At 70.3% G+C, this 53,473-nt stretch carries 30 protein-coding genes; 20 read left to right on the forward strand and 10 right to left on the reverse strand.

The features are described 5' to 3' along the window. The first annotated feature begins 107 nt into the window (after nt 1-107). The gene (locus CU044_RS08570; protein WP_129767877.1) at nt 108-758 is read left to right on the forward strand and encodes a CatB-related O-acetyltransferase; all 651 of its coding nucleotides are present in this window, start codon (nt 108-110) and stop codon (nt 756-758) included. A 60-nt stretch (nt 759-818) separates the two neighbouring features. Further along, nucleotides 819-1,193: a CU044_2847 family protein gene (locus tag CU044_RS08575; RefSeq protein WP_129767878.1), complete on the forward strand. Its 375-nt coding sequence runs from the start codon at nt 819-821 to the stop codon at nt 1,191-1,193. Nucleotides 1,194-1,213: 20 nt separating this feature from the next. Here the strand turns inward: CU044_RS08575 and CU044_RS08580 are convergent, their stop codons facing one another. Both CU044_RS08580 and CU044_RS08585 read right to left on the reverse strand, forming a co-directional pair. Further along, nucleotides 1,214-1,627 (reverse strand): ACT domain-containing protein, encoded by a 414-nt coding sequence (locus tag CU044_RS08580; protein ID WP_129767879.1) that lies wholly within the window; start codon nt 1,625-1,627, stop codon nt 1,214-1,216. 117 nt (nt 1,628-1,744) lie between these two features. After that, nucleotides 1,745-2,710 (reverse strand): ScbA/BarX family gamma-butyrolactone biosynthesis protein, encoded by a 966-nt coding sequence (locus CU044_RS08585; protein WP_129767880.1) that lies wholly within the window; start codon nt 2,708-2,710, stop codon nt 1,745-1,747. A gap of 162 nt (nt 2,711-2,872) precedes the next feature. On the opposite strand from CU044_RS08585, the gene CU044_RS08590 reads away from it, so the two are divergent. The 8 genes from CU044_RS08590 to manD all read left to right on the forward strand — a co-directional run bounded on the left by CU044_RS08590 (nt 2,873) and on the right by manD (nt 11,902). Beyond that, nucleotides 2,873-3,523 (forward strand): ScbR family autoregulator-binding transcription factor, encoded by a 651-nt coding sequence (locus CU044_RS08590; RefSeq protein WP_240045436.1) that lies wholly within the window; start codon nt 2,873-2,875, stop codon nt 3,521-3,523. Nucleotides 3,524-3,575: 52 nt separating this feature from the next. Then, a complete protein-coding gene (locus CU044_RS08595) occupies nt 3,576-4,334 on the forward strand; it encodes a glucose 1-dehydrogenase (protein ID WP_275670182.1) in 759 nt (252 codons plus the stop codon). 297 nt (nt 4,335-4,631) lie between these two features. Continuing rightward, nucleotides 4,632-6,467, forward strand: a complete 1,836-nt coding sequence (locus CU044_RS08600) for a hypothetical protein (protein ID WP_240045437.1) — start codon at nt 4,632-4,634, stop codon at nt 6,465-6,467. A 67-nt stretch (nt 6,468-6,534) separates the two neighbouring features. Beyond that, nucleotides 6,535-7,359 (forward strand): FadR/GntR family transcriptional regulator, encoded by an 825-nt coding sequence (locus CU044_RS08605; RefSeq protein WP_129767881.1) that lies wholly within the window; start codon nt 6,535-6,537, stop codon nt 7,357-7,359. Between the two features lie 147 nt (nt 7,360-7,506). Beyond that, entirely contained in the window at nt 7,507-8,817 is a 1,311-nt protein-coding gene (locus CU044_RS08610) for a sugar ABC transporter substrate-binding protein (RefSeq protein WP_129767882.1), read from the forward strand. Next, the gene (locus tag CU044_RS08615) at nt 8,817-9,779 is read left to right on the forward strand and encodes a sugar ABC transporter permease (RefSeq protein WP_129767883.1); all 963 of its coding nucleotides are present in this window, start codon (nt 8,817-8,819) and stop codon (nt 9,777-9,779) included. The genes CU044_RS08610 and CU044_RS08615 overlap by 1 nt, the downstream gene beginning before the upstream one ends. Next, nucleotides 9,776-10,645 carry a carbohydrate ABC transporter permease gene (locus CU044_RS08620; protein WP_240045438.1) on the forward strand — a complete coding sequence of 290 codons (870 nt, stop codon included), beginning with the start codon at nt 9,776-9,778 and terminating at the stop codon, nt 10,643-10,645. The genes CU044_RS08615 and CU044_RS08620 overlap by 4 nt, the downstream gene beginning before the upstream one ends. 42 nt (nt 10,646-10,687) lie before the next feature. Then, the gene (gene manD, locus CU044_RS08625) at nt 10,688-11,902 is read left to right on the forward strand and encodes a D-mannonate dehydratase ManD (protein WP_129767884.1); all 1,215 of its coding nucleotides are present in this window, start codon (nt 10,688-10,690) and stop codon (nt 11,900-11,902) included. A gap of 157 nt (nt 11,903-12,059) precedes the next feature. On the opposite strand, the gene CU044_RS08630 is transcribed toward manD, so the two are convergent. After that, on the reverse strand, nt 12,060-13,091 hold the full coding sequence (locus CU044_RS08630; RefSeq protein ID WP_129767885.1) for an aldo/keto reductase: 1,032 nt from the start codon (nt 13,089-13,091) through the stop codon (nt 12,060-12,062). A gap of 369 nt (nt 13,092-13,460) precedes the next feature. Here CU044_RS08630 and CU044_RS08635 point away from each other — a divergent pair, with 369 nt between their 5' ends. From CU044_RS08635 to CU044_RS08640, 3 genes are all read left to right on the forward strand, one after another. Next, complete coding sequence (locus CU044_RS08635) at nt 13,461-15,863, forward strand: GH92 family glycosyl hydrolase (RefSeq protein ID WP_205124059.1); 2,403 nt, start codon at nt 13,461-13,463, stop codon at nt 15,861-15,863. A gap of 166 nt (nt 15,864-16,029) precedes the next feature. Continuing rightward, a complete protein-coding gene (locus CU044_RS38420; protein ID WP_165371819.1) occupies nt 16,030-16,185 on the forward strand; it encodes a hypothetical protein in 156 nt (51 codons plus the stop codon). Beyond that, nucleotides 16,163-17,332: a phytanoyl-CoA dioxygenase family protein gene (locus CU044_RS08640; RefSeq protein WP_129767886.1), complete on the forward strand. Its 1,170-nt coding sequence runs from the start codon at nt 16,163-16,165 to the stop codon at nt 17,330-17,332. Before CU044_RS38420 ends, CU044_RS08640 begins: the two co-directional genes overlap by 23 nt. Before the next feature lie 90 nt (nt 17,333-17,422). Here CU044_RS08640 and CU044_RS08645 read toward each other — a convergent pair whose 3' ends face one another. Then, nucleotides 17,423-18,595 carry a transposase gene (locus CU044_RS08645; RefSeq protein ID WP_129767887.1) on the reverse strand — a complete coding sequence of 391 codons (1,173 nt, stop codon included), beginning with the start codon at nt 18,593-18,595 and terminating at the stop codon, nt 17,423-17,425. Between the two features lie 206 nt (nt 18,596-18,801). Between CU044_RS08645 and CU044_RS08650 the strand changes: the two genes are divergently transcribed. The 3 genes from CU044_RS08650 (at nt 18,802) to CU044_RS08660 (ending at nt 23,986) form a co-directional block, all read left to right on the forward strand. Next, on the forward strand, nt 18,802-19,461 hold the full coding sequence (locus CU044_RS08650; RefSeq protein WP_165371821.1) for a TetR/AcrR family transcriptional regulator: 660 nt from the start codon (nt 18,802-18,804) through the stop codon (nt 19,459-19,461). Between the two features lie 362 nt (nt 19,462-19,823). Next, entirely contained in the window at nt 19,824-21,494 is a 1,671-nt protein-coding gene (locus CU044_RS08655) for an MFS transporter (RefSeq protein ID WP_129767889.1), read from the forward strand. A gap of 137 nt (nt 21,495-21,631) precedes the next feature. Then, the gene (locus tag CU044_RS08660) at nt 21,632-23,986 is read left to right on the forward strand and encodes a BTAD domain-containing putative transcriptional regulator (RefSeq protein WP_165371822.1); all 2,355 of its coding nucleotides are present in this window, start codon (nt 21,632-21,634) and stop codon (nt 23,984-23,986) included. A gap of 207 nt (nt 23,987-24,193) precedes the next feature. On the opposite strand, the gene CU044_RS39420 is transcribed toward CU044_RS08660, so the two are convergent. After that, the gene (locus tag CU044_RS39420) at nt 24,194-26,398 is read right to left on the reverse strand and encodes an alpha/beta fold hydrolase (RefSeq protein ID WP_240045439.1); all 2,205 of its coding nucleotides are present in this window, start codon (nt 26,396-26,398) and stop codon (nt 24,194-24,196) included. Between the two features lie 317 nt (nt 26,399-26,715). On the opposite strand from CU044_RS39420, the gene CU044_RS08675 reads away from it, so the two are divergent. The 3 genes from CU044_RS08675 (at nt 26,716) to CU044_RS08685 (ending at nt 30,923) form a co-directional block, all read left to right on the forward strand. Further along, nucleotides 26,716-27,903 carry an acyl-CoA dehydrogenase family protein gene (locus CU044_RS08675; protein ID WP_129767891.1) on the forward strand — a complete coding sequence of 396 codons (1,188 nt, stop codon included), beginning with the start codon at nt 26,716-26,718 and terminating at the stop codon, nt 27,901-27,903. A 75-nt stretch (nt 27,904-27,978) separates the two neighbouring features. Beyond that, nucleotides 27,979-29,550 (forward strand): aminotransferase class III-fold pyridoxal phosphate-dependent enzyme, encoded by a 1,572-nt coding sequence (locus CU044_RS08680; RefSeq protein WP_129767892.1) that lies wholly within the window; start codon nt 27,979-27,981, stop codon nt 29,548-29,550. Between the two features lie 173 nt (nt 29,551-29,723). Further along, entirely contained in the window at nt 29,724-30,923 is a 1,200-nt protein-coding gene (locus CU044_RS08685) for an acyltransferase (protein WP_129767893.1), read from the forward strand. Between the two features lie 87 nt (nt 30,924-31,010). Here the strand turns inward: CU044_RS08685 and CU044_RS08690 are convergent, their stop codons facing one another. From CU044_RS08690 to CU044_RS08705, 5 genes are all read right to left on the reverse strand, one after another. Then, nucleotides 31,011-31,844 (reverse strand): NAD(P)H-binding protein, encoded by an 834-nt coding sequence (locus CU044_RS08690; RefSeq protein ID WP_129767894.1) that lies wholly within the window; start codon nt 31,842-31,844, stop codon nt 31,011-31,013. 124 nt (nt 31,845-31,968) lie between these two features. Further along, nucleotides 31,969-38,439, reverse strand: coding sequence for a type I polyketide synthase (locus CU044_RS08695; RefSeq protein ID WP_129767895.1), 6,471 nt, complete (start codon nt 38,437-38,439; stop codon nt 31,969-31,971). Beyond that, nucleotides 38,432-38,575, reverse strand: a complete 144-nt coding sequence (locus tag CU044_RS38425) for a hypothetical protein (RefSeq protein ID WP_165371823.1) — start codon at nt 38,573-38,575, stop codon at nt 38,432-38,434. Before CU044_RS38425 ends, CU044_RS08695 begins: the two co-directional genes overlap by 8 nt. Further along, nucleotides 38,575-52,251, reverse strand: a complete 13,677-nt coding sequence (locus CU044_RS08700; RefSeq protein ID WP_129767896.1) for a type I polyketide synthase — start codon at nt 52,249-52,251, stop codon at nt 38,575-38,577. The genes CU044_RS38425 and CU044_RS08700 overlap by 1 nt, the downstream gene beginning before the upstream one ends. Before the next feature lie 185 nt (nt 52,252-52,436). After that, nucleotides 52,437-52,973, reverse strand: coding sequence for a flavin reductase family protein (locus tag CU044_RS08705; protein ID WP_240045441.1), 537 nt, complete (start codon nt 52,971-52,973; stop codon nt 52,437-52,439). A 317-nt stretch (nt 52,974-53,290) separates the two neighbouring features. Here CU044_RS08705 and CU044_RS08710 point away from each other — a divergent pair. Then, nucleotides 53,291-53,473: biotin carboxylase N-terminal domain-containing protein (locus CU044_RS08710; protein ID WP_129767897.1), on the forward strand; the 183-nt coding region annotated here is incomplete at its 3' end.

Genomic DNA, 53,473 nt, shown 5'->3' on the forward strand with positions numbered 1-53,473 from the left:
TGCCGATCCTCAGCGCGGGCGCCGGTCGGCATGGTGTGATCATGGCACCGGACCGAACACACGATCCCCGTCGATACCGATACGCACCCCACAAGGAAATGTTCGCCATGCCTCTGCCCGCCGACGCGACCGTCCTCCACCCGATGCCCGATCAGCCACGAGTGGTGCTGCTCCGACCGCTGGTGAAGTCGCCGCTGATCGAGGTCGGGGAGTACTCCTACTACGACGACCCGGACGACCCGACTGCGTTCGAGACACACAACGTGCTGTACCACTACGGCCCGGAGAAGCTGGTCATCGGCAAGTTCTGTGCGCTGGGCACGGGCGTCCGGTTCATCATGAACGGTGCCAACCACCGCATGGACGGCCCGTCGACCTTCCCCTTCCCCACCATGGGCGGCTCGTGGGCCGAACACTTCGATCTGCTCACCGGCCTGCCGGGACGCGGTGACACCGTCGTCGGGAACGACGTCTGGTTCGGTTACCGCACGACGGTGATGCCCGGCGTACGGATCGGCCACGGCGCCATCATCGGCTCCGGTGCCGTGGTCACCACGGACGTGCCCGACTACGGGATCGTCGGCGGAAACCCGGCCCGGCTCATCCGTACCCGCTACAGCGACGAGGATGTGGCCCGGCTGCTGTCAGTGGCCTGGTGGGACTGGCCGGCGGAACACATCACCGAGCATGTGCGCACGATCATGTCGGGCAGCATCGCCGACCTCGAAGCGGCAGCCCCGGAAACCCCGCGCGGGTGACACGGCGACCGTCCGACCGGATTCGTTAGGATCTCCCACTCCCGTCTGTTGGAGGATGCCATGAGCGAACACGCCGTTCACACCGTCGAAGTGCCCCTGGGCGACGGCAGCGACGAGACGATTCGGGTGCAGATCCGTGAAGTGGACGAAGCCCTCGTCCGAGTCGGGCGCGGCAGCCGCTCCGTGGCGCGGGCCGAGCGGACGTTCGGCCAGATGCTGGACACCGTACGGCCTTTGGCGGAGAGCTTCGTGGGACGGTTGCGGGGGATGGCGAACGCGCCGGACGAGATCACGCTGGAGTTCGGTGTGTCGCTGTCGGCCGAGGCCGATGTCGTCATCGCCAGTACGGCGACGGCCGCGAACTTCTCCGTGAGCCTGACCTGGAACAGAAGTGACGAGGTGGCCCCGACGCCGGCCGAACCGCAGGGGAGTTGAACGGCGCGGGGCGCGCCGCGTCAGGGGGCCCGGTGCGCGAGGGCCTCCAGCGCGGCGACCGCCTCGGCGGCACGTTCGTACGGTACGAAGAGGTGGTCGTGATGGAAACCGGCGACCACGTTGCAGCTCAGGCCGGTATCGGCGAGTTCCCGGGCGACGGCGGCGGTGAGGCCGACCGCCTCCAGGGCGGAGTGGACGCGCAAGGTGATCCAGCCGGCCACGTAGTCGTACGGCAGCCCGGCCGTATCGGCGTCCTCCAGCCGTACCACCAGCGTGAGGCCCTCCTGCTCGGCGACCGTGACCACGGGGGTGACACCGGCGGGAACACCGGCAGGAGCACCACCACCGTCGACGGTGGTGAACACGTAGCGGCCCGGGTTGAGTTGCGGGCGCATGCCGCTCAGAAGTTTCCGCAGATCACTTTCACCAGTCATGCCCGGCAGACTACGCGCGGTTCCGGTACGACGAGCCACGCCCCTACCGCGTGGCGGCCCGCCCGGCGGGCGCGGCCGGCGCTCCCCGGCCGGCCGCACCCCCCTCCGGAGTCCTGACTACGTCGCGCGCGGCGGCGCCGCTCCCGGAGTGGTGGCCGGCGCGCAGGTCACCGCGGTGCGGAAGACGTCCCGGCCGCTCTGCGTCCCCGTCACACGGAGCCGGTCCCTGCCCAGCACGTCCGGGGTCTCCGGTGCGACATCGATCCAGACCGGGGCGTCGAACTCGACGTACCGCGAGAAGACGGTGTCGAAGTCGAACGGGACCACCGGGCCCCGCTCGCCGAACTCGGCCTGGGCGGCCTGGGACACGGCCTCCAGGAGAACCATCCCGGGGATGTGGTCGTGCGGGTGGTCGTAGAGAGTCGAGTGTGAGGTGTCCGTACGCAACTGCCAGTGGTGCGCGGTGCCGGTCGGCGCGATGACGACATCCCCGGGGTCGTCACGGCCCACCAGACCGGGAGCGGCGGGCGGCGCCGGGGGCAGGGCATTGCCGAAGGCCCGCCCGGCGTCCGCGTACTCCCTGCGCAGCCGGCGGTAGATGGCCGGCGGGTGGGTGGTGTAACGGATCTCTGCGGTGCCCAAGTGCTCCCCGCCGACGGTGGAGTTGATGTGCGCGGTCAGATGAACCGAGCCGCCGCGGCGGCGGGTGACCGTGGTGTGCGTGATCCTCAGCTCCGCGGTCGTGGGTCCTGACCGCGGACGTAACGCGGGCCGGGCGACCGTGGTCCTGGCGTACTCCCAGCCCAGTCGGTGGTCGAGCGGGATGTCATGGACCGTATGGGACAGCAGGGCGAGTCCCTGCCGGATGCATTCGGTGAGGAGCAGAGGGCTGGTGGCACCCCCGGGAAGTGTGTAGAAAGAGTGGGTGTGAGGCCACTGCAGGGTAACGATCTGGGTCTCGGGGGAGACGTTGCGCCAGTCGCGAACCAGGATCTCATCGGTCTCGGACTTGCGTACGTACCCCTTGAGCGCGGGTCCGGGTGCGGGTGTGGACGGTGCTGAGTGGATGGTGTTGCAGGCCATGCGACTTCTCCCCCTTGAATGTCGCTGGAACTGGAACGTCAACAAGTGTCAGCGGGCTGGCTTGCGGTGTCACGTGTTGGCTTGAATCAGCTGCCGCATCATAAAATAGAGAGCATTCTTTTCTTTGTCGAGGCATTACTGAGTATGGTGGGGAACAATCAGTTGACGGGACGGAGCCTGAAGCAGGAACGGGCGTTGCGCACCAGGGCCGCTCTGGTGCGGGCGGGGGCGGAGGTCTTCGCCGAGTCCGGGTTCGCCGGTGCGAGTGTCGCGAAGATCGCCCACCGCGCCGGGCTCACGCTGGGCGCGATGTACTTCCACTTCCCGAGCAAGGAAGAGCTGGCTCGCGAGATAGTCCGCAGCCAGCCTGACCTGGTGGTGCCGCCGGTCGCGTCCAGGGGAATCCAGCACGCCATCGACGTCACGCTCACCTGGGGCCGTCAACTGGTCGATGATCCCGTGCTGTTGGCGGGAGCCCGGCTGGTGATGGACCAGGAGCACTTCATCGACCCGGACGAGAACTCGCACCAGCAGTGGGTGCGGGTGATGACCGAGGATCTCGTCGACGCCGGGCGCAGACGTGAGCTGAGGGTGGGCGTCCAGATCGACGCGGTGGCCCGCCTCATCGTCTACGCGTGTACCGGCGCGCAGATGCACGCGAGCCTGGAGAGCGGGCGCCGTGATCTGCGACAGCGCATCGAGGAGATCTGGCACTGCGTCCTGCCGGCGATCGCGGTGCCCAGTGTCATGAAGCGTCTGGAGTTCGGCGAGGCACGGGCCGGCGCCACACCGACGCGAACCGCCGCCCCCTAGGCTCCTTCCGGAGTTCTTTCCGGCTTGATTCATTCCTGAATACGGGGGACGAGTGTCACTCACAGGCAAGACAGTCATGGTCACCGGGGCGTCCAGCGGCATCGGAGAGGCGGCGGCGCGGCTGCTCGCGGCGGAGGGCGCGGCAGTCGTGCTCATGGCGCGGCGCGAGGAGCGGCTCCGTGAGGTCACCAGAGAGATCAACGAAGCGGGCGGGCGCGCCGTAGCGGCACCGGGTGACGTACGGTCCGCGGCCGACGTCGAGCGCGCCGTGGCGCTCGCCGTGGACCGATTCGACTCGCTCGACGGGGCGTTCAACAACGCGGGCTGGGGCTCGCTGGGCACTCCGCTGCACGAGATGGACGACGCCGATTACGACCGGATCATGGACACCAACGTTCGCGGGGTCTGGAACTGCCTCCGCCATCAGATCCCCGTGATGCTGCGCCAGGAGTCCGGCGGCTCGATCGTCAACACCTCCAGCACGGCAGGGTTGTTCGCCACCGGCGCGGCGGCCCCGTACGTCGCCTCCAAGCACGCGGTGGCCGGGCTGACCAAGGCCGCCGCGGCCGAGTACGGCGGCCGGGGCATCAGGGTCAACTCGCTGATGGTGGGCGCCACCAGGACCGAGCTGATGGACGAGGCCATCAGCGTGATGCCGCAGCTGGAAGAACTCAGCGTCGGCCGGGCCATCCAGCGCCGGCTCGCCGACCCCCAGGAGATCGCGCAGGCCGTGGTGTGGCTGTGCGGGGACCGATCCTCATTCGTGACGGGCGCTTCCGTGCCCGTGGACGGTGGGTGCAGCGCCGTGTGAGATCCGGGCCCCCGCGTCTCACCTCCCCGCTCCGTGCGCATGTCCTCGATGTGCGCACGGGGCGGAGAGGACCCCGATCGCATCACCCGGCAGCGCCTTCAGGCCAGGCAAGCCCTCGCGAGCGCTGGGACTGTTGACGAGTCGTGAGTTGGGCAGTTCAATCTCGCCCATATGGTCAAGCTGCCGGCACAGAAGGCGGAACCTTTCGACCGCCTTGGGGTCCGAGCATCCTCGGGCACGTAGCCGCTCGCGGTTTGGCGGTTCCCGCACCATCGCCAATCCCATCAAGGGGTAAACATGTACCGCAGAATCATGCCCGGCCTATGCGGCCTCGCGCTGCTCGCTGCGGGCGTGGTGTCCGTCCAGAGCGGCGACGCACGCCCTGACAACGTTGCCGTGGCCGCCGCCGCCCAGCCGGCCGCCATGTCCGAGGCCCAGATCGTCGCCGCGGCCGGGGCCACCACCCCCTTCGTGACGGTCGAAGCCGAATCCGGGACGCTCGGCGGCGGCGCCCGTGTCCGCTCCATCAGCCCGGGAGCGGCGCCCCCGACCCAGGCCACCCTGGAGGGCGAGGCCTCGGGCTATTCGCTCGTCGAACTGAAGGCCAACGGCGACTCCGTGACGCTGACGAACAACACGGGAAAGAACGCCAACAGCCTCGTGGTCCGCGCCTCGATTCCGGATGCGGCCGGGGGCGGCGGGATCAACGCGACGCTGAACCTGTACGTGAACGGAACCTTCCGCCAGGCGATCGCCCTCAGCTCCCAGCAGGCGTGGAACTACCGTGGTGCGACCACCAATCCGGACGACCCCCGCGCCGGAGGCGTGGCCTACCGCTTCTACAACGAGTTCCCCCTGCGTGTGACGGGCGCCGCGATCGCCCCGGGCAGCACCATCCAGCTCAAGAAGGACGCCGGCAACACGGCCGCCGTCTACGACATCGACTCCGTCGACCTGGAGAACGTCGGTGCCGCACTGGCGCAGCCGGCGAACTCGATCTCCGTCGTCAGCAACGGCGCGGACCCGAACTTCCAGCAGGATTCGACGGTGGCCATCCAGAACACGGTGAACGCCGCCCGCTCGCAGGGGAAGTCGGTGTGGATCCCGCAGGGCAAGTACCTGACGAACAGCCTGGTTTCCAGGCCGTTGGACTTCACGGGCGTGAAGGTGCAGGGTGCCGGCATGTGGTACACCACCCTGTACCGCAAGGTTCCGCTGCCGGCCAACTCCTGGCGTTCGCAGATCGTCGTGGGCACGAGAACCACGCTGACGGACCTTCAGATCGACACCAACGCCGTCTGGCGGGGAATCGGCGGCACCGGCGGTTCGGACTACGGAGTCAACACCGGCGGTACCGGCTGGCTGATCGACCGGCTCTGGACGCGGCACATCGACGCCAACTGGCTGTCGGGCACCGACGGCATCCTTCAGAACAGCCGTACCGCGGACAGCTACGGCGACGGCTACAACATCAACAACGGCAACTCGCCGAACGCGGAGAAGCTCGGCCTCAACATCACGGTCCGGAACAGCTTCGCCCGGAACACCGGTGACGATTCCTTCGCGACGTACTCCGACGCGGGTCCCGCCGGACAGAACGGCCAGGTGTCCGGGGCGAAGATCCTGAACAACACCGCGGTCGCGCCCTGGTGGGCCAACGGGATCCGGGTCGCCGGCGGAAAGAACGTCGAGGTGCGGAACAACGTGGTGAACAGCGTGTCGTCGAACAACGCGCTGGAACTCAGCGTGTTCGGCGATTCGGGGCACCCCTTGGAGTCCGCCGCGGTCACCGGAAACGTCCTCCAGGGCGGCGGTGGCTGGAACGGCGTCCGGCACGGCGTGCACATCGGTTCGACGGGGAGCACCTCGCAGTTCCCTAACGCGTTCACGAACGTCACCATGAGCGACAACATCATGCGGGGGTCGCTCACCGCGGGGCTCAGCATCGATCGAACGCGCGTCAATGTCACGCTGACGAACAACACGATCGACCGTCCGGCGAAGCAGGGCATCTGGATCAATTCGGGGGTCACCGGCACGGGGAAGTTCACCGGCAACAAGATCCAGAACCTGCTCCCGGGGCAGGTGGCACAGCGGAACGATTCACCGAACACCTTCACGATCACCGGCTGAACACCGATCCGGCCCGGCCCCGGTCACCCGGGGCCGGGCCGGACGGGCGGGCCTGTACGCTGCCACTATGCAGCCGCCCGCCCCCTCGTCACCGTCGGGCTCCTCGCAGTCCGGACCTGTCATGGACCCCGCACAGCGGGGGCTACTGACGGAGCGCATCGCGCGCCAACTGGAGCACGACATCAGGTCCGGAGAGATCGCCGTCGGGACGAAACTCCCGTCGGAGCGCGAGCTCGCCGCCCACTTCGGTTCCAGTAGGAACGTCGTGCGCGAGGTGCTGCGACGGCTGGAAGCCCAGCATCTGATCGAGGTCGCGCCGGGGCGCGGCTCGTTCGTGCGGGAGCAGACCTCAGGGCAGGCCCGGGGGTACGACGCGCTCTACCGGGCGGGCCGGCCCACGGTCCGCCATCTGATCGAGGCACGGATTCCGCTTGAGGTCGAGATCGTCCGGCTGGCGACCGAGCGGGCCACGGACCACGACATCGCCGAGATGCGGTCCGCGCGGGACGCCATGGAATCGGCGACCGACGTCGTGATCAAGGCGCAGGCCGATATGAGCTTCCATGACGCCATCGCGGTGGCGAGCAAGAACCCGGTGCTGCGGATCATGCTGTCCTCGATCAGCGGAATGATGTTCGAGATGATGTTGCGCTCGAACTCCGACCCGTCGATCGGTGAGCCCGGCGTTCCACACCATCCGGAGATCTTCGAGGCGATCGAGGCGCGGGACGTGGAGGCCGCCTGTGCGCGGATGCGGGAGCACCTGATGCTCGGCCTGCGCACCTACGGGGCGGATCTCGACCTTCAGGTCGACATCATGGCACGCAACCACATCGAGGCGCTCCTCGGACAGGCGGAGACCGGGCGGGGCGGCGCCACGGGGCGCGCGTAACCCACCAGGCGGCTTCGAGAAACCGCGGTCAGAGGCTGGTCGGCATGGCTCTTCCACTGTTACGGTCTTGGCCGTCACAACTGGTCCTACCAGTTGGACCAGTGATTTCGGAGCCGTTCGTACACCGCAGAGAGACGAGGACCAAGGATGTCCACGAGCAGCCAGCTCCTGAGCCGGCGCTCCTTCGGCAGGCTCGCCGCCGGGGCCGTCGGCGCGGGGGTGCTCAGCGCCTGTTCGGCGCGGGGTGGTTCCCCCTCGGCCGGCGCACCGTTGCGGATCATGGCGATCAACCATGTGTGGTCCCAGGCGATCCGGCGCCGGACGAAGGAGTTCGAGGAGCTGATCGGGCGGCGGGTGTCGATGACGCTCCTCACCGCCGACCAGCTCGCGAGCAGCTACAACGTCAAGCTCAACGCCTCCGGCACCGATGTGGACGTGATGATGGTCCGCGCGCTGCAGGAGCAGTTGGTTTTCGCGCACAACGGCTGGCTCACCGACCTTACCGACCGTGTCGAGGGCGACAAGGAGTTCGCCTGGGCGGACTTCCAGAAGGCCCCGCGCCAGGCGTCCGTGACGGCGGGAAAGGTGCTGAGCGTTCCGGTGGTGACCGAACGCCCGGTGCTCTATTACCGGAAGGACTTGGTCGGCGATCTCGGCGGGCCGCCCCGTACCCTGGACGCTCTGATGGCCGCCGCTCAGGAACTCACGCGGCGGGACAAGGGCTTCTACGGCTTCGTCGGCCGGGGACAGCGCAGCGGCGCCGTGTCCCAGTGGTCGAGCTTCCTGTACTCGCACGGCGGTGACTTCGTCGTCGCGGGCAAGTCCGGCATCGGAACTCCGGAGGCTCTCGCCGCGTACGAGTACTACGGCAGGCTGTTGGCGAGAACGGGCCCGCCCGGGGCGACCAACATGAGCCTCGAAGGCGCCATGCCGATCTTCGCGCAGGGCAAGGCGGCGTTCTACATCGACGCCGACGCGATCTACAGCAGCTTTCTCGACCCGAAGGTGTCCACCGTGCGGGAGAGCGTCGGCTTCGCCCCCTTCCCCGCCGGACCGGCCGGAGCCCGGCCGCACAACATCCCGTCCTGGAGCCTCGGCATCAACACGTTCTCCCGGCTGCGTGATGACGCCTGGCAGTTCATCAAGTGGGCCGCCGGGCCGGAGATGTCCGCCGCGCTCCAGTCGGACGGTATCCCCGGCGCCCGCGCCTCCGTGTGGTCCGATCCGAAGGCGCTCGCCGTTTTCCCGCCGGACCTGGCCGACGCCATGCGGCTCAACGCGGAGCGCGGTCTGGGCTATGACCGGCCCCGCGTCCTTCAGGTCGGCCGGGCCCGGGACATCGTCGGGCGGCCGCTGGTCGCCGGCATCCTCGGCGAGGCCGTACCGCCCGTCGCCCGCGACGCGGACGCGGAGTTCGCCGACTTCCTGGTCCGCGACAACCGCCACAAGGAGTCCTGATGTCCATCACGAAGGCCTCCACGGTCCCGGTCGCCTCCCGGCCGCCGGGCGAAGGACCGGCCCGTGCGCGTCGGCCGCGCACCTTCGAACAGGCCAACCGGCGCCTGAAGTGGACGATGCTCGCCCCGGCGCTGCTCTTCGTGGGCCTGATGATCGTCTTCCCCCTGGCCTTCACGCTCGACCTCAGCCTGACCGACGCCTTCGGCGCGGTGAACGCCGGCAAGGAACACATCGGCCTGCGGAACTTCGCCGATGCCCTCGGCGACACCCGCCGGTTCTGGCCCGCCGCCCGCCGCACACTCGTGTTCACGGTCGGTGCGGTGATGGTGGAGACGGTGCTGGGCCTCGCGCTGGCGATGCTGATGCGCAAGCCGTTCCGCGGCATGCGCTGGGTGCGTACCGTCCTGATCATTCCGCTGCTCACCACGCCGGTGGCGATCGGCATCCTGTGGCTGCTGATCCTCGATCCCACCAACGGCATAGCCAACCACCTCCTCGAAGGCGTCGGACTGCCCAGGCAGGAGTTCCTCGGCTCGGTGGGCCAGTCGCTGCCGACGCTGATGCTCATCGACGTGTGGCAGTGGACACCGATGATGACACTGCTGCTGCTCGCCGGCCTGACCACCCTCCCCGAGGAGCCCGAGGAGGCCGCGCTCGTCGACGGCGCGAACGCGTGGCAACGCTTCCGCCACATCGTGCTGCCGATGCTCGGCCCGGCCCTTGCCACCGCGCTCGTACTGCGCGCCGTCGACGCCCTCAAGACCTTCGACATCCTCTACGCCACCAAGGGCGCGGGAGGCGGCTCGGACTTCGAGGCGGAAACCCTCAACGTCTACGCCTACGGGCTCACTTTCGACTACCAGGAGTACGGCCTGGCCGCCGCCGTTCTCGTCCTGTTCACGCTCTTCATCATCGGTGTCGTGGTGCTGCTGCGCCGCCGGGGCGGAAGGAAGAACACATGAGTGCCACCGTCACCCACGCCACCCGCTCCACCGGCAGGCGCCCGGCCGGCCCGCCGCGCCGCAGGAACTGGTCCTGGTTGCGCGGCACCGCCATCACGATCGTGACACTCGTCTTCGCGCTGCCGGTGGTGTGGATGTTCGCCGCCGCGTTCAAGACCAACGTGCAGGTGACCGACCCGTCCGTGGGCCTGTGGTTCCGCCCCACCCTCGACAACTTCCGCAGCATCGTCGAGGCCGGGCAGATCCTGCGGTCGATGGGCAACTCCCTGCTCGTCGGCGTGATATCCACCGTGTTGTCCGCCGTCATCGCCGTGCCGGCCGCCTGGGCAGTGGGCCGGTTCGACATGCACCGCGTCGGCTCCCTCATCCTGGTCGCGCGCATCGTCCCGGCGATCTCGCTGCTGGTGCCCTGGTACTACCTGTTCGCGCAGCTGGGCCTCGTCGGCTCCTACACCGTGCTGATCCTCAGCCACATGTTCGTCTCCGTCCCGCTCATCATGTGGATCATGATCAGCTTCTTCGCGGGGCTGCCGGTCGAACTGGAGGAAGCCGCGCGCACCGACGGACTGAGCGCCTTCGGCGCCTTCTGGCGCATCTCGCTGCCGCTCGCGGCACCGGGCACCGCGACCGCCTCGCTGCTGGCCTTCGTCTTCAGCTGGAACAACTTCATGTTCGCGCTGGTCTTCGCCGACGACATCACCCAGACCGTGCCGGTGACCCTCTTCAACTTCATTTCCTACGCGAGCACCGACTGGGGCGGTCTCATGGCCGCCTCCACCCTGATCACCGTCCCGGTCGTCCTGGCCGCAGTCCTCGGCCAGAAGTACCTGGTGTCCGGGCTGACCTCGGGCGCCACCAAGGGCTGAACAACCCCCCACCCACCGCACCCGGAAGAGAAAACAACATCCATGAAGATCGTCGACGCGACCGTCGTCGTCACCAGCCCCGGCCGTAACTTCGTCACCCTCAAGCTGACGACGGACGAGGGACTCACCGGCCTCGGCGACGCCACCCTCAACGGCCGCGAGCTCGCCGTCGTCAGCTACCTCACCGACCATGTGGCCCCACTGCTCATAGGTCTGGACCCGCACAGGATCGAGGACACCTGGCAGTCCCTGTACCGGGGCGCCTACTGGCGGCGCGGGCCGGTGACGATGGCCGCGATCGCCGCCGTCGACGTCGCACTGTGGGACATCAAGGCCAAGGCCGCCGGGCTTCCGCTCTACCAACTCCTCGGCGGGGCGAGCCGGGACCGCGTCGGCACCTACGGCCATGCGAACGGCCGTGACATCCCCGAACTCCTCGACTCGGTCAGGGCCCGCCTGGCCGAGGGCTACCCCGCGGTCCGGATCCAGTCGGGCATCCCCGGTCTGCGGGCCGTGTACGGCGTGTCCAGTACGGACGACGCCGGATCGCCCGTCCTGCATCAGCAGGCCCGCCCCCTGGTGGAGGACTGGGACACCGACGCCTACCTGCGTCACATGCCTGCCGTATTCGAAGCGGTACGCGCGGAGTTCGGCGTCGAACTGCCCCTGCTCCACGACGCCCACCACCGGCTCACACCGATCCAGGCGGCACGGCTCGGCAAGGACCTGGAGCCCTACCGGCCGTTCTGGCTGGAGGACTGCACCCCCGCCGAGAACCAGGAGGCCCTGCGACTGGTGCGCCGGCACACCACCACGCCGCTGGCCATCGGCGAGGTCCTCAACACCGTGTACGACTACCAGGCCCTGATCACCGAGCAGCTGATCGACTACGTGCGCTCGGCGGTCACGCACTTCGGCGGTGTCACACCGCTGCGCAAGCTCTTCGACTTCGCCGCGCAGTACCAGGTCAAGAGCGCCGTGCACGGGCCGGAGGACATCTCCCCGGTGGGGATGGCCGCCGCGGTCCATCTTGACCTCGCCGTCCACAACTTCGGCATACAGGAGTACTCGGGTCACACCCCGCTCACCGAGGAGGTGTTCCGGCACGCCTACACCTTCACGGACGGGCACCTGCACCCTGGCGAGGCGCCCGGCATCGGAGTGGAGCTGGACGAGGAACTGGCTGCCGCCCACCCGTACAAGGCGGCCTACCTGCCCGTCAACAGACTCGGGGACGGGACTGTCCACGACTGGTGACCCCGGGTTTCTCCACGGGCCGGGGTCGTCGGTCAGACCCCGGCCCCGGCCCCCGGCCCCGGCCCCGTCCCCCGTCGTCCCGAAGGCCCTCGGTTACCACGGCGAGACCGCCACCACGGCTGGTCACCGAAGCAGGCGGAACACGGTCATCGCGCTCTCAGGCCGCGGCTCGCTCGTGGAACGGGCGTCGGCGCAGGTCCGTGCGGATGAGGGAGGGAGGTGTGTAGGAGACGTCCAGAGGGCTGATGTCGGTACCGGGCGGGACGATCGCGTCGATCGTGTCGAGGATGTCGTCGCCGAGGGTGAGGGTGGTGCCGGCGAGCAGGTCGTCCAGCTGGTCCATGGTGCGCGGGCCGATGATGGCGGAGGTGACGTCGGGGTGGCTGGTGGCGAAGGCCATGGCCAGGTGCGTGAGGGAGTGGCCGGCTTCTTCGGCGAGGGTGAGCAGCCGCTCGACCGCGTCGAGCTTGCGCTCGTCGGTGAGGTGCCGGGGGACCCAGCGCATGCGGGCGTTGTCGGGCCGCGCGGTGTTCTTGCGGTAGCGGCCGGTGAGCAGGCCCATGGCCAGCGGGCTCCACACCAGAACGCCCATGCCGTGGCGGCGGCAGGTGGGCAGGACCTCCCGCTCGATGCCTCGGTTGAGGAGGGAGTAGGTGGGCTGCTCGGTGCGCAGGCGGTGCAGTCCGCGCCGCTGGGACACCCACTGCGCTTCGACGATCTCCGAGGCCGGCAGGTTGGAGGAGCCGATCGCGCGGACCTTCCCGGCGCGCACGAGGTCGGTGAGCGCGGAGAGGGTCTCCTCGATGTCCGTGTGCGGGTCGGGGTGGTGGATCTGGTAGAGGTCGATGTAGTCGGTCCGCAGCCGCTTCAGCGAGCCCTCGACCGCCTGGACGACCCAGCGCCGGGAGCTGCCGCCGCGGTTGGGGCCCTCGCCCATCGGCCCGTTGAACTTGGTCGCCAGTACGACCTCGTCGCGGCGTCCTTTGAGGGCCTTGCCGACGATCTCCTCGGTCTCGCTGTAGCCGTAGACATCGGCGGTGTCGATGAAATTGATGCCGGCCCCGAGCGCCCGGTGGATCATGCGCACGCAGGCGTCGTGATCCGGATTGCCCATCTTGCCGAACACCATGGTGCCCAGGCAGTAGGCACTGACATCGATGCCGGTCAGTCCCAGCTTCCGCATCCTCACGGTGACCCGCTTCCTTCCGCTTCTCCACGTGTCCGGTGCCCGCGCCGTCCGGGCCGCCCGCGTGGCTGCGGCGGCCCGGACGGCGCAGGCATGTCAGGCCGGGTCAGTCCGCCGGCTCAGCCGTTGTACGGAGCGGTGACGTCCAGGACCCAGGTGACGGCCGCCACCATGGCAGAGGTGGAGGACAGGAGATGTCCTGTACCGCCGGGGCGCGTTTGCCTGCGGCGAGGCGGCGAGGCGGCGAGGCGGCGAGGCGCGTGTGTCGAAGCCGAGATCGCGGCCCGGCATTTGTTAAGTCCCTTGACGTAAGTCGCGGCAACTGTAAGCATCCGAGCCTACGACAACGTTGTCAATCGGAAGGCGCTCAACATGTCCAGATTCGTCACCCGGTGGCGAACGGCGGTGGGGGCGACCGCCGCGGCGGTCATGGCGGGCCTGCTGGGAGTTCCCGCCGCCAGTGCCGCGCCGCATTCGGTCTCGGATCCGACTGACTACGTCAATCCGCAAGTCGGCAACACCACTTCGGGAATGACGTTCCCCGGAGCCACCGTGCCGTTCGGCATGGTGCAGAACAGTCCGGACACGAATGTGGGAAATGCCGCCTACAACTATGAAGCCACCACTCTGACCGGCTTCAGTCAGGTGCATCTCTCCGGTATCGGCTGCCCCGCGGGCAGTTGGGTCCGGATCATGCCGACCGTGGGCGCGGTGACCGACACATCCCTCTCGGCGAACATGTCCGAGTTCAGTCACGACACCGAGGTGTCGAGGCCCGGTTACTACGGTGTGACGCTGGAGAAGCACGACATACGCGCGGAGCTGACGTCGACCACCCGTACGGGCGTCGACCGGTTCACGTACGCGGACGGCGAGCGGGATCGCAAGCTGATCGTCAATGTCACGGACGTCTGGGGGCAGACGTTCGCGGGCGATGTGAAGGTCGTCGGCGACAAGATCCAGGGTTCGGTGACGAGCGGCTCCTTCTGCGGGGCCGATCGGCCGAGCCGTTACACCCTGCACTTCAGCATGACGCTCTCCGAGCCGATCGCCGGGGTCGCCACCTGGAACCGGGGCGAGAAGGTACCCGTCGCCGGGCGAACCGCTGCCACGGGCGGCGCTGTGCTCTCCTTCGCACCCGGTGGGAAGGCCCCGGTCGTCACCCACACCGGCGTCTCCTACACCTCGGTCGAGGGCGCGGAGAGGAACCGCGTCGCGGAGCTGTCCAAGGGCCCGGGGTCCAGAGGGAAGCTGAAGTCCTTCGACACGGTGCGCGGCGACGCGCACGCGGTGTGGAAGAAACAGCTCCGGAGTGTGCGGGTGTCCAGCGACTCGACCGACGACCTGAAGACCTTCTACACCGAGCTGTACCACGGGTTGCTGCACCCGTCGGTCGCACAGGACGTGGACGGCACCTACCAGGGCTTCGACGGCAAGCCGCACAAGGTCGCGCCGGGCGACGACTACTACCAGATGCTGTCGATGTGGGACACCTACCGATCACAGAATCAGCTGATCGCGCTTCTCGAACCGAAACGCGCCACCGATATAGCCCGGTCGATCCTGGCGATCTATGAACAGGGCGGATGGGTGCCCCGGTGGTCGCTGGGCCAGGCCGAGACGAATGCCACCAGCGGTGATCCCGTAACGCCCTTCATCGTCACCCTGTATTCGCGCGGTCTGCTCGATGACGAACTCTCGGCCAAGCTTTTCGCCGCGCTGTGGAAGAACGTCAATGAGGTCCCGCCCCCGGCGACCGACATCAAGGCCCGCGAGTTCAATCCGGACTACCTGGCCAGGGGATTCATTCCGTCCGAGCGTATTCCGGGTGAGGCCGCTTCCATCGGTCTCGAATACTCGCTGGCGGACTGTGCGCTCGGCACGATGGCCGTCGGCCTCGGAAAGTCCGCGGAGGCGGACGCCCTCCAGCCTCGCTGTGACGAATTCGCGCACATCTGGAATCCGGACATCGAGTCCAAGGGCTATACCGGGTTCCCCCAGGTCCGCGCGGCTGACGGCAGTTTTGTACCGACCGACGCGGTGGTGAACGGCAAGGGCTTCAAGGAAGGCACCGCCTGGCAGTACCAGTGGCTCGGCCAGCAGGATCCCGAGGCGCTGTTCCGGCTGATGGGCGGAGCCGACGAGGCCGAGAAGCGGCTCGATACGTTCTTCACCTTCCCGGCGGTCCTCGACGATGTCTCCACGGCGGCGTCGAAGCACTGGGTGACGGGGCCGATCGACTACAACGGCCACTTCGAGTTCAACCCGAACAACGAGCCCGACTTCCACGCCCCGTGGATGTACGCGTGGACGGACAGCCCCTGGAAGACGTCCGCGGTGACACGCGCGCAGCGCGCGCTGTACACGGACACGTACAACGGTATTCCCGGCAATGACGACCTCGGCGCCAGTTCGGCCATGGGCGCGTTCGCGATGCTGGGCCTCTTCGAGGCGCAGCCAGGCACGGGAAACTACATCTTCTCCGCGCCCATGTTCCCGAAGGCCGTGATCACGCAGTCCGACGGCACCCGGCTCACGCTGAACGCCCCGGGGGCGAAGTCATCGGTCAACCAGTACATCGACAAGCTGACCGTCGGGGGTGAGAAGACCGGTCGCAGCTGGATCTCACACCATGACCTGCTCGCCGCCGGCACGGTGGACTTCAAGCTCACCACGGACGGAGCGTCGTCCGGCTGGGGACGCGGCAGCGAGAACCAGCCGCCCGCCATGCCGGGGGCGGAGGAGGACCCGGCCGCCACGTCACCGATGGGCTGAGGGAAACGGCCCTGGCCCGATCGGCGGATCAGGCCTGGGCCGTTTGTCCGGTGGTGTACGGAGGCGTCGTCGTTGCCTGCGTCTGCCTCGATGTAAGTGAACGCCCCGTCATACGCGCCCGGTTGGCGTTGCCTTCGCGGCGGTCGCCGCAGGGATCGACGAGCAGTTGAACCTGCCCGAGCACGGCGTCGTGACCGCCACCCCGGTGGTGCTGCGGCAGCCCGGCGCCGAGACGTTCGGCTCCCACGAGTTGGCGTTCAGAATCGCGGGATATCTCGCCGCCCGCAAGGCTCTGGAGCATGCGGACGCGCCGCACCTCTGAGCGGCGTCCCCCACACGCGCGACCTGCTCCCACCCGCCACCAGACCGCCCGCCCTTCGCTCGCACCGGCCACCCGGTGGAAGTGGGCCGTGGCCGGATACTTTGCCAGCATTTCTGAACGCGTTCAACTTTGTGGCTCCGGCTCGGGTCCGGGATGGGCAGCTGTCCGCCTCGGACGTGTACTGCCCGGAAAACCGCTTGCCCGCGTCAACCGCCCTGATGATCCTGGCCCGAGGGACTTCGAAGAAGCGGCGCAGGCGTGGCGAGAGGACGGCTTCGTCATCCTCCCCGGCTTCATCCCACCCCATGAGCTGAAGTCCGCCGCGGGCGAACTGGACTTGCTCTTCCCGTCCGCCGAGGGGTTCCATGACGCAACCGATGCGCGACGCGACCGCTTCATCGGTGACCAGTTCGCCGGGATCGACTACTTCCCGTTCGCCGGCACGGAGATCAGCCTCCTGGCTGTGAACCACCGGATTTTGACGCACGCCGAGACGCTGCTGGAAGACGACGGCTTCCAGATCTACGGGGCGGAGGCATGGGCGAAGTATGCCGGCGCCAGCGACTACGACCAGGACCTGCACCGCGACTACCTGGGCCACACCCTCCTGGTGCCCAGCACCGCGCCCGGCTTCCGCCAGCTGGAGATGTTCGTGTACCTGGCGGACGTGCCCGAGGAGTTCGGCCCGGCGCACCTTGTCCCGCGGAAGCACACGGCCGGCCTCCCCGCCGTGCCCGACAGGTATCTGCGGGCCGGCCTCGAAAGCAGGAGCCGCTTCCACGACGGCAGCGGCAGCCCGCACCTGTACGGAGCGGAGGTGTCCGCAGCCGGTCCTGCCGGGACAGTCGTCGCCTTCGAGATCGGCACCGTTCATCGCGGCACGGCGATGACCGCGCCGCGCGGCGCCCGCTACACCATGCACCTGAACTTCCGTCCCTCCGGTGTCCAATGGGGGCAGCGCCGGGGCTGGGCCTATTCCGCCGGTCAGCGGGACTGGTTCAAATTCGTCGAGCGGGCCACCCCGCGCCAGCTCCAGGCGTTCGGGTTCCCGCCGCCTGGACATCCGTACCGGACACCGGAGACGCTGGCCGGGATGGCACTGCGGTATCCGGGGCTCGACCTCACGCCTTGGCGCCGGCCCGGCTGACCCCCGATCGCGGGCCGGTTCGCGCGGGTCGGGTCCCGGCGCCCGAGAGGACCGGATGTTCCCGGGCAGGCGGGACTTTCGCAACACGTCCTAAGCGGCCCCCTGGTGGGCGTTGTCGTTCTCGTGTATGCGCCGGTAGACGTACGCGGCCGTGGCCAGTGTCATGTGGTGGTGCCAGCCCGGGAACGACCGTCCCTCGAAGTCGAGCAGCCCGTAGTCGTCCTCAAGGCTCTGCACCGCGGTACGGGTCAGCGTCAGACGGCGGATGAGGGTGAGTAACTCGCTGGTCCGCTGATGCGCCAGTGAGGTGAGCCAGTACCGCACGGGCCGTCGGGTGACGGAGGAGACCTCGGCGAGGAGACGGTAGCCGCCAGGGCCGCCGGGTAACCGGGCCGGTGTGGAGAGCACATCCGCGTGACGGCCCGGACCGAGTCGCTCCGTGCTCACCACATGGGGTTGGTGCGCGGCCAGATGCGCCATCAACTGGTGGGCGCCGAACGGGCGCCCGCGTGTCAGCACTCCGAAAGACTGCTGGGCGTCCGGCACGACCGGCTGGTCCTGCCGGACCTCGAGGACGAAGTCCTGCTGCCGCTGGCCGAGTTGCAGGGCCAGTTGGGCGGTGTCCATGCCGGGCTGCAGATCGGCGACGAACGGGGTCCGGCCGGAGAGCCGCAGTGCGGCGAGCCCGTCGACGAGTTCGAGCACGAGCGCCCAGTCGGGCGCCGCGCCGACGGACTCCGGCAGGCGGGCCCGCCGACGGCGTACCGCGTCCCCCGACCAGGTGTCGTCCACGAGCAGCCGCCAGTCGACGGGGATGCTCTCGTCCTCGGAAGTGAGGAACAGCCCTATGCCCACCTGGCAGTTGAGCGTGCGCCCGGCTCCGGGCACGAAGCGCCGGTGCACTCCGACCGAATGCTCGCCGCGCTTCTCGATGAAGGTGATGCCCGTGGTCCATATGTGGTGGGGGAGATGCGTGGCGGCGGCGCGGGCCAGCGTCTCGCGGGCGGTCGTCCAGTCCCAGGGACTGGCGCTGATGAACTGCTGCAGTGCGTGCGGGGCCCCGGGACAGGGAGAGACGCCGCGTGCGATGCGCCGGATCGTCTTCTTGCCCGGCACGGTGAGCATGCCGCACAGATAGGCCTCGGCCCAGCGGCGCTGGTCGCTGCGGGGCAGATGACCGAATACGTCCGAGGCGAAGGCGGACAGGTCGCTGGGCGTGGTGACCGATCTCAACGGCACGGTGGAGACATCTGCTGTCGACATGAGACCCCCGGAGAACAGCCGACGTGGACAGTGACAAAAAATAGCACTTTTTTTCTTTCATGGTCTGGGTAGGCAACCGGAACGCACGTCGGCTCGTCGGCGTTGCCCTGCTCCGCCGGACCGCTGAACGTGCGCCGGCCACAGACCGTCAACGGGCGCGGGCAGGGGAAGTTGACGCGCCTTCACGACGACGAGGGAGCGGCGTGATGGTCCAGGAGCGTGCCGAGCGAACCCGTCGCGCCATGGTGTACGCGGCGGCGGAGGAGATCGACCGCGGCGGCTACCACGGCGCTTCTCTGGCGAGCATCAGCCGATCGGTCGGTATGTCCATGGGTGCACTGACTTTCCACTTCCCCACCAAGGAGAGGCTGGTCGAGGCGGTCCAGGCGCTGTCCGTGTCGATGGTCCGGGAAGCCGTGGAAGCCGCGGATGCCGTGGAAGCCGCGGATGCCGTGGATGCCGTGGCGAGTGCGGACTCCGTCCGGGCACCTTCCCTGGGCCGGGCCAGAGAGATGGTTCTCGCGATCGGCCGGCTGCTCGCGGGGGAGCCCGTCGTCCGGGCGGCGGTCAGGCTCGGCTGGGAACGGCCGTCCCAGGAGGACTGGACGGCCGCCTGGCTGCCGCGGGTGGGCGAACTGCTCGTACAGGCCCATGCCGACGGCGATCTGCGGCAGGACGCCGACCCGGAGACCGTCACCGCGCTCGCCGCCGGTCTCGTCCAGGGGCTGCATTGCCGCATGTGTGCCGGCGCCGACGCGCACGAGGCTCTGGGACAGCTCACCAGGATCCTCGACGTGCTCCTGTGCTCCCTCTCGGCGCCCGGTCCAGGCGGCCCGGACGCCCCGCGGTGCTCGCCCGGCAACTGAGCACACTCCTCCTGCGACTTATTGAGGTTCCCGTGGCCCAGGCCGTGGCCGGTGCCGCAGGATCGGGGCGTGAGAAGTCCGGGACCGGCCGATGAGCGACACGCGTGACGGGCCCGGACCGCTCCTGATCCGCCTGGGTCCTCTCATGCTCCCAGGCGCTTCGGATCGCTGCCGCTCCGGCGACGGGAATCCCCCGTCGCGTCGCCGGAGCGGCAGTTCGCCGGAGTCCCCTGCCGGACTCGCGCGGAGCACTGCGGCGGGTCGACTCGATGTACGGCCGCCGGCCAGTACGGAACCGCACCGATGCCCCCGTCCGGCGGCCCCCTTCGTCACCCGACCTGAGCGTCCAGGAGGACCACCCCATGACCAGCCAAATCAGTGACACGCCACCCCGCCGGGCGGGGGCGAGGCAGTGGATCGGTCTGGCCTTCCTGCTGCTGCCCACCATGCTGCTCACCGCCGACCTGGGCGTCCTGTGGCTGGCCACTCCGCCGCTCTCCGCCGACCTGGAGCCCACCAGCACCGAACTGCTGTGGATCAATGACATCTACGGCTTCGTCATCGCGGGTCTCCTGGTGCTCACGGGCAATCTCGGTGACCGCTTCGGCCGGCGCAGGGTCCTGCTCATCGGCGCCGCCGCGTTCACCGTCGCCTCGGTCGTGGCCGCGTACGCGCCGAACCCGCTGGTGCTGATCGGGGGCCGGGCCCTCCTGGGAGTGGCCGGCGCCGCGATCATGCCCGCCACCCTGGCACTGATCTCCCATATGTTCACCGGTGAGCGGCAGCGGGCCAGGGCGATCGCCATGTGGGTCACCGCGCTGTCGGCCGGTATCGCCATCGGCCCGGTGATCAGCGGGGTCATGCTGGAGCACTTCTGGTGGGGCTCGGTGTTCCTGCTCGGCGTACCGGTGATGGCGGCCGCGCTGATCGTCACGCCGTTCACGGTGCCCGAGCACGCCAATCCCGACGCGAAGAAGCTCGACTTCATCAGCATGCCGCTGCTGCTGTTGACCCTGCTGCCGCTCGTCCTCGCCATCAAGAACTTCGGCGAGCACGGCCTCGCGCTCTGGACCGTGGTGCCGTTGGTGGCCGGTGCGGTCTTCGGTGCCGTGTTCGTGGCCCGTCAGCGCAGTATCGACAACCCGCTCCTGGAGCTGAGTCTGTTCGGCCAGCGGACCTTCACCGCGGCGCTGCTGCTGCTGTTCGTCGGTCTCGCCGCCATGAACGGTGTGGAGTACGTGGTTCCGCAGTACCTCCAGCTGGTCAGCGGTGTGCCCTCGGCCGAGACCGGATGGCTGATGGTGCTGCCGGCCGTCGGCCTGGTCATCGGCTCGCAGGCCACGCCCCTGCTGACCCGCCGGGTCCGCCCCGCCTATGTGATCGCGGGCGGCGCGCTGTTCGCCGTCATCGGTTTCGTGGTGCTCACCACCCTGCCCTCCGACGGTTCCGGGGTCGCCACCGCAGCTGTCGGCACCACCGTGATGATGGCGGGCCTCGCGCCGATCACCGTACTCGGCACGGCCATCGCCGTCGGCGCCGCTCCGCCGGCGAAGGCGGGCCAGGCGGCCGCGGTCGGCCAGACCAGCTACGAACTCGGCCTCGCCTTCGGTATCGCCGCCACCGGCAGCGTGATGGCGGCGGTCTACCGGGGCCACGTCAACGACTCGGCACCGGCCGGTGTTTCGAAGGACGTGGTCGCCGAGGCGGCCGGCAACTACAGCGGCGGCGTCGCCGTCGCCGAACGCGTCCCGGGCGAACTCGGCTCCACCCTGGCCGATGTGGTCCGTTCCGGTCTCACCTCCGGACTCCACACCGCGGCCGTGGTGAGTGCCTGTCTCAGCGTGCTGCTGTGCGGCCTGTCCGTGTGGCTGCTGCGGAAGGTTCCGGTGACCGGCGCCGAGGAGTCGGCGGCGGACGACGAGCGTCATGACGACAAGCGCCACGACGACAAGCGCCACGACGGCGAACGCCACGACGACGAAGTCCTGGCCGAGCAGCACGTGCGAACCACGTCGTCCAGCACCGGGGCATGACATCAAGGTGCCCGTACAGCGTGGGTGCGGTGCGGGCGCCGTTCCACTCGTATGCCGAAACGACCGGCAATGGCGGCGGTCCGGGGGAGCCGTGTGTGTCCCCCCATATGTCTGCACCTACAGGGGGAGAAGTGCACATGCAGTTCCGTGTCCTCGGGCCGCTGGAACTCTCGGACAATGACAGAACCGTGCCCGTTCAGGGGACCAAGCAGCGGGCGATGCTGGGCTTTCTGCTGTTCAACGCCAACCGGGTCGTCTCCACCAGTGCGCTGATGGAGGCTCTGTGGCCGGTCGACGAACCACCCAACTCCGCACGCAAGATCATGCACAACGCCATCTGGGGTCTGCGGGGAACCCTCAACCCGCGGGAGGATATGGCGGGCCGGGCCTCGCTGATCACCCGGCCGCCGGGCTACACGCTGCAACTGGACCCGGAGAACGTCGACTTGTACCGGTTCCACCGGCTGGCCGAAGAAGGCCGGGCCCAGCTGGCCGGCGGCTCGACGGACGGCGCCGCCGCGACCCTGCGCCAGGCCCTCGGGCTGTGGCGCGGCGACGCCCTCGCCGACCTCGTCGAGGCCGGCTTCGACTGGCCGGAGCTGACGGGCGTGGAGAATGCCCGGATCGACGCCCTTGAGGACTACTTCGAGGCCGAACTCGCCCTGGGACGCCACCATGCCGTACTGCGGGAGATCGAGGCCGCCGTGGAGGCGGGCACGCTGCGCGAACGGCTCTGCGGCCAGCTCATGCTCGCCCTGTACAGGTGCGGCCGGCACACCGACGCGCTCGGTTCGTACAACAGGTTGCGCGAACGTCTTGTGGAGGAGCTCGGCCTCGAACCCGGCCACCGGCTTCAGTCGCTCCAGCAGGCGATCCTGCGTCACGACGACGCGCTGCTCGTCACCGCGGCCGAACGCCCGCCCGCCGGGAGCACCCGGCCCGGGGCCGCCGAGGGCGCCCGGCCCCGGACCGTGATCAACTCCGTACGGCCCGAGCTGTTGCGGCGGGCCGCGCCCGAGCAGCCGGCCGTCGCACGGACTGTCGTGGGCGAGTGGCCGGCCGCACCCGGACCGGTTCGGCCGGATGCCCGGGAGTACAGCGTGGTCATGGTGCAGACGGCCGTCGACGACGGCGGGGCCGCGCCGGACGACCCGCACGTCGAGTCCAGCCTCGCCTCGGTCGCCGACTCGCTGCGGGACACCGTCGAGTATCTCGGCGGCGCCGTCGCGGCACCGGCGGGCCCGGCACTGCTCGCCGTGTTCACCGGCGACCAGGCCCCCGAGCGCGCGGTCTCCGCCGCCCTCGCCATGCTCACCTGCCTCCCCTGCACCACCAGATTCACCAAACGGCAGCCGGTGAGCATCCGGGCGACCGTGGCCACGGGCGAGGCCCAGCTGTACCGCCTCGTCGAGGGCACCGACGCCCCACCGATGATCGTCGGACCGGCCGTCGACACCTGCCGGACCCTCCTGGCCCGTACCTCCGCCGGCACCGTGCGGGCCGACGAGACCACCAGGGCCCGTACCAACACCACCATCAGCTACAGCGGCTCGGGCGGGACCGCTACCGGCTGGCGTGTGCGCTCCGCCCACTGGCGCTCCCTCGCGCACCCCTCGATTCCGATCATCGACCGGGATCCCGAACTTGACGTCCTGGGAAGCCTGTTGGCCCGCTCGCGGCACCGGTCGGTGCCCCAGCTGGTCACCCTTCTCGGTGGAGTCGGATCCGGCAAGACCCGGCTGGTGCTCGAATTCGAGGGCCGTGCCATGGCCCGCTGGAGCGATACGCGGTTCCTGATGAGCGGCCCCGAGTGCGTGGACCGCCCGCTCGGTCTTCTCAGGGACTTCCTGCTCGCCCTGTGCGACGCGCCATGCGCCACCGAGACCGCCACCGTCGCCGGACTCGTACGACAGCGTGTGTACGCGAGCATCGCGGACCCCAACGAGGCCGCCGAGGTCGACGCGGGCGTCACCGAACTCATCACCACCGGCGGGCACGGGCCGGCCCCGCACCGCGTCGAACCGCTGGCCGAGGCCGGCATCAGGCTGCTGCGCGCGGTGGCCCTCGCGCAGCCCCTGGTGGTCTTCGTGGACGACGGACATGAACTCGACGACGCGAGCCTGGACTTCCTCGAACAGCTCGTCGACTCGCCCCAGTTGCCGTCGCTCATGGTCCTCCTGGCCGCCCGGCCCCAGTTGCTCGACCGCAGGCCCTCCTGGGGCAGTGGGCAGGTCCAGGGCACCACGCTGAGTCTCTCGCCCCTCTCCGACGCCACCGTCGACCGGCTCTCCGACATCCTGCTCGCCAAGATGCGCCAGGGAGTGGTCACCTTCCCCACCAGCCGCATCGGGGAGGGGTTCGGAGAGCAGATGGTCCCGTCCGGCAGACGGAAGGTACTGCGGACCCTCATGCGGATGGACGCCTCCGTGCCGCCGCAGCGCAACCTCGGCGGCGTCGGCGCCGGCCGGCGTGTGCCCCAGCCGCTCGCGTAGCACGGGAACCGATGTCGCCCCACCGGGTCACGCGCCCGGTGGGGCGAAGGACCCGGCGACGACGAGTCGGCGGCTCGCCGGCCCGTAGGAGCGCGGCACGCGAGGGAAACCCGCGCATACGGCAACGCCGGTCTCCAGGACCTCGTCCAGGTCCTGGAGACCGGCGTCGCACCAGGGAGCCGGCGCATCAGGGAGCCGGCCGGCACCTCAACCGCGGCTGTCCCCGGTACGGCCGTCACCGCCGGTGGCGACGCGCGTGAGGATCTCGGCCGCGACCAGGTCCGGCACCTGCTGCGGCTGCCAGTGCGACACCTTCTCCAAGGTCACGAGACGGTACGGAGCCGATACGTACTCGGACGTCTTCCGGGCGGCCAGAGTGCTGACCGACTCGTCCTCCACGCTCCAGATGAAGGTCGTGGGCACCGTCACCTCACCCAGTGCGCTGCGACCGTCGAGGAGCGCGCCGGTGCGGTACCAGTTCAGGGCCGCGTGGAAGGTGCCCGGCCGCGTATGGAAGTCGACGTAGCGGGCCTGCTGTTCGGGGGTCAGCGCGTTGTCCGCACCGGCGAGCAGTGCGCGCAGCGAGGCGGCGTCGTCGCCCAGCCAGTACTCCGTGGAGCCCTCCGCCGTCAGCAGTCCGACGTACTTCGAGGACTCCCGCTGCTCCGGATCGACGCGGTAGGCGTGCTGGTAGGCGTCCAGATGCGGAAAGGCGACGGCTGTCAGTGTCCGTATCCGGTCCGCGTGCCGGGCCGCCAGGTACCAGGCGACGATGGCACCCCAGTCGTGCCCCACCACATGCGCCCGCTCCACACCGAGCCCGTCCAGGATCCCCAGGACGTCCTGGGCGAGCAGAGGGAGCCGGTAGTCCTCGACCGCCGTGGGGCGGGCCCCCGGGGAGTAGCCGCGCTGATTGGGAGCGATGGTGCGCAGGCCGGCCCTGCCGAGGACCGGCACGACATCCGTCCAGGACTCGAAGTGGTGCGGCCAGCCGTGCAGCAGGACCACCGCCTCCCCGTCGTCCGGCCCGGCGGTCTCCACGTCAAAGGTCAGTCCACCGGTGGTGACCTCCACGACCTCACGTCCGGGCTTCGCCTTCGGCCGCGCGAGAGCGGACTCCACACGGGCGGTGAACCCGGGAGCGCCGAACGCCTCGGGGCCGTCGACCAGGCTGACGACCCGGGCGTAGGCGACGGCGACCTCGTCGTGGCGTGCCGCGGCCGCCGTGACGCGGGCCGCCTGCCGCTGCTCGGCGGAGGACGGATCGGCCAGGCCGAGGCGGGCCCGGTCGTTCCCGACCGCCATGCCCCACGGGGTGTCGATGGCTTCCCGGGCCAGATCCGCGAAGTACGCGCCGGCGGCCGGCTCCCCGTCCCGGCCCAGATGGTCCCTGAGCACCGTCGCCCCGATCGCGGCGACGGTCATGCCCTGGGCGTAGGTGGGGTTGAAGCTGCACACGGCGTCGCCGATCACCAGGAACCCCTTGGGGAACGAGCCGAGGTCCTCGTAGCGGCGGCGCAGGTTCGCCGGGAAGCGATAGGCCACGAGTTCGTCGAGCGGGCGGCCCTGCCGCACCGCGTCGTAGACGTCCGACGTCGCGAGGGACTTGAGGAAGCCGAGAAAACCCTCCTCGTCGGTCGGCGGATGGTCTCCGTTGACGCCGTACGCCGTCACCACGGTCCGGCCGTCCTCGACCCGCGCGCACACCGCGCCGCGCGGCGCCGCCGGGGAGGCCACGACATGCAGGGACACCTGGTCGCCCAGTACCTCGTCCGGCAGGGCGTAGTGCCGCGTGGTGTAACCGAGGCCCACCTTCGCGGTCTCCTCCGGCACCTCGGGCAGGCCCCAGGAACTGAGCCAGACCGGGGCGCGCGAGCCGCGCCCGGTGGCGTCCACGAGGAGATCGCACGCGAGTGTCTCGGTGGCGCCGGAAGGGCCGGTCAGCACCACACCGGTCACTCGCCGGCCGTCGTCCCCGACCACCGGTTCCACCACGTCGTATCGTTCGAGGAACCGTACGGGAGCGAGCGCGGCCACCCGGTCGCGGACGCGGTTCTCAAGGAGCGGCCGGCTCGCCGAGACCACCCGCAGACCGGACGTGGGCTGCCGCATCGGCCGGCCGTCCAGGACCCAGCGCACCTGAGCGGTCACATCACCGTACGCCGCACCGTCCGCCACGAATTCATCCGTGACCCCCGGAAACAATTCCTCGATGATCTGCTGACCGCGGGCGAGGAGTCCGTGCACATGCTTTCCCTGGGGCACCCTGCGCCGCGGCTCATTTCCGGTCGGCAGTACATCTCGGTCCACCACCACGACCTCGGCATAGGAATCGGCCAGCACACGCGCGGCGAACAGCCCCGCCATGCCAGCACCCAGGACGATCGCGCTCTTCCGTACTGAATCCACCACGGTTTGCTCCTCCGTCAGGTCGGCCGGGGCGACCATGAATGCGCCGCGTTTCCGCAGGTCAATCGTGCCTTCTCGACTGCCGGCGCGTGACGGCCCGTACGCTACCCCGCATCCTTCCGGCGCCCGTCAACTCACCGATAACCCGGCGTTCCTGAATCCCCCCGGGCATCGATTACCGAATCGAGAACCGGCAATGACCTGCTCTTCGGCGGCGCCAAATAGATTGCCCAGGCGACCATAATCCACCCAGCAATGCGCGGAAGGTGCCGGCGCGAAGAAGGAAAAGCGTTTTCCCGCAGGCGACAGGAGGAACAAGCATGACCGCGACCGCCCCGGCCACCGAGCCGTCCGCCACTCCACAGGAACTCATCTCCCGCGCACGTGCCTTGATCCCGCTGCTGCGCTCCAACGTGGCGGCGACCGAGGAGTTGGGCAACCCCGTCCCGGAGAACCTCGAAGCGCTGCGCGCTGCCGGACTGTTCCGGCTCACCACCCCGCCCGACCACGGCGGCCTCCACCCGAGCATGCGCACCCAGGTACAGATCATCTCGGAGGTGGGGCGCGGCTGCGCCTCAACCGGATGGATCGTGGCCAACCACGCGGCGTCCACCGAGTTCACCCTCATCCTGGAGGCGGTGGCGACTCAGGAGATCTTCGGCGACAACCCCGACGCGGTGTTCCTCTCGGCGGGCTGCTCTCCCGACTCCCACGCCGAGCGGGTGCCGGGCGGACTCAAGGTCACCGCCCGCGCGCCCTACGCCTCGGGCTGCGAGATCTCCGACTGGGCGCTGCTCATCGGCATTCCGCTGCACGACGACGGGAAGACGACCGGAGCGGTCAATGTCCTGGTCCCCCTGGCGGAAGCCGAGATCCAGCAGACCTGGAACGTCGCGGGCATGCGGGGCACCGGCACCAACGGGATGACGGTGACCGAGGTGTTCGTGCCCGACCGGCGCACCCTGGTCGTCGAGAAGGACAACCTCGACCGGCTCGAGGAACTCCTCTCTCCGACCGAGCTGGTCAAGGGCAATCTGCACTCCCTGTCGGCGCTGGTCGGCGCGGCCCAGGGCGGCCTCGACATCGTCGGCCAGTCCCTGGAGAGGGGCAGACCGATCGCGTACTCCACCTACCGGCGCTCCGCCGACTCACCGGTCATCCAGCACCTGTTCACCGAGGCGACCCACCTCGTCGACACCGCCTCGCTGCACATGCTGCATGTCGCCGATGTCTTCGACAGCCTGCTGCCCGGGGAAGAACTCGCCCGCGTGGACCGCGCCCGTGCGCGCATGCACTCCGCGACCGCGCTCTCCCGTGCCAGGGAGGGCATGCAGAAGCTTCTCGACGTCGCCGGTACCAGCGGCTTCGCCCACGCCAACGTCCTGCAGAGCTACTGGCGGGACCTGGAGGTGGGCAGCCGGCACGCCATGCTCGGCCTGCCGATGATCGTCGAGGACTACGGCCGGGCACTCCTCGGAGTCGGGCCGACGATCACCCAGTACCACTGAACAGGCTTGTCCACCGACGAGCCGGACGCCGACGGCGCTTCCCACGACCCCCGATCCGAAGGATCCGATCCGACCATGGACGACATCGATCTGGCCGAGCCCTTCCTGCTCGGCTGGCTGGCCTCCGTCGGGCTGGACGCCCATTACGTACGGGCCGAAGGCGACTACCTGTACCGGCGGGACGAGCACGGACAGGAGATTCCCGTGGTCGACTTCGCCGGTGGCTACGGCTCCCTGATGCTGGGGCACAACCACCCGGCGATCGTGGCCCTCGCCAAGCAGATGCTGGAGGGCGGAGCCCCGGTCCACGCCCAGTTCTCGCGCCATCCGTACGCCAAGGACCTCGCGGCGGCGCTGAACGACATCGTGCGCCGCGAGACCGGGAACGACGAGACGTACTCGGCCGTGTTCGCCAGCACCGGCGCCGAGGCCGTCGAGGTCGCGGTCAAGCACGCCGAACTCGACCGGGTCATGAAGCTGACCGAACTCCGCGCGGAGATATCCGCCAACGTCGAGGCCGTACGTGCCGAGGTGGCGGCGGGCCGTGCCACCGTGTCCCCCGAGACGTCCCTCGTGATCGGCGTGGACACCGCCGACATCGAAGCCGTCGTGCGCCGGATCGACGAGGTGAACGCGGCGCGGGCGGGCGCCGCGCCGCTGATCTTCGCTCTGGAGGGCGGGTTCCACGGCAAGCTGATGGGCAGCGGCAAGCTCACCCACAACGCCGCCTACCGTGAGCCCTTCGCCGCGCTCGCCACGACGGCGAAGTTCATCGCCCAGGCCGACATCCCCGCGCTCCCGAAGATCTTCGACGAGGAGCGCGTGGATCTGCTCGATCTGGTCGTGATGGGCGGCGAGGTCGGCGTCATCACCCGGCCCCTTCCGGTGTTCTGCGCCTTCGTCCTGGAGCCCGTCCAGGGTGAGGGAGGCATCCGGTCGCTCGACGTGCGGTCCGCGGCGCAGATCCAGGCCGCCTGCGCCCAGGTCGACTGCCCGATCGTGGTCGACGAGGTGCAGAGCGGCATGGGCCGCACCGGAACCTTCCTGGCCAGCTCGGCCATCGGCCTTCGCGGTGACTACTACGCCCTGGCCAAGAGCCTCGGCGGCGGGATCGCCAAGGCCTCCGTGATGCTGGCCCGTTCCTCCCGCTACCGCCGCGAGTTCGAGCTGGTGCACAGCTCCACGTTCGCCAAGGACGTCTTCTCCACCACGATCGCCCTCAAGGTGCTCGAACTCCTCGAAGCCGACGACGGCGCCCTCTACCGGCGCGCGGCCGAGCGTGGCGCCCGCCTTCTCGAACGGCTCCGCGCGGTCCGGGAGGACTTCCCCGACGTGGTGGCGGACGTACGTGGCAGGGGACTGATGGTGGGGCTCGAGTTCCGTGACGCATCCGATTCGGCCTCCCCCCAACTGCGCGACCATGCCCGGGGCTCCACTCTCGGATACGCGATCGCGGGCCGGCTTCTGGCGAAGCACCGTGTGCGCACCTTCCCGACGGCGAGCTCGCCCAACACACTGCGCTTCGAGCCCTCGGTCGCCATCGGTGACCAGGAGATCGCCCAGCTCGAAACGGGCCTGCGCGCGGTGTGCGAGCTGTTGCGCGCCCAGGACGGCGCGGGACTGCTGGACCACGTCGCGGCGGTCTGAACCCCACAGGGCGGGCGGCATCTCCCGGTGCCGCCCGCCCATCCGACGGTCATCGCCGCCTCTGGCCAACTGGCCACGCGATGAAGAGAGTCACGGATTACCCGCCATGGTGAGCCACCCTCATAGGGTGGCTTTCTCATTCTCGTCAGGAGAATCCAGGAAGGGAATTCCGTATGAGCTCGGCGTTGCCCACAGAGAGCGGTCCACGGGCCCGGCTGACTTCACTGACCGGAGTGCGCTTCATCGCCGCATTCATGGTTTTCATGTTTCACGCCGGGCTGGTTCAGCTCTTCGACAACCGGTCGATCGGGGATACATTTCTGCGAATATTCAGCAAGACGGGCTGGATAGGGGTCTCGTTCTTCTTCGTCCTCAGCGGATTCGTGCTGACCTGGTCGGCGAGGAGCAATGACACCGCTCCCGCGTTCTGGCGGCGCCGGTTCGCCAAGATCCTTCCCAACCATGTGGTGACGTTCGTGGTGGCGCTGGTCCTCTTCGCGTCCGTCGCGACGCCCGTCACCACCCAGCTGCTCAACTTCGCGCTGCTCCACGCATGGGTGCCCGATGTCAACGTGTATTTCAGCATGAACAAGGCGAACTGGTCGCTGGCCTGCGAGAGCCTCTTCTATCTGCTGTTTCCTTTCCTGCATGCCCGGTTGCTCAAGATCCGCACCGAGCGTCTGTGGTGGTGGGCCGGCGGCCTGATGGCCGTCATCATGGCGCTGCCCGCGCTGGCGCTCGCCGTACTGCCCGCCGAGCCGACCCTGCCGGCCCCCGACGACCCGGCGCCGGCGGCCGTCTACTGGTTCCTCTACGTCCTGCCTCCGGTGAGGGTTCTCGACTTCCTGCTCGGCATGGTGCTCGCCCGTATCGTTCTCACCGGACGGTGGGCCGGCTTCCGGGTGCTGCCGCTGACCTTGCTCTTCGTCGCCTGTTACGTCGTCTCGCTCCAGCTGCCCGCGAGCTTCGGCCTGGGTGCCGCCACCATCGTGCCGGTGGCGTTGCTCATCCCGGCCGTCGCGCAGCTCGATGTCAGCGGCCGGCCCTCGCTCCTGCGCCACCCGGTGGCCGTGTGGCTCGGTGAGATCTCGTTCGCCTTCTATCTGACGCAGTGGCTGGTTCTGCCCGGTGCCATGAGCGTCCTCGGCACAGAAGGAGATACCTATCCGACCTGGGCGGCCGTGGGCCTCCTCGTACTGTGGCTCGCCGTCTCGCTGCTGCTGGCCTGGGCGCTGTACGTGGGCGTGGAGCGGCCCGCGATGCGCCGCTTCTCTCGCGGCCGGCGAAACCGGGCGGCCGCCGCGCGGACGAGCACCGTCGAATACGCCGACGCGGGGCCCCGGTCGCGCCCGAACGACCCGGCGGGCCGCTGAGGCGCGGACCCCTGAGCGACCGGCGGCAAGAGCAGAGCAGTGGGGGCCGGGAACATCCTCCCGGCCCCCACCGCCGCCGCGGCTGCTTCAGACCGTCCAGACACCGCTCGGCACGGTGTCCTTCACATAGGCCGTGAAGTCGCGCGGCTCACGGCCCAGGAGCCGCCGTACACCGTCGGAGAGATAGCCGCCGCCGCCCTTGGCCACCTCGCCGAGCAGGTCGGCGGCGAACTCCGCGTACTCACGGTCGTACCCACGTCCGACCAGGTGGTCGGCGTACTCGACGCCGGAGACCGGCACATAGGAGATGTCCCGGCCCGTCGCCTCGGCGATCTCGCGCACACAGTCGCCGAAGGTCATCACCCGCGGCCCCGACAGTGCGTACGTGGTGCCGTCGTGGCCGTCCTCCAGCAGCGCCACGGCCGCCGCCGCGGCGATGTCCTCGGCGTCGATGAAGGGCTCGGGGCCCTCGGCGGTGGGCAGCCTGACCTCGCCGGACACGATCGCGTCCCGCAGGAACGGCTCCTCGCTGAAGTTCTGCGCGAACCACGTAGGCCGCAGCACGGTCCAGCCGGCCCCCGAATCCCGCACCGCGCGCTCCACGGCGAACACCGCGTCGTCGCCCGCCTGTTCCCAGGCGCGCGCGGACAGCAGCACCAGGCGGCGCACACCCGCCTGCACCGCGACATCGACGAATTCGGCCATCAACTCCGCGGCATTCTCGCCCTGTGAGTCCACGAGATAGGCCGCCCCGGTGCCCGCCACGGCCGGCGCCCAGGTGTTCTTGTCCTGCCAGTCGAACCGGCGCTCTCCGGAGCGGGAAGCGGAGAGGGGGCGCGCGCCGCGTTCGGACAATTGCTCGACTACGCGTCGTCCTGTCTTTCCGGTACCACCGATGACCAGGATGGGTGAATCGTTCATGGGTCTATTAAATACTGCCATTGCCATCCCTCGGAATACCGTGCTGTCGACTCGTCTTGAATTCACGGGTATGCGGCGGGCAATTGTGCGTCCGCGTCGGATGTGTCGGCCTTGCTCGGGCGGCTCAATGACCGGAAGCCGCCGGAAAATGGCCCGCCTCGACGAAGAACTCGACGTAACGGGCGAAGAGTTCGGCGGTCAGCGGCGGGCATACGAGGCCGCTGCCCGCCAGTGCCGTCTCCGTCTCCGAGGTGTCGATCGGCGGATAGAACGCGTCCGTGTCCGAGGTCATCATCTCGAAGGCGTGCAGCAGGGGCCGGATCGCGTTGTCCCGGTCCGCCCGCACCCGCTCGCGCCAGCTGTTCCAGTCCAGCTCGTCCAACCGGTAGCCGAGCGACCGCAGATACTCCACACACCGCACCAGGCTCAGCGAACTCCGGTTGAACAGATGGAAGGTACGCCCCACGGACTCCGGCCGCCGGGAGACACCGAGGATCGCCCCGCTCACGTAGTCGACCGGCAGCAGGTGGAACCGACCGCCCACGCCGGCCGGGGCCGCGCCCGACTGCAGAATGCCCTTCAGGCCGAGCCACACGAAGTCCCGGGTCTGGCAGGCGCCGTGCTCGGTGTCGCCGGAGATCACATCGACCCGGTACACCGAGACCGGCATCCCCCGCTCGCGGGCCAGCTCGATGATCTGCTCCGCCACCCATTTGCTCTGCAGGTAGCCGCTCGGGAGGGCCTCGGCGGGGCCGGTCGGATCGGTCACCGTCAGCGGTACGCCCGGTTCGCGCGCCCCGTCGAAGACACCCACGGTCGAGACGTAGTGCACCGGGACCGTGCGGTGCCGGGCCGCGAGCCGCAGCACCTCCCGAGTGCCCGCGACATTCGCCGCGCGCAGCGAGCTGTACGGGTGGAGCCAGTGCACCCGCGCCCCGTTGTGGTAGACCACGTCCACCGTCCGGGCCAGCTCGTCGAACCGCTCCTCGGAGAGCCCGAGCCGCTCCTCGCCCAGGTCGCCCAGGACGATCGAGAGCCGGTCCTCGTGCACCGAGTCCCACACCCGGTACCACTCCAGGCCGGCCCGCAGCCGCGCGAGGGCCTCGGCCCGGTCGTCGCCGCGGACCAGGCAGTGCACCCGGGCCCCGGTGGTCCGCATCAGATCGCGCAGCAGGAACGCGCCCAGGAAACCGGTGGCGCCGGTCAGCAGGATCTCCCGGGGTTCGCGCGCCACCCGTACCACCTCGGCCGCCGGACGGATGTCGTCCGCGAGCCGGATCTCCGCGGCGAAGTCCACGCCGCCCTCGGTCTGTGCGGCCCCGGCGGCCTCGGCCAGCAGATGCGCGGCGAGCGCGGCCGGCGTCGGATGGTCGAAGACGAGGGTGGCCGGCTGGCGGCTGCCGGTCAGGGCGCTGAGCCGGTTGCGCAACTCCACGGCGGTCAGTGAGTCGAAGCCCAGCTCGGTCAGCGGTCGCCCGGTCTGGATGGCGGACGTGTCCGCGTGGCCGAGCACCGCGGCGATCTGACCGAGGACCGCGTCGAGGGCCACGCGCTCCTGCTCCGCCTCGTCGAGTCCGGCGACCAGCTCCGCGAGGGAATCCGCCGATTCGGGGCCGTCGAGCGCGGCCCGCCGAGCCGGCACCCGTACCAGCGCGCCGAGCACCGCGGACCGGCCGGACTGGGCGCGCAGAGCCGCCATGTCCACCGGCGTCGCCACCACGTCGGGCCGGCCGAGGGCCAGCGACAGGTCGAGCAGCGCGGGCCCCTGGTCCTCGGGAACGGGACGGAACCCACTGCGGGCGATCCGCCTGAGGTCGATCTCGCTGAGATGTCCGCTCATGCCACCGCTCTGCTCCCACAGCCCCCACGCGACGGAGGTGGCCGGAAGGCCTTGTGCGTGCCGGTGTTGTGCCAGGGCGTCCAGGAACTGGTTGGCGGCGGCATAGCCGGCCTGACCGGGTCCGCCGACCACGGCGGCCACGGAGGAGAACAGGATGAAGGCGGCGAGGTTCTGGTCCCGGGTCAGCTCGTGCAGATTCCACGCCGCGTCCACCTTGGGGCGGAGCACCGGGCGCAGCCGCTCCGGGGTGAGGGAGGACACCAGGCCGTCGTCCAGGACGCCCGCGGTGTGTACCACGCCGGTCAGTGGGTGTTCTGCGGGGATCGTCGTGAGGAGCGCGGCGAGTGCGTCGCGGTCGGCCACGTCGCAGGCGGCGACCGTGACATGGGCGCCCTGCTCGGTGAGTGAAGCCGTCAACTCCTCCGCACCGGCGGCCTTGAGGCCACGGCGGCTGGTGAGCAGCAGACGGCGCACGCCGTGCTCGGTCACGAGATGGCGGGCGAACAACGCGCCGAGACTGCCCGTACCGCCGGTGATCAGCACCGTCCCCTGGGGGTCCCAGACCGGCGGGGCGCTTCCGGGCTTCTGCGCGGCCCTGACCAGCCGGGGTACGTACGCCTGTCCGGCACGCAGAGCGAGCTGCGGCTCGCCGGACGCGACCACAGCGGCCCCGTTGGTGTCGGTGTCGGCGTTGGTGTGGGGGGCGGTGTCGGTGTCGGTGTCGAAGAGGATGATCCGGCCCGGATGCTCCGACTGCGCGGATCGCACCAGACCCCACACGGCGGCCCCTGCCAGATCGGTCACGTCCTCGTCGTCCACGACGCGGACCGCACCTGAAGTCACCACGACGAGGGGGGTGTTGACAAGCCGGTCGTCGTCGAGCCACAGCTGCACATGGCGGAGTACGCGCTCGGCCACGTGGTGCACCCCGTCGGCCAAGGGCATCTCGGACGACCACTCCTGACGGAACATCACGAAACGCAGGGGCAGTCCTGCGGCGACCGCGGCACCCGCTTCGTCGGGGGTCGCGAAGTGCTCCGCGTCCGGCTGCCCGACACCGAGCACGCCCCACACCGGTTCCCGCGTGGCAGAGTCGTCGGGCAGGGCGACGGGTTCCCAGCCGATCCGGAACAGTGAGTCCTGGTGCCGGTGCAGCGCCGCCGAGACCCGCTCGGCGGTCACCGCCCCCGAGGCCACCGCCCCGATCGTCGCGACGGGCTGCCCGCTCCCGTCCGCGATCCACACGGGGGTACCCCCGGCCGCCTCGGAACCGATCCGTACGCGCAGCACCGTGGCCCCGGTGGCGTACAGCCGCACTTCGCGCCACCGTGCGGCGTGCGGGGCCGACCCGTTCGCCACGTCATGGAGGAGCGCGGGACGTACGGCCGCGTCGAGGAGGGCCGGGTGCAGGGTGAATCCGTCGTCAGTCGTCGGCTCGGGCAGGCGTATCTCCGCGAACAGCTCGCCGTCCCTCCGCCAGGCCGCGACGGTCCCCCGGAAGAGCGGTCCGTACCCGAGCCCCGCCGCTTCGAGCGGGGCGTCGAGGTCATCCGGCGTGATCTCCTCGGCAGCCTCGGGCGGCCAGGCGGTCTGCTGGACGGACGTGCCCGCGGCGGCGACGCCCAGGGTGCCGCGCGCATGCTCGGTCCACGGTCCGTCCTCGGTCTGGCTGTGCACGGTGACCGTGCGGTTGCCCGCAGCGTCCAGCGGGCTCACCCCCGTCTGCAACCGCAGGGCGCCGCTCGCCGGGACGACCAGGGGAGTGTGCACCGTGAACTCATTCAGGACCGTGGCCCCGAACTCGTCCCCGGCCCGTACGGCGAGTTCCACCAAGGCCGCCGCGGGCATCGACGCAAGGCCGTGGACCAGGTGAGCGGCCAGCCAGGGATGGGTGCGCAGCGACACGCGGTTCGTGAACAGGGCCTGGTCGGAACCGGCGACGGTGACGGCCGAGCCCAGCAGCGGATGCCCGCTGGCCCGCAGTCCGGGCCCCGCGCTGGACGTGGCCGTCGCGGTGGCGTCGACCCAGTAACGCCGGTGCTGGAAGGCGTAGGTGGGGAGTGGGATGTGTTGTGTGGTGGTTGGGGTGTAGTAGGTGGCCCAGTTGATGGGGGTGCCGTGGGTGTGGAGTTGGGCGAGTGCGGTGGTGAGGGTGTGGGGTTCGGGTTGGTCGCGGCGGAGGAGTGCGAGTGGTTGTTTGATGGTGTCGGTGAGGAGTGGGGTGAGGGTGGCGTCGCCGATTTCGAGGGTGGTGGTGACGTTGTGGGTGGTGAGGGTTTGTGTGGCGTGGTGGAAGCGGACGGTGTTGCGGAGTTGGTTGGTCCAGTAGTCGGCGGTTCTGAGGTCGTCGCCGGTGGCGGCCAGTCCGGTCACGGTGGAGATGATGGGAATCGTGGGTGTGTGGTAGGTGAGTGTGTCCGCGATGGCGTGGAATTCGTCGAGGATGCCGTCCATGTGGGGGGAGTGGAAGGCGTGGCTGACGGCGAGGGTTTTGGTTTTGTGGCCGTGTTGTTGGAAGTGGGCGGCGATGGTGTGGGCTGTCTGTGTGTCGCCTGAGATGACGAGGGTGTGGGGGGTGTTGATGGCGGCGATGGTGACGTTGTGGGTGAGGTGGGGTTGTATTTGTTGTTCGGTGGCCTGGATGGCGATCATGGTGCCGGTGGGGGGAAGGGTCTGCATGAGGCGGGCGCGGGTGGTGACGAGGGTGGTGGCGTCTTCGAGGGTGAGGATTCCGGCGAGGTGGGCGGCGGTGATTTCGCCGATGGAGTGTCCGGCCAGGTGGTCGGGGACGATGCCGAAGGATTCGACGAGGCGGTGGAGGGCTACTTGGAACGCGAAGAGCGCGGGCTGCGTGTAGCCGGTCTGATCGAGGCCGTCGCCGGTTTCGATGACCTTTTCTATGGGTCGGTCGAGGTGTTTGTTGAGGGCTGCGGTCACGGTGTCGTAGGCATTGGCGAACGCGGGGAAGGCGGCCCGTAGTTGGTGGCCCATGCCGGTGCGTTGTGAGCCTTGGCCGGGGAAGATGAGGGCGAGGCGGCCGGTGGTGGGTTGTCCGGTGGTGAGGTGGGGGGTGTGGGTGTGGGTGTGGTTGTGGGTGTGGTGGGTGAGGGTTTGGAGGCCGGTGAGGAGTTCGTTGGTGGTGTTGCCGGTGATGAGGGCGCGGTGGTCGAGGGTGGCGCGGGCGGTGGCGAGGGTGTATCCGATGTCGTGGGGGGAGAGGGTGGGGTGGGTGGTGAGGTGTTCGTAGAGGCGTTGTGCCTGGGCGCGTAGGGCATCCGGAGTCTTGCCCGAGATCGGCCAGGCGATCACCGCGGACCGCGTATCCGCCTCCGGACCACCCGACCCCTCGGCGGGGGCGACCTCTTCTTCTCCGACGGCCTGCTCGATGATCACATGCGCGTTGGTGCCGCCGAACCCGAAAGACGAGACGGCGGCTCGGCGCGGTCGGCCGCTGGTGGGCCACGGGCGGGCCTCGGTGAGCAGTTCCACGGCGCCCGACGTCCAGTCCACATGAGGCGAGGGCTCATCGGCGTGGAGAGTCTTGGGGAGCACACCATGGTGCATGGCCTGGACCATCTTGATGACGCCGCCGACCCCCGCCGCGGCCTGGGCGTGCGCGATGTTGGATTTGAGGGAGCCGAGGTGGAGGGGGCTCTCGGCGGGTCGGTTGTGGCCGTAGGTGTTGAGGAGTGCCTGGGCTTCGATGGGGTCGCCGAGGCGGGTGCCGGTGCCGTGTGCTTCGACGGCGTCGATGTCGTGCGGGGTGAGGCCGGCGTCTGCGAGGGCCTGGCGGATGACGCGTTCCTGCGAGGGGCCGTTGGGGGCGGTGAGTCCGTTGGAGGCGCCGTCCTGGTTGACGGCGGAGCCGCGCAGCACCGCGAGCACCGGGTGCCCGTTGCGGCGCGCGTCGGAAAGCCGCTCCACCAGCAGCAGACCGACCCCCTCGGCCCAGCCTGTGCCGTCAGCTCCGGCGGAGAACGACTTGCTGCGTCCGTCGGGAGCGAGCCCGCGCAGCCGGGAGAACTCGGTGAACGCCACTGGTGTGGACATCACGGTGGCGCCGCCCGCCAGGGCGAGGTCGCACTCCCCCCGGCGCAGCGCACCGGCCGCCAGGTGCAGGGCCACGAGGGAGGACGAGCAGGCGGTGTCGATCGACACCGACGGACCCTCGAGGCCGAAGGTGTAGGAAAGCCGGCCTGCCGCGATCGACCCCGCGCTGCCGCTGAACAGATAGCCCTCGAAGCCCTCGGGCGGCAGATGCGCCCGTGAGCCGTAGTCGTTGTACATGACCCCGGTGAACACGCCGGTACGGCTGCCCTTGACGGAGAGCGGGGACAGACCGGCCCGCTCGAAGGCCTCCCAGGCGGTTTCGAGCAGCAGCCGCTGCTGAGGATCGGCGGCGAGCGCCTCCCGGGGCGACATCCCGAACAGCTCGGGGTCGAAAAGATCCGCGTCGTGCAGGAAGCCACCCTCGCGGGCGTACGACGTCCCGGGGCGTTCCGGGTCCGGGTCGTACAGCCGCTCCAGGTCCCAGCCGCGATTGCCGGGGAACGCCGATACCGCGTCGGTGCCCTCGGCCACCAGCCGCCACAGGTCCTCGGGGGAGGTCACGCCACCGGGGTAGCGGCAGGCCATGGCGACGATGGCGATGGGTTCGTGTGCCTTCTCCTCCACCTCGTGCAGGCGCTTGCGGGCTTCCCGGGCGTCGGCGATGGCCCGCTTGAGGTAGTCGCGGAGTTGCGCCTCGTCAGCCACGTGAATTCAGCTCCTGGGGATCGGTGTGGGCACGTGCCTCGGTGGGGTTCGCCTCGGTGTGGTTTGCTTCGGTCGGATGCGCCGCGCCGCGCGACGCGCGGAGGGTGATCGTGTGCCTGGCGCTGATCGCGTTCATCAGTCGAGCTCGTCGACGAGAGCGAAGAGTTCCTCATCGCTTGCCGTGTCGAGGTCCCGGCCGCCGTCGGCCGAGCCCGTCGGACCCGCCGAGCCCGTCGGACCGGCTGCGGCCTCGGCGGCCTTGAGCAGCTCCCGGAGCCGTCCGGCGATCCGGTCGCGTGCCTCGGTGCCCGGCCCCGCGGCCTCGATCGCCGACTCGACGCCGGCGAGCGAGGCGAGCACCGGTTCGGCGGGTGAGATGTCCTCGACGACCAGCTCGCCGAGCAGATGGGTGGCCAGGGCCTGTGGCGAGGGATGGTCGAAGATGAGCGTGGTCGGCAGCCGCAGCCCGGTCGCCCGGCCCAGTTGATTGCGCAGTTCGACCGCCGTCAATGAGTCGAATCCCAGCTCCTGGAACGCGCGGTCGGGTTCGACGCCGCCTGGGTCGGAGTGCCCGAGCACGGCCGCGACCCGGCCCCGAACGAGGTCGGTCAGGGTGCGCTTCCGCTCGACGGGGCCGAGCCCGGCGAGCCGCTGGGTGAGCGGGATCTCGTCGTCGGCGCGCTCCGCGGTCGCGGCCCGGCGCCTGGCCGGCCCTGCCAACGACCGCAGAATCACGGGCAGTTCGGGACCGCGGGCCCGCATGGCGGCGGTGTCGAGCCTGCTGACGGCGAGAACCGCCTCGCCAGTGGCGGGCGCCGAGTCGAACAGCGCCATGCCGTCCTCGGTGGACAGCGGCAGCAGGCCGACCTTGGCGAGACGGCGCAGATCTGTCCCGTCGAGATCACCGGAGATGGCGCTGGACTCGGCCCACAGGCCCCAGCCCAGGGAGACCGCGGGCAGGCCGTGTGCACGGCGGTGTGCGGCGAGGGCGTCCAGGAACGTATTGCCCGCCGCGTAGTTGGCCTGGCCCGCGGTGCCGATGAGGCCGGCCACCGAGGAGTACAGGACGAACGAGGTGAGCCCCATGTCCCGGGTGAGTTCATGCAGATGCCAGGCCGCGTCGGTCTTGGGCCGCATGACCTTGTCGAGCTGCTCGTCGGTGAGCCGGCCGGCGACCCCGTCGTCCAGGACGCCCGCCGTGTGCACCACGGCCGTCAGCGGGTGTTCGTCCGGGATGCCGTCGAGTGCCCACACCAAGGACTGGCGATCCGTCACATCACACGCGGCCACCGTCACATCGGCTCCGAGAGCGGCCAGCTCGGCGTGCAGCTCCGCAGCCCCGGGGGCGTCCATTCCGCGCCTGCTGAGCAGGAGCAGCCTTCGTGCGCCGTGCTCGGTCACCAGATGACGGGCGAGAACGGAGCCCAGGGTGCCGGTCGCACCGGTGACCAGCACGGTGCCCTGGTCCCAGCGGGGTGCCGGTGTCCCGGTTTCGCTGTCTGCGCGGGTCAGTCGCGGTGCCAGCAGCGTGCCACCACGGACCGCGACCTGCGGTTCACCGCAGGCGATCGCGGAGGCCAGCGCCTCGGTGCCGTCGTCCGGGCCGAGGTCGACGAGGGTGAACCGGCCGGGGTTCTCGGTCTGCGCGGACCTGATCAGGCCCCAGACTCCCGCTTGCGCCAGGTCGGTGACGTCCTCGGCGCCGGCCGCCACCCCGCCCCGGGTGACCACGACCAGGTTCGAGTCGGCGAGCCGCTCGTCGGCGAGCCAGGCCCGTACGGACCGAAGGGTCCGCCGCACCACGGCACGGGCGCGCTCGGGCAGCGTCGCCGTCTCGTCCCCGCCGCCCTGCCCGGTGGCGGGCAGCAGCACGACCTTCGGCACCACCCCGTCCGTCGGCACGCCCGGTCCGGCGTGGCGCGGGGCGTCCGGCGCCAGGTCCCTCTCGGCCGAACCGAGTGCCGAACCGAGTGCCGAACCGAGTGCCGAACCGGGTGCCGCACCGCCTACCGAATCGAGTACGGCCCAACCCGACGTGCCCGCAGGGGCGTTGCCGGCTCCCACCTCGGTCCAGGCGACCCGGAACAGGCCGTCTCCCGCGGTGTTCGCGGCCTTGCGCAGTGCCTCCTTCGGCAGCGGGCGCAACAGCAGCGACTCGGCCGCGGCGACCGGTGCGCCGCCTCCGTCCACGACGGTGAGCCCGGCCTCCAGGGAACCGTCGCCCGGCTCCGTCAGCGCCAGCCGCACTCGGAGCACGGTCGCCCCGGACGCGTACAGACTCACCCCCGACCAGGCGAACGGCAGCCACGAGCGGCCTCCCTCCCCGGCGACTCCGGGCAGCAGCGCGTGCAGTGCCGCGTCGAAGAGCGCCGGATGGAGCCCGAACGCACCGGCTTCGCCGCCCTGCCGCGCGTCGAGCGCGACCTCGGCGTACACCGCGCCGGAGTCCTTCCAGACTCGGCGCAGGCACTGGAAGGCGGGCCCGTACTCGTAGCCCAGCTCGGCCAGCCGGTCGTAGACGCCGTCCAGGACCGCCTCGGTGGCACCGGTCGGCGGCCATGCCGCGATGGTCTCGGGGACCGCGGCGCCCTTGGTGAGCAGGCCCTCGGCGTGCAGGGTCCAGGCCGGTGCGTCGCCCTCCTGATCGGGCCGTGCGTACACGGAGACCGGCCGCGCGTCGTCGCCGTCCGGCTCCCCGGCCACCACCTGGAGCTGTACGCCGCCGCGCGCGGGGAGCATCAGCGGCGCCGCGAGAGTCAGTTCGGCGACCCGGTCGCAGCCCACCTGCTCGCCCGCCCGGAACGCCAGATCGAGGAGGGCCGTCGCGGGCAGCAGCGCCGAGCCGTGCACGGCGTGGTCCGCCAGCCACGGATGGCTGCCGAGCGAGACGCGCCCGGTGAACAGATACGCGTCGCGGTCCGCCGTCCTGACGGCGGCGCCGAGCAGCGGATGCCCGGCGGCGGACAGACCGAAGTCCGCCGCGTCACCCGCGACCGCCGGTCCCTCCAGCCAGTAACGGCCGTGCTGGAAGGCGTAACCGGGCAGGTCCGTCCGGCGTCCCCCCGGATACAGCGCGGACCAGTCGGCGTCCGCGCCCCGTACGAGCGCGACTCCGAGGGCGGTGGCGACCGTGCCGGGCTCCGGCCGGCCGGAGCGCAGCAGCGGTACGAGCGAGCCCGGTTCCTCGGCCAGGCACTCGCCTGCCATCGCGGTCAGCACCCCGTCCGGGCCCAGTTCCACGTACTCGGTGACGCCCTGGGCCTCCAGGCAGCGGATGCCGTCGTGGAAGCGGACGGCCGCCCGGATGTGGGTGGCCCAGTAGTCGGGTGAGGTGAGCTGTTCGGCAGTGGCGAGCTCCCCGGTGACGTTGGAGACCACCGGGATCCTCGGTGCGTGGTAGGTCAGTCCGGCCGCGATGGCGCGGAACTCGTCGAGGACCTCGTCCATGTGCGGCGAGTGGAAGGCGTGGCTCACGGGAAGCCGTCTGGTCTTGCGACCCCGCGCGCGCCAGTGCGCGGCGATCTCGTCGACGAGGTTCGCGTCACCCGAGATCACCGTCGCCCGGGGCCCGTTGACCCCCGCGACGGCGACGGCCCCGGGGTCGTAGCCCGCCAGTACCTCCGTCACCTCGTCCTCGCCGGCCTGGAGCGCGGCCATCGCGCCGCCCTCGCGGGCCGCCTGCATGAGCCGGCCGCGCTCGGCGACCAGTACGCAGGCGTCGGCGAGGTCGAACACCCCGGCCAGATGCGCGGCGGTGACCTCGCCGATGGAGTGACCGAGCAGTACGTCCGGGGTCAGACCGTAGTGCTCGGCGAGCCGGAACAGGGCGACCTCGACGGCGAACAGCGCGGCCTGGGTGAAGGCGGTCTGGTCGATGAGGGCCGCGTCCGCCGAGTCGCGGCGGGCGAACAGGACGCTCTTGACCGGGCGGAGCAGCTCGGTGTCCAACTGCTCGCACACCGTGTCGAGCGCCGACGCGAACACCGGTGACGACGCGTACAGTTCACGGCCCATGCCGAGGCGCTGGCTGCCCTGCCCGGTGAACAGGAACGCCGTCCGGCCGCGTCGGCCCCCGGCGGCCCGTACGACCGAGGGCGACTGCTCGCCCCGGGCCAGCGCTTCGAGCCCGGCCAGCAGCTCCGAGCGGTCGGTGCCGACAACGGCGGCGCGCCGTTCCAGGCGGGCCCGGGTGGTGGCGAGAGAGAAGCCGACGTCGACAGGGCGTGGCGCGGGCTCGGAGGTCAACAGCTCGTGCAGCCCGCGCGCCTGGTCCCGCAGCGCGCCCTCGTCCCGCGCGGTCAGAAGGAGAGGCAGCACGCCGGGGCCGGGCGCGGGATCGTCGTCCGTCGACTCGGCGACTTCATCGGCCCGTTGGTCCGGTGCCTGCTCCAGAATGACGTGTGCGTTCGTGCCGCTGATGCCGAAGGACGACACCCCCGCGCGGGCCGGCCGTCCCGTGACGGGCCAGGGGGTCGCGTCGGTGAGCAGCTCCACCGCGCCCGCGTCCCAGTCGATGTGCGGCGACGGGTTCTCGGCATGCAGGGTCCTGGGCAGCACCCGGTGCCGCATCGCCTCGATCATCTTGATGACTCCGCCGACCCCCGCCGCGGCCTGGGCATGGCCGATGTTCGACTTCAGTGAGCCGAGATACAGCGGCTGCCCGGCGGGCCGGTCCCGGCCGTAGGCGGCGATCAGCGCCTGCGCCTCGATCGGGTCGCCGAGGCTGGTGCCCGTGCCATGTGCCTCGACCGCGTCCACGTCGGCGGGGGAGAGCCCCGCGGCGGCGAGTGCCTGACGGATCACCCGCTCCTGGGACGGGCCGTTGGGCGCGGTCAGGCCGTTGGACGCACCGTCCTGGTTGACGGCGGTGCCGCGCACCACGGCCAGGATCCGGCGTCCGTTGCGGAGCGCGTCGGAGAGCCGCTCCACCATGAGCAGACCGACACCCTCGGCCCAGCCGGTACCCCCCGCGTCGGCGGAGAAGGACCGGCAGCGGCCGTCCTCGGAGAGTCCGCGCTGCCGGGAGAACTCGACGAAGGTGTTGGGTCCCGACATGACGGTCACACCACCCGCGAGCGCCAGGTCGCACTCTCCCTGCCGCAGCGCGTTCGCCGCCAGGTGAAGCGCCACCAGTGACGACGAGCAGGCGGTGTCGACGGTGACCGCCGGTCCTTCCAGGCCGTACGTGTACGAGAGGCGCCCGGACACCACGCTGGAGAGGTTTCCAGCGAGCAGGAATCCCTCGAACTCCTCGGGGCTCCTGGCCAGCCGGGACGCGTAGTCGTCGTACATCGCGCCGGTGAACACACCGGTGCTGGTGCCGCGCAGCACCGCCGGGTCGAGGCCCGCGCTCTCGAAAGTCTCCCAGGCGGTCTCCAGCAGCAGCCGCTGCTGAGGATCGGTGGCGGTCGCCTCGCGCGGCGACATCCCGAAGAACGCCGGGTCGAACTGGTCGGCGTCGTACAGGAATCCACCGTGCCGGGTGTAGGAGGTACGGAGGTGGTCCGGATCCGGGTCGTACAGAGCGTCCAGGTCCCAGCCCCGGTTGGTGGGGAACTCGCCGATGGCGTCGGTGCCTTCGGCGACGAGGCGCCACAGACCAGCGGGCGAGCGAACCCCGCCGGGGAAGCGGCAGGCCATTCCGACGATCGCGATCGGCTCGTCCGCGGCACCCCGGCGGACCGGCGCGGCGGGCCCGGCCGTCCCGGTGCCGGACACCCGCGACAGCAGATGGGCGGCGAGCGCGGCGGGCGACGGATGGTCGAAGACCGCGGTCGTGGGCAGCCGCAGACCGGTCGTGGCGTTCAGCCGGTTGCGCAGCTCGACACTGGCGAGCGAGTCGAACCCGGCTTCCTTGAAGGCGCGTTCGGGCTCCACCCGGTCCGCGCTCGCGTGACCGAGTACTCCGGCGACGACCGTACGCACCAGGTCGAGCACGGCGCCCGCACGGTCCTGCGCCGGCAGGCCCGCGATCTGCCGGGTCCACGAGCCCCCGGCGGCCACGGAACCCTCTGTGGCGCGTGCCGTACGACGCTGTCCGACCAGGCCACGCAGCGTCGCGGGCAGTTCACCGGTGCCGCTGAGCCGGGACGGGACGAGCCGCGCCGGTACGGCGAGAGCGGTCCCGCCCGCCGGCGCCGCGTCGAACAGCGCGAGACCGGTGGCCGGGTCGAGCGGGGTGACACCGGCCCTGGTCCACCGGGCGAGGTCGGCCCGGCCGAGCCGGGCGCCCATGCCGTGCGTGCTGTCCCACAGCCCCCAGGCCAGTGAGATCGCCGGCAGGCCCTGGGCGCGGCGGTGCGCCGCCAGTGCGTCCACGTAGGTGTTGGCGGCGGCGTAGTTGGCCTGGCCCGCGGTGCCGAGGATGCCGGACACCGAGGAGAACAGGACGAAGGCGGCCAGCTTTTGATTCCTCGTCAGCTCATGCAGATGCCAGGCCGCGTCGGCCTTGGGGCGCAGCACCGTGTCCAATCGCTCGACGGTGAGCGACTCCACGGTGGCGTCGTCGAGCACGCCCGCCGTATGGATCACCGCCGTCAGAGGGTGCGCGGCCGGGATGCCTTCCAGCACGTCCGCGAGCGCCCCGCGATCCGCCGCGTCGCAGGCGACGATGGTGACCGCGGCGCCCAACTCCGCCAGCTCCGCGGACAGGTCGGCGGCGCCCGGGGCGTCCGGGCCACGACGGCTGATCACCAGCAGATGCCGTACTCCATGGGCGGAGACCAAATGACGGGCGAAGAGCCCGCCGAGCCCGCCGACGCCGCCCGTGATCAGGACGGTGCCGTCGGGGTCGAGCGCGGGTGCCTCGGACGGGGCATCGACACGCTCCCGTACCAGCCGGGGCACCCGCAGTCCGGTGCCTCGAACCGCGATCTGCGGTTCGCCCGAGGCGACGGCGGCGGTCAGCAGAGAGCCGTCGAGATCGAGGTCGACGAGACCGATGCGGCCGGGATGTTCGGACTGCACGGACCGGATCAGACCCCACACCGTCGACGCCGCGAGACCGTGGATCTCCTCGCCGGGCAGCACACCGACGGCCCGCCTGGTGACGAAGACCAGCCGGGAGTCCCCGAACCGCTCATCGGCCAGCCATAGTTGGGAGAGCGTCAGAGCGCGACGGGCCATCTCGTGGGCCGCCGACGGGTGGTGCGGAGCGGCCTCGTCGAGGCGTACGAGCAGTACATCGGCGTCGTACGCGTCGGGCAGCCGGTCCTCCGACAGCTCGGCGATGCGCGGGGCCGGGCCGTCCACGGGGCCGGTGACGGGCCAGTCGACCCGGAACAGGGCGTCGGTATGCCGCCCGGCCGGCGCGATGGCGTCCTTGGCGATGGGCCGCAGGGTGAGCGAGTCGACGGTGGCGACCGGCGCGCCCGTGCTGTCGGCGAGGTGGAGGGCGACCGTTCCGAGGCCCGATTCGGTGATACGGACCCGCAGGGTGGTCGCGCCCGCGGCGTGCAGTGTGACGCCGCTCCAGGCGAACGGCAGCTGGATCCGGCCCGGTTCGCCGGGGTCCGCCCTGTGCAGGACGAGCGGGTGCAGGACGGAATCGAGCAGCGCCGGGTGCATGCCGAACAGCGCGGCGCCCTCGCGCTGATCGGCGGGAAGCGCGACCTCGGCGTAGATGACGCCCTCGCCCTGCCACACGGCGCGCACGCCCTGGAAGGCCGGCCCGTACTCGTATCCCAGGTCGGCGAGCCGCTCGTAGAGATCCGTGACCGGCCGGGCCACCGCGTCGGCGGGCGGCCACTGGCGCAGCCCCTCGCCCTCGCCCGCCGGGACGGCGCCCAGAGCGCCGGAGACATGCCGGGTCCACGGCTGAAGGTCGTCGTCGTCGGTGTCGGGCCGGGAGTGGACGGTGAACGAGCGCAGACCGGCGGCGTCCGGCGGCGCGACCGCCAGCTGCACGCGGACGGCGCCCCGCTCCGGCAGCGGCAGGGGTGCCTCCAGAGTGAGTTCCGCGAGCTGTCCCGCGCCCGCCAGTTCGCCTGCCGCCAGGGCGAGTTCGAGGAACCCGGTGGCCGGGACGAGCACCGTTCCGCTGATGCTGTGATCGGCCAGCCACGGGTGACTCCGTAAGGAGAGGCGACTGGTGGACACCAGCTCCTCGCGGTCGGCGAGTTCGACCGATGTGGCGAGCAGCGGATGCCGTGCCGGATCGAGACCGAGGCTGCGTGCGTCCGTACGGACCTCGGGCGCCAGCCAGTAGTGCTCGCGCTGGAAGGCGTACGTGGGCAGCTCCACGCGCCTGGCCCCCGGCACAGGATCGGCGCCCGGAACAGGCCCGGCACTCAGCACATGCCCTGCGCCCGGAAAGAGTGACGTCAGGTCGACGCGGGCGCCCACAGCGTGGGCACGGGCCAGCCCCGCCAGCAGGGTGGTGTCCTCGGCGTGGTCCGCGCGCAGCAGAGCGACGGCGGTGGCGTCCGAAGAGACGGAGGCGCTCGTCATGGCGGTCAGGACGGCGTCCGGACCCACCTCGATGAAGACGGTGACACCCTCGCTCTCCTCCAGTACCCGCGTGGCGTCGGTGAACCGCACGGCCTCGCGGATCTGGCGCACCCAGTACTCGGCGGTCATCAGGTCGTCGCCGGTGGCGGCCAGTCCGGTCACGGTGGAGACCACGGGAATCGTCGGCGCGCGGTACGTCAGTCCGTCCGCGACGGCGCGGAACTCGTCGAGGATCCCGTCCATGTGCGGCGAGTGGAAGGCGTGGCTGACCTGGAGCTCACGCGTCTTGTGCCCGCGCCTGCCCCAGAGCGCCGCGACCTCCTCCGCGGACTCCCTGTCACCTGAGATCACCACCGCCGAGGGCCCGTTGACCGCGGCGACGGCGAGCCGGCCCGCATACGGTTCGAGCGTGCGGAGCACGTCCTCCTCCGCGGCCTGGATCGCGATCATCGCGCCACCCGGGCGGGCCTCCTGCATCAGCCGGCCACGGGCGGCGACCAGCGCGGCGGCGTCCGCCAGCGGAAACACACCGGCGACATGCGCGGCCGCCAGCTCGCCCACGGAGTGCCCGGCCACCGCGTCCGGCCTCAGACCGTGGTGCTCCAGGAGCCGGTACAGCGCGACCTCAAGCGCGAACAGGGCGGGCTGGGTGTAACGGGTATCGTGCAGCACACTGTCGCCCGCCGCGAACATCACCTCGCGCAGCGGCCTGTCCAGATACGGGTCGAGCGCGGCACAGGCCTCGTCGAGCGCGGCCGCGAACCCGGGTCTGCTCTCGTACAGTTCGCGGCCCATTCCGGCGCGCTGCGCGCCCTGGCCGGTGAACAGGAACGCGGTACGTCCGGCCCGCGTGGCGCTGCCGGTCACCACGCCGGGGGAAGCCACGCCCTGGGCGAGCGCGTCGAGCCCCGCGAGCAGCTCCCCGGCGGAGGCACCGGTCACGACGGCCCGCTCGTCCCAGGTGGCGCGGGTGGTGGCGAGCGAGAGCCCGACATCCGCCGGGCGCAGCTCGGGACGCTCGGTCAGATGGCCGTGCAGCCGCCGGGCCTGGGCCCGGAGCCCGGCCTCGTCACGGGCGGACAGCGGCCACAGCACACTGCCCGGGTGCTCCGCCGCCATGGCGGGTTCGGCGGGCTCCGCCTGTTCGACGATGACATGGGCGTTGGTGCCGCTGATGCCGAAGGAGGAGACGGCCGCACGGCGCGGCCGTCCCGTGGCCGGCCAGGGGCGGGCCTCGGTGAGCAGCTCCAGCGCGCCCGACTCCCAGTCCACGTGCGGCGTGGGCGCGCTCACATGCAGGGTCCTGGGCAGCACACCGTGCCGGATCGCCTGGACCATCTTGATGACGCCGCCGACACCCGCCGCGGCCTGGGCGTGCCCGATGTTCGACTTCAACGAGCCGAGGAACGCGGGCTCCCGGTCGTCACGGCCGGTGCCGTACGTGGCGATCAGCGCCTCCGCCTCGATCGGGTCGCCGAGCCGCGTGCCGGTGCCGTGCGCCTCGACGGCGTCGACGTCGGCGGGCGCGAGCCGGGCGTCGGCGAGAGCCTGCCGGATCACCCGCTGCTGCGCGGGCCCGTTCGGGGCGGTCAGCCCGTTGGACGCGCCGTCCTGGTTGACGGCGGAACCACGCAGCACCGCGAGCACCGGGTGCCCGTTGCGGCGCGCGTCGGACACTTTCTCCACCAGGAGCAGGCCGACACCCTCGGCCCACGACGTACCGTCCGCGTCGGCGGAGAACGACTTGCTGCGGCCGTCCCCGGCGAGCCCCCGCTGCCGCGAGAACTCGACGAACATGCCGGGCGCTGACATCACGGTGACCCCGCCCGCGAGCGCGAGTGTCGTCTCGCCCTGGCGCAGCGAACGGATCGCCATGTGCAGGGCCACCAGTGACGAGGAGCAGGCCGTGTCCACCGTGAGGGCCGGGCCGACAAGACCCAGCTGGTAGGCGATCCGGCCGGACATGACACTGCTGGTGCTGCCGGTGAGCAGATGCCCTTCGACGCTGGGCGGCGCGTCGTGCAGCCGCGGCCCGTAGTCCAGAGCGGTCGCGCCGACGAAGACGCCGGTACGGCTGCCGCCCAGACTGAGCGGGTCGATACCGGCCCGCTCGACAGCCTCCCAGGCCGTCTCCAGGAGCAGCCGCTGCTGCGGGTCCATGGCGAGCGCCTCACGAGGCGAGATACCGAAGAGCCCCGCGTCGAACAGCGCGGCATCGTGCAGGAAGCCGCCCTCGCGCACGGAGCTCTTCCCGGAGCGCTCGGGGTCCTGGTCGTACAGATCCTCGTCCCAGCCGCGATCCCCGGGGAAACCGGAGATCGCGTCGCGCTCCTCCGCGATCAGCTTCCACAGCTCCTCGGGCGAGGTGACGCCGCCCGGGTAGCGGCAGGCCATCCCGACAATGGCGATGGGCTCGTCGTCGTGGACCGCGACCGCGGTCTGTTCGTCGGCGACCGCCGAACCGAGGAGTTCGGCCTCGGTGTACGCGATCAGCGCGGCCGGTGTGGGGTGGTCGAAGAGCAGCCCGCCGGGCAGCCGCAGACCGGTGGCGGCGCTCAGCTGATCGCGCAACTCGACCGACATGAGCGAGTCGAAACCGAGTGACGTGAACGGCAGCCGCGTATCGACGCGCTGCCCGGGGGAGTAGCCGAGGACCGCGGCGATGTGCGTGGTCACCAGGTCGGTGACGGCACGGGTGTGCTCCGCGCCCGGCAGCGCGGCCGGCCGCGCCCCGAAGTCGCCGCGCGGTACGGCGGCGACGGCCGGCTCGGCGACGTCGGAGAGGGCGGCACGGGGCGCGGGACGGCCGCCGAGCCAGTAGGTCCGGCGTTGGAAGGGGTAGGTCGGGAGGGCCGTACGTTCCGCCGCGGGAGGGGTGAGGGCGTGCCAGTTGAGGTGTGTGCCGCGGGTGTGAAGGGTGGCGAGGGCGGTGAGGAGGGAGTGCGGTTCGTGGTGATTCTTGCGGAGGGCGGGGACGGCGGTGGTGAGCGTGTCGGCGATGAGCGGGGTGAGGGTGGCGTCGGGGCCGATTTCGAGGGTGGTGGTGACGCCGTGGGCGGCGAGGGTTTGTGTGGCGTGGTGGAAGCGGACGGTGTTGCGGAGTTGGTTGGTCCAGTAGTCGGCGGTTCTGAGGTCGTCGCCGGTGGCGGCCAGTCCGGTCACGGTGGAGATGATGGGAATCGTCGGCGCGTGGTAGGTCAGTGTGTCCGCGACGGCGTGGAACTCGTCGAGGATGCCGTCCATGTGGGGGGAGTGGAAGGCGTGGCTGACCGCGAGGGTCTTGGTCTTGTGGCCCTGTTCCTGGAAGTGGGCGGCGATGGTGTGGGCTGCCTGCGTGTCGCCTGAGATGACGAGGGTGTGGGGGGTGTTGATGGCGGCGATGGTGACGTTGTGGGTGAGGTGGGGTTGTATCTGCTGCTCGGTGGCCTGGATGGCGATCATGGTGCCGGTGGGGGGAAGGGTCTGCATCAGGCGCGCGCGGGCGGTGACCAGGGTGGTGGCGTCTTCGAGGGTGAGGATTCCGGCGAGGTGGGCGGCGGTGATCTCGCCGATGGAGTGTCCGGCCAGGTGGTCGGGGACGATGCCGAAGGATTCGACGAGGCGGTGGAGGGCTACTTGGAACGCGAAGAGCGCGGGCTGCGTGTAGCCGGTCTGATCGAGGCCGTCGCCGGTTTCGATGACCTCTTGTATCGGCCGGTCGAGGTGTGCGTTCAGGGCCGCCGCCACGGTGTCGAAGGCGCCGGCGAACACAGTGAAGGCGGCACGCAGTTCACGGCCCATCCCGACCCGCTGCGAGCCCTGGCCCGAGAAGACGAAAGCGAGTGTGCCGTCGTCGACCGCGCCCGAGACCACACCCTGCGCGGGCTGTCCCGAGGCCAGCGCGTCGAGACCCGCACGCAGCGCGTCCGGTCCGTCGCCGAGAACGACGGCCCGGTGTTCAAAGGCGGTACGGGTGGTCAGGAGCGACCAGGCCACGCCGGCGGGGTCGGCGCCGGCCACCGCGTCGGAGCTGCCCAGCCTGGCGGCCTGAGCCCGCAGCGCCTCCGGGCTCCGGCCCGAGATCACCCAGGGGACCAGACCGTGAGCGCCGGTGTCCTCCCGGGGAGTCTCTCCCACAGGCTCCCGGACAGGGGCCTCGGCGATGACGACATGCGCGTTGGTGCCGCCCATGCCGAACGAGCTGACACCGGCCACCAGCTGACGGTCGGGGTGCGGCCAGCCCGTGAGTTCGCGCACCACCGACAGCCCGAGCTCGTCCAGCGGGATCGCGGGATGGGGGTTCTCGAAGTGGAGGCTGGCGGGTATCTCCCGGCGGCTGATGCTCAGGAGCGCCTTCAGCAGGCCGACCATGCCGGCCGCGCCCTCCAGATGCCCGACATTGGTCTTCGCCGAGCCGACCAGCAGCGGATCGCCGCCGCGCGCGGCACCGAGCACCGTGCCCAGCGCGGCCGCCTCGATGGGGTCGCCCACCGGCGTCCCGGTACCGTGCAGTTCGACGTACTGGACCTCACGCGGGCCGACGCCCGCCCTCTGGTACGCCTCGTGCAGCAACAACCGCTGCGCCTCGCCGCTGGGAACGGTCAGACCGGGCGTGGCACCGTCGTTGTTGACCGCGCTGCCGCGGATGACCCCGTAGATCCGGTCGCCGTCCTCCAGGGCCTGTGCCAGCGGCTTGAGGACGACGACACCGCCGCCCTCGCCGCGTACGAAACCGTTGGCGCGGGCGTCGAAGGTGTAGGAGACGCCGTCCGGCGACAGGCCACCGAACCGCTCCTCGGTCAGCGCGCTCTCGCTCAGGATATTGAGGTTGACCCCCGCGGCGATCGACACGGACGACTCGCCGGAACGCAGCGACTCGCACGCCAGATGGACGGCCACCAGCGACGACGACTGGGCGGTGTCGACCGTCAGGCTCGGCCCGCGCAGCCCCAGATGGTAGGAGACCCGGTTCGCGATGACGCCGCGGTTGACACCGGTCATGGTGTGCTGCGTGATCACGGGGGCGCCGTGCTGCCCCACCAGGCTCTCGTAGTCGTTTCGGAGCGTGCCGACGAACACCGAGGTCCGGGTCTCCCGCAGGGCGGCGGGAAGGACACCGGCGTCCTCCAACGCCTCCCAGGCCAGTTCGAGCACCAGACGCTGCTGCGGATCCATGGCGGACGCCTCGCGCGGCGAGATCCCGAAGAAGGCGGCGTCGAACTCCCCTATACCGTCGAGGAATCCGCCCCTGCGCACCCCGGTCCGAGCGGGTGGCTCCGCGGTCTCCCACCGGTCGGCCGGTACCTCGGTGACGGCATCGGTGCCCTCGCGCAGCAGCTGCCAGAACGAAGCGGGATCCGGGGCCATCGGGAGCCGACAGGACATTCCGATGACAGCGAAGGCCTTCTTGTCTCCGTGCGGCGTCCGGTTCCCCGCGGAATTACCGTTACTCGACTTCACGCTCGGCTGCCCTTCCCTTGCCGTCTTCCCGACGGCCCGATGAATCACCGTGGTCTGAATGGAGTTCCGTTGGTTTTCCGGCGGCTGCCGGCGTCAGGCGGTGTGCTCGGTCACGCGCCGCGCGCCGGGGCACGCTGGAACGCGCCCCGGAAGAACAGCAGTCCGTCCTGGGGACCGCCGTGGCCGGCGTCGAGCACCCGGCTGATGAAGACGGAGTGATCACCCGAGTCGTACGCGTCGGTCAACTCGCACTCCAGCCAGGCGAGGGCGCCCGACAGCAACGGGGCGCCGGTGCGCGTCCCGGGTGTCCAGTCGATTCCCGCGAACTGCGCGGCGCCCAAAGGGCGTTTCTTGTCCGCGAAGAACCGGGCGAGGCCCTCCTGCTCCGCCCCCAGGACGGAGATGCCGAAGCATCCCGCCGCGGTGATGGCCTTGTGCATCACCGCGTCGTGGGCGACGCAGCACAGCACGGACGGCGGGTCGAGGGACACGGAGGTGAACGCGTTCGCGGTCATTCCGTGCGGGTGATCGCCACCGGTGGACAGCACCGTGACACCGGTGGCGAACCGTGCCATCACGTCCCGCAGCGGAGCCGGCGCGGCGCCGGGCACACGCTGCGCGGTCACGTCGGTCGGTACAGAGTTCATGCCGCACCCTCCACATAATTCATTGTGTGGGAACCTACGGGAGCGCATGGAACGGGCTGGGCATCGCCGAGTAATCGGGCACTCAATACGCCCGAGTTCGGGTCGGTGACCGAGGGTTTTGAAGAATGACGCCGTTTCGTCCGGTGATCGCGAGAGCGAAGTCATGGCCGGGTAACTGGAAACTCTCTTCCGCGCGGCTCGCCGAATGGCATGCCGGTGATCGGCCGACAGACGACCCTGGTTAGCCTCTTTTCCGGTGGCCGGTTCAGCGAATGCGTCAGGAATTCCCCGTACCCGTTCCTTATCAAGGAGCCAATGTGCGCAAGGTGTTGATCGCCAACCGCGGCGAGAGCGCTGCCCGTGTCACCAGGGCGGCCGAGACCCGCAGGGTCGACCGGGTGGTCATCCGTTTCGCGGGTGATTCGGGTGATGGGATGCAGCTGACGGGTGACCGGTTCACGTCGGAGACGGCGTCGTTCGGGAACGATCTGTCGACGCTG

This window comes from Streptomyces sp. L-9-10 (genome assembly GCF_004151105.1).
Lineage (GTDB): Bacteria > Actinomycetota > Actinomycetes > Streptomycetales > Streptomycetaceae > Streptomyces.

Coding starts and splice junctions, on each gene's coding strand:
- CU044_RS38425 (WP_165371823.1), bottom strand. CDS start 38,575: ATGAACGCGATCAGCGCCAGGCACACGATCACCCTCCGCGCGTCGCGC.
- CU044_RS08685 (WP_129767893.1), top strand. CDS start 29,724: ATGAGCTCGGCGTTGCCCACAGAGAGCGGTCCACGGGCCCGGCTGACT.
- CU044_RS08575 (WP_129767878.1), top strand. CDS start 819: ATGAGCGAACACGCCGTTCACACCGTCGAAGTGCCCCTGGGCGACGGC.
- CU044_RS08640 (WP_129767886.1), top strand. CDS start 16,163: ATGCGGACGCGCCGCACCTCTGAGCGGCGTCCCCCACACGCGCGACCT.
- CU044_RS08690 (WP_129767894.1), bottom strand. CDS start 31,844: ATGAACGATTCACCCATCCTGGTCATCGGTGGTACCGGAAAGACAGGA.
- CU044_RS08635 (WP_205124059.1), top strand. CDS start 13,461: ATGTCCAGATTCGTCACCCGGTGGCGAACGGCGGTGGGGGCGACCGCC.
- CU044_RS08700 (WP_129767896.1), bottom strand. CDS start 52,251: ATGTCCTGTCGGCTCCCGATGGCCCCGGATCCCGCTTCGTTCTGGCAG.
- CU044_RS08620 (WP_240045438.1), top strand. CDS start 9,776: ATGAGTGCCACCGTCACCCACGCCACCCGCTCCACCGGCAGGCGCCCG.
- CU044_RS08570 (WP_129767877.1), top strand. CDS start 108: ATGCCTCTGCCCGCCGACGCGACCGTCCTCCACCCGATGCCCGATCAG.
- CU044_RS08650 (WP_165371821.1), top strand. CDS start 18,802: ATGGTCCAGGAGCGTGCCGAGCGAACCCGTCGCGCCATGGTGTACGCG.
- CU044_RS08615 (WP_129767883.1), top strand. CDS start 8,817: ATGTCCATCACGAAGGCCTCCACGGTCCCGGTCGCCTCCCGGCCGCCG.
- CU044_RS08680 (WP_129767892.1), top strand. CDS start 27,979: ATGGACGACATCGATCTGGCCGAGCCCTTCCTGCTCGGCTGGCTGGCC.
- CU044_RS08675 (WP_129767891.1), top strand. CDS start 26,716: ATGACCGCGACCGCCCCGGCCACCGAGCCGTCCGCCACTCCACAGGAA.
- CU044_RS08605 (WP_129767881.1), top strand. CDS start 6,535: ATGCAGCCGCCCGCCCCCTCGTCACCGTCGGGCTCCTCGCAGTCCGGA.
- CU044_RS08600 (WP_240045437.1), top strand. CDS start 4,632: ATGTACCGCAGAATCATGCCCGGCCTATGCGGCCTCGCGCTGCTCGCT.
- CU044_RS08660 (WP_165371822.1), top strand. CDS start 21,632: ATGCAGTTCCGTGTCCTCGGGCCGCTGGAACTCTCGGACAATGACAGA.
- CU044_RS08610 (WP_129767882.1), top strand. CDS start 7,507: ATGTCCACGAGCAGCCAGCTCCTGAGCCGGCGCTCCTTCGGCAGGCTC.
- manD (WP_129767884.1), top strand. CDS start 10,688: ATGAAGATCGTCGACGCGACCGTCGTCGTCACCAGCCCCGGCCGTAAC.
- CU044_RS08645 (WP_129767887.1), bottom strand. CDS start 18,595: ATGTCGACAGCAGATGTCTCCACCGTGCCGTTGAGATCGGTCACCACG.
- CU044_RS08580 (WP_129767879.1), bottom strand. CDS start 1,627: ATGACTGGTGAAAGTGATCTGCGGAAACTTCTGAGCGGCATGCGCCCG.
- CU044_RS08655 (WP_129767889.1), top strand. CDS start 19,824: ATGACCAGCCAAATCAGTGACACGCCACCCCGCCGGGCGGGGGCGAGG.
- CU044_RS08585 (WP_129767880.1), bottom strand. CDS start 2,710: ATGGCCTGCAACACCATCCACTCAGCACCGTCCACACCCGCACCCGGA.
- CU044_RS08705 (WP_240045441.1), bottom strand. CDS start 52,973: ATGAACTCTGTACCGACCGACGTGACCGCGCAGCGTGTGCCCGGCGCC.